Genomic DNA, 57229 nt, shown 5'->3' with positions numbered 1-57229 from the left:
GTTGACCGTGGCGTCGAGACCGGTGACCGAGCCGTCGTGCAGACCGGTGGTGCTGCCCATCCGGAGGACCTGCTGACCGACCGTGGCATCCGCCGCCTGGGTGATCTGGACGGTCTTCCCGTTGCCTTCGTTCACCTCGCTCGCCGTCTGGGTGGCGGGGTCGTCGTACTTCACGAGGGAGAAGTCGCCTGCACCGGGGAAGGTGGCCTGGTCGACGGTCGCGATCGGCTGCCCGTTCTGCGAGTCCGACCACTGCTTGGCCGCGACACCGCAGTGCCCGGCGGTCAGGAAGGCGGGGGCGCCGTCGCTCGCTGTGACGTTGAAGCCGAGGGAACAGCGGACGCCGCCGGCGTCCGTCTGGGCGAAGATCGCGTCACCGCCCGACACGAACGTCTTGAACGTACCGGCGGACTTCTTGACCGTGGCCACACCGGAACCGAGCGAGTCGACGGTCGACGTCAGCTTGGCCCACTTCGCACCCGTGACGGTGCTGTCGGCGGTGACCTGGACCTGGTTCGTCTTGGGGTCGATCGACCAGGCGGTGCCGGGGATGGTCGCGTCGGACTTCAGTGTCTTGGCAGCCGTCTTGAGCGTGGACAGGCTGTTGTTGACGCTGCGGGGAACAGCGCCGGCCTTCTCGACGGTGTTGACGACATTGCTGTTGTTGCCGACGACATTGATGATGACCTGCTGCTTCGAGGCGTCCCAGTACGCGCCGCCGAAGGCGTCACCGAGCTGGGAGGCGATGAGCGAGGCCAGGCTCGAGGCGTCCGCGGACTTCAGCGTCTTGGGAGCGGCGTCCTTCGCGTCGGTCTGCGAGGCGTTGGCGTGGGGCAGCAGCAGGGCCGCCGCTCCGAGCGCCGCGACGCCTCCGACAGCGATGGCGGCCTTGCGCTTGGGAATCCTTTTGTGACTCAACTCTTTGACCTCCTGGGGACGGGGTCGAGGCCACCGTCCGGCGGCTGACTAGGGGGCGCCTGGATGCCTGTTGATACGCGTGAGCCGCGCGGGCTGTTCAACTGTGTTTAGAAAAGAGCTGAGTTGGCTCGGCCAAACACACGAAATACCAGGCAATCGGGCCATTACACCGAGTGAGCGGCTGATCCGACACGTTCCGCCACCGATTGGTGACGGTCCGTCTTCCGGCAGGAACGGAATCCCGGCTTCAGGGAATCTGCACATCGAATACGCAGGCGCGTCACGGTGGACAGCGGATCTGCACACTCGCGCGCCCCCCTCCGCGCCATTGCGGTGGGACTGTCCCTTTCGAGCACGGGGCGACAAGCGCGAGGACGGAACAATGCCGCGCAGCATGTGAAGAACTGACTGCCGAGACGTGCGCACACCTGCACGGTTGGGCCCTGGCCACGCTCAACTTCGCAGGTGAGAGCCCCGGTTGATTGGATGCGCGCGCCGCGAGCGTGCTTTGATCCGTTGCACCGCGGAGGTCGCAGCCAGGCATCCGGGAACGGGCGCCGCACAGCGCCCGGAATCGGGTACCGCACCCCCGCGGTGGCGGCCGTCATCTGTCCCCAGAGGGGGGCCGCTCTCCCCCTTATGAATATCCATACGAAGGGAAGTTCCCCCATGAACTCCACCCCCCAGGTTGCCACCGCCGAGATCTCGGACGCCGACCTCGACAACGTCTCCGGCGGTCTGTCGCTGAACGCCGTTGGCACCGTCTCCGGCCTGGTCGACGGTGTTGCCCCGGTCTCCGGCCTGGTCAACACGGTCGTCGGCACCGTCGAGGGTGTCACCGGTCTCAACACCGCCCCGGTCACGGGCCTGGTCGCCGGTCTCTGATCGCGTTTCAGTGCCGTTGAGTCCCGGAACCACTCCCCGGTTCCGGGACTTCTCGGATGCCGTAAACCTCTCGAACAGGTGAGGGAAGTCCCGTGCAGTTCCGCCAACAGGCCCTCGCCAAGCTCCAGTCGCCCGAAGAGCTCGACCTTCCGGTGCGCTTCGCCCGCCCCCAGGGCTGGCTCGCCCTGTCCGTGACGGTGGTCGTCATGGCGGCGGCGTCCGTCTGGGCCGTGACGGGCACGGTGGCGTCCACCGTGAGCGCGCCCGCCGTCCTCACCCACGGCGAGGGCAGTTACATCCTGCAGAGCCCCGTCGCGGGGCAGGTCACCGAGGTCGTCGCCCAGGAGGGCGAACGGCTGCCCGCGAACGCGCCCGTGCTCAAGGTCCGTACGGCCCAGGGCGGTACGACCGTCGTCCGCACGGTCGCCGCGGGACGCGTCACCGCGCTCGCCGCCACCATCGGCGCGATCATCTCGACCGGCGCGAACGTCGCCGCCGTGGAGAAGGTCGCCCACGCCGACGATCCGCTCTACGCGACGGTGTACGTCCCCGCCGAGAGCGCCGCCACCATCCCCGCGAACGCCGCGGTCGACCTCACCGTGCAGTCGGTGCCGACCCAGCAGTACGGGGTACTGCGCGGCCATGTGAAGGCGGTCGGCCGGAGCGTGCAGACCCCCCAGCAGATCTCCTCCTTCCTCGGTGACAGCCAACTCGGCGAACAGTTCACCAAGAAGGGCAGGCCGGTGGCCGTCCTGGTCCGCCTCGACCGCTCCGCCGCGACGAAGAGCGGCCTGAAGTGGTCCTCGGCCGACGGGCCGCCGTTCGCGCTCACCTCCATGACCCTGGCCACGGGTTCGATCCGCCTGGCCGATCAGCGCCCCGTCGATTGGCTCCTGCCGTGACCACCGCACCAGACACCCGGAGCAGACGCCGCACCGCCCCGCCCAAGCGCACGGTCCCCAAGGCGAAGGGGAAGACGGTCCGCACCCCCACCGTCCTCCAGATGGAGGCCGTGGAGTGCGGCGCCGCCTCCCTCGCCATGGTGCTCGGCCACTACGGCCGCCACATCCCCCTCGAAGAGCTGCGCATCGCCTGCGGTGTCTCCCGGGACGGCTCGCGCGCCAGCAACCTGCTCAAGGCGGCGCGCAGTTACGGCCTCACGGCCAAGGGCATGCAGATGGACACGGCCGCGCTCGCCGAGGTGAAGGCGCCCGCGATCCTGTTCTGGGAGTTCAACCACTACGTCGTCTACGACGGCATGGGCCGCCGCTTCGGACGGCGCGGCGTGCACATCAACGACCCCGGCAAGGGCCGCCGTTTCGTGCCGATGGAGGACTTCGACACCAGCTTCACGGGTGTGGTGCTGGTCATGGAGCCGGGGCCCGACTTCCACAAGGGCGGCCGCAAGCCGGGCGTCCTGGGTGCCATGCCGGCCCGGCTGCGCGGCACCTCGGGCACGATGCCCGCGGCCGTGCTGGCGAGCCTGCTGCTGGTCGCGGTCGGCGCGGCGGTCCCCGCGCTGAGCCGGACGTACATCGACACGTATCTCATCGGCGGCCGGACCTCGCTGCTGGGCGTGCTGTTCGCGTCGATGGGCGCCTGTGTGGCGCTGACCGTCGTGCTGACCTGGCTCCAGCAGGCGAACCTGCTGCACGGCCGGATCATCTCCTCCACCCTCTCCAGCGCCCGCTTCCTGCGCCATCTGCTGCGGCTGCCCGTCACCTTCTTCTCCCAGCGCAGCCCGGCCGACCTGGTGCAGCGGCTCCAGTCGAACGACGCGGTGGCCGAGACCCTGGCCCGCGACCTCGCGGCGGCCGGCGTGGACGCGATCGTGGTCGTCCTGTACGCGGTGCTCCTCTACACCTACGACCCGCAGCTCACGGCCGTGGGCATCGGCGTCGCGCTGCTCAACGTGATCGCGATGCGCGTGGTGATCCGGCTGCGCGCGACCCGTACGGCGAAGCTGCGCGCCGACAACGCGCGCCTCACCAACACCGCCTACACCGGGCTCCAGTTGATCGAGACGATGAAGGCGACCGGCGGGGAGGACGGCTACTTCCGCAAGTGGGCCGGGCAGCACGCGACCACGCTGGAGGAGCAGCAACGCCTCGGGGTGCCGAGCGCCTGGCTGGGCGTGGTCGCACCGACACTCGCGACGCTCAACTCCGCGCTGATCCTGTGGATCGGCGGTCTGCGGGCGGTCGAGGGGCACATCTCCGTCGGCCTGCTCGTCGCCTTCCAGGCCCTGGTCACCCGCTTCACCGCGCCCCTCACCCGGCTCAACGGCGTCGCGGGCCGCATCCAGGACTTCGCCGCCGACGTGGCCCGGCTCAAGGACGTCGAGAACTTCCAGACCGACCCGCTCTACGCTCGCTCCGGCAGCGGCGAGTCCACCCGCCGGCTCCAGGGTCATGTCGAGCTGGAGAACATCACGTTCGGCTACAGCCCGCTCGACAAACCCCTGCTCACCGGCTTCTCACTGACGGTCGGCCCGGGCCAGCAGGTGGCCCTGGTCGGCGGCTCGGGCAGCGGCAAGTCCACGGTCTCCAGGCTCATATCGGGCCTGTACGCCCCGTGGGAGGGCACGATCCGCATCGACGGGCAGCGGCTGGAGGACATCCCGCGCGGCGCGCTCGCCGCCTCCGTCTCCTTCGTCGACCAGGACGTGTTCCTCTTCGAGGGGACGGTCCGCGACAACGTGGCCCTGTGGGATCCGTCCATCCCCGACGAGGCCGTGGTCGCGGCGTTGGAGGACGCGGCCCTGTACGACGTCGTCACGCGCCGCCCCGGTGGCATCCACAGCCGGGTCGAGCAGGACGGCCGCAACTTCTCCGGTGGCCAGCGCCAACGCCTGGAGATCGCACGGGCGTTGGTGCGCCGACCCAGCATCCTGGTGCTCGACGAGGTGACCAGCGCGCTGGACGCCGAGACCGAGCAGACGGTCATCGACAACCTGCGCAAGCGCGGCTGTGCCTGTGTGGTGATCGCGCACCGGCTCAGCACCGTGCGCGACAGCGACGAGATCGTCGTGCTGCAGCACGGCACGATCGTGGAACGCGGGCGGCACGACGCCCTGGTGGCGGCCGGCGGTCCGTACGCCGAGCTGGTCAAGGAGCGATGAGATGACCACGGTTCACGAGGGCGCACGCGAGGGAGACCTCGTCCTCGGCGCGCTCGGCGGCATGGGAACGCCGGTCGACTGCTCCGGCCTCGGCCGCCTCGATCTGGAAGGACCGCAGGTCCTCTGGCTGGTGGCGGCGGGCGCCATGGACCTGTTCGCGGTCGACGCCGTCCAGCAGGGCCACTGGCACCACCTCGGCCGCCTCGAAGCGGGCTCCCTGCTGCTCGGCCCCGTCGCCGGCCCGCAACACACCCTCGTGGGACGGCCGTTGCGGGACTGCGTGGTGCGCCGGATCGTGCTGCGCGAGCTGTACCAGCCCGTGGACACCCAGACCTGGTCCTACGACGACTACGGCAACCCCCAGTACGTACCGCCGACGTCGAGCCCGCTGGAGTACGCCCTCGCCCTCGGCGTCGGCCGCAGCCTGTCCATTCTCTTCCAGGCGCCGATGGCCACGGAGAACGCCGCCGCGCTGACCGATGACGACGTCTTCTGGATGCAGGTGCCGCCCGGGAGCGTCCAGTACGGCTCCCTGTACGGCGCCGAGGCGGCGGCCGATCTGCTGATGGACTCCGGTGTCTGGCAGGGCATGGTCGACCAGCAGTACCGGCTGCTGTCCACGCTCGACCGCTGGATCGAGCAGTTGGAGGCCAGCCACGAGGACCGTACGGCGGCGGGCATCAAGGCGGGCGAGGCCGTCCGCGCCCAGGCCGACCGGACCCTGCTGGCGTCGATCGGCAAGTCGTCCAAGCGGCCGACGGCGGCCGACGCGGACGCCACGTACGCGGCCTGCAAGCTGGTCGCCCGCGCGTCCGGGATCACCCTCGCCGAGTCCGCGCAGAGCGGCACGGAGAGCGACCGGCTCGACCCGGTGGAGCGGATCGCGCTCGCCTCGCGCGTCCGCACCCGTGCCGTACGTCTCGACGGGCGCTGGTGGCGCGACAACATCGGCCCGCTGGTGGGCCACCGTGCCGTGTCGGGCTCCCCGGTCGCGCTGCTGTGGCGGCGCGGCGGATACGTGGCCGTACAGCCGTCTTCGGGCCGGGAGACCCCGGTCGAGAAGGCCAACGCGCCGGAGTTCGAGGCGCGGGCCGTGATGTTCTACCGGCCGCTGCCCGAGCGGAAGCTGAGCCCGCTGCGGCTGTTGCGCTTCTGCCTCCAGGGCACCGGCGGCGACCTGCGCAACCTCGCGATCAGCGGTCTCGTCACCGTCGCGATCGGCGCGCTGGTGCCGATCGCCACCGGCCAGGTGCTCGGCGAGTACGTGCCCAAGGCCCAGCACAGCCTGATCGTGCAGGTCTGTCTGGCCATCATGGTCACCAGCATCGTGTCGGCCGCGTTCATGCTGCTCCAGAACCTCACGATGCTGCGGATGGAGGGGCGGATCGAGGCAACGCTCCAACCGGCCGTGTGGGACCGGCTGCTGAGGCTGCCCACGAAGTTCTTCACGTCCCGCTCGACCGGTGAGCTGGCGAGCGCCGCCATGGGCATCAGCGCGATCCGCCGCCTCCTCGCGGGCGTCGGACCGACGCTCACGCAGGCGGGCACGGTCGGCGCGATGAACCTGGGGCTGCTCCTTTGGTACAGCGTGCCCCTGGCGCTCGCCGCGATCGGCATGCTCGTCGTCATCGCGGCCGCGTTCCTCGGGCTCGGTCTGTGGCAGGTGCGCTGGCAGCGCCGCCTGGTCGTGCTCAGCAACAAGCTGAACAACCAGGCGTTCCAGACCCTGCGCGGCCTGCCCAAGCTGCGGGTCGCGGCGGCCGAGAACTACGCGTACGCCGCCTGGGCGGGCGAGTTCGCGCGCAGCCGTGAGCTCCAGCAGAAGGTCGGCCGCATCAAGAACCTCACGACGGTGATGGGCGCGGTGTACCTGCCGCTGTGCTCGCTGCTGATGTTCATGCTGCTCGCGGGTCCGGCGCGCGGCTCGCTGTCGGCCGCCGACTTCCTGACCTTCAGCACGTCGATGACGATGCTGCTGACCTCGGTCACCCAGGTGACCGGTGCGTTCGTGTCGGCGGCGGCCGCGCTGCCGATGTTCGAGGAGATCAAGCCGGTGCTCGACGCCACGCCGGAGGTGCGGGTGGCGAGCACCCGCCCCGGGGTGCTGTCCGGTGCGATCGAGGCCCGGCGGCTGTCCTTCCGGTACGCCGACGACGGCCCGCTGGTCCTGGACGACGTGTCGTTCGACATCAAGCCCGGCGAGTTCGTGGCGATCGTCGGCCCCAGCGGCTGCGGGAAGTCCACGCTGCTGCGGCTGCTGATCGGCTTCGACAAGCCGATCTCGGGCAGTGTGCTCTACGACGGGCAGGACCTGGGAGCGCTCGACCAGTCCGCCGTACGCCGTCAGTGCGGTGTGGTGCTCCAGCACGCCCAGCCGTTCACCGGCTCGATCCTGGACTGCATCTGCGGCACCGAGCCGTACACGCCCGAGGAGGCGATGGCGGCGGCCGAGATGGCCGGCTTGGCCGAGGACATCAAGCGGATGCCGATGGGGCTGCACACCATCGTCTCCGGCAGCGGCGCGATCTCGGGCGGCCAGCGGCAGCGCCTGATGATCGCCCAGGCGCTGATCCGCCGGCCGCGCATCCTCTTCTTCGACGAGGCGACCAGCGCGCTCGACAACGAGACCCAGCGCACGGTCATCGAGAGCACCCGGGCGCTCAACGCCACCCGGATCGTGATCGCGCACCGGCTGTCCACGGTGCTGGACGCGGACCGTGTCATCGTGATGGAGGACGGCCGGGTCGCCCAGCAGGGCCCGCCGGCGCATCTGCTCGCGGACACGGGCGGGCGGCTGCACGAGCTGGTGCGACGGCAGCTGGCCTGAAGCCGCCCATGGGGGGCCGTCAGTCCATTCCCGGCACCGGGGCGCCGGACGGGATCCCCGCCTCGACATATCGGGCGTAGATCTCCTTCCAGGGCGCGGTGGCCCCGGCGTGCGGGCCCTCGAAGCGCTCGCCGCGAGCCTTCGCGTCCAGGGCGGCGAGGCACACCTCCCAGCCGGCGCCGTTGCGGGCGGCGGTGTTCTCGGCCGCGAGGACGTGGGTGAGGGTGAAGTGGGTGCGCTTCTCGTCCAGGGCGTCGAGGTCGAAGCGGAGCTCGTCGCCGCCCCAGTCGAAGGAGAGGTGCCGGGGCGGGTCGACGGCGAGGACCCGGCCCGTGGACTCGGGCATGTTCGGGTCGCCGCTGAACCTGATCGTGCCGCCGGGGCGCAGCTCGATCTCGGCCCGGGACGGGAACCACTCGACCAGTTCGTCCGGGTCGGTCACGAACCGCCAGACGCGGTCGACGGGGTGGTCGTAGGTGCGGCTGAAGCGGACGGCGGGGCGGCCGTCGTCGAGGGTGAGGTAGGTGCCGGTGAGCGCGGTGGGTTCGGCGGACATGTGACTCAGTCCTTAGGGATGGGGTCTTTCGGGGGGTCCGACGGCTCCCCCGCCGTCCTGTCCAGGCGGCGGCCGAGGGCGTCCAGGCTCTCGTTCCACAGCTTCCGGTACGGGGTCAGCCAGGCGTCGAGTGCGGCGATCGGGGCCGGGTCGAGGGCGTAGACACGGCGTTGCGCGTCCTGTCGTACACGCACCAGGCCCGCGTCCCGGAGCACCCGCAGATGCTTCGACGTGCTCGGCTGGCTCAGACCGCACGCCTCCACGATCTCGCCGACCGGCCGCGGGCGCTCAAGGAGCAGCGCGACGATCGCACGACGGTGGGGGTCGGCGAGAGCGGTCCAGAGGGTGGCGTCGGACATGAGCCCCAATATGCCTCGGCGGTTATATTCCCGTCAAGGCATACGCATCGACAGCCGACCGACTCCGGCCACCACTGTGACGGCCGCCTCACCCGGCACCCCCAGCGAAACGTTGCCGTTTCGCTGGGGGTGTTCTAGTCTCGAGGTGTACGAAACAGTTTCGTTTATGTTCCCGTAACCCCTGAGCGACTTCCCTGGAGTGGTTCTCCCATGTCCCAGACCCTGACCGAAGGTGCCCGCAAGGGCACCGTGGACGGCTCGTCCACTCCATCGTCGAAGCGATGGTGGATCCTCTCGATCATCGGCATCGCACAGCTGATGGTGGTCCTCGACGCCACCATCGTGAACATCGCCCTCCCCTCCGCCCAGGCGGACCTCGGCTTCTCCGACGGCAACCGGCAGTGGATCGTCACGGCGTACTCGCTGGCCTTCGCCTCCCTGCTGCTGCTCGGCGGACGCATCGCCGACCTCTTCGGACGCAAGCCCGCCTTCCTCATCGGTATCGCCGGATTCGCCGGAGCCTCGGTGCTCGGCGGCGCCTCCACCAGCTTCGGGATGCTGGTCACCGCGCGCGCCCTGCAGGGTGTCTTCGGCGCGCTGCTCGCGCCCGCCGCGCTCTCGCTGCTGAACACGACGTTCACCGACGCCAAGGAACGCGCCAAGGCGTTCAGCGTCTACGGGGCGATCGCCGGCGCCGGTGGCGCGGTGGGCCTCCTGCTCGGCGGTGTGCTGACCGACGCGCTCGACTGGCGCTGGACGCTGTTCGTCAACCTCGTCTTCGCGGTCGTCGCCTTCGCCGGTGGCTGGGTGCTGCTGAGCAATCACCGTGACGCGGCGAACTCCAAGCTCGACCTGCCGGGCACGCTGCTGGTCTCCTCCGGTCTCTTCGCCCTCGTCTACGGCTTCTCCAACGCCGAGACGCACGACTGGAGTTCACCCCTGACCTGGGGCTTCCTCATCGCCGGTGGTGTCCTGCTGAGCGCGTTCGCCTGGTGGCAGACACGCGCCGAGCACCCGCTGCTGCCGATGCGCGTGCTGCTCGACCGCAACCGTGCCGCGTCCTTCGTCACCGTTCTGATCACCGGTGCGGGCATGTTCGGCGTCTTCCTCTTCCTCACCTACTACCTGCAGCTGAACCTGGGCTTCAGCCCCACCAAGACAGGTGTGGCGTTCCTGCCGATGATGGCGGCCCTGATGGTCATGGCCCAGGTCTCCACCACCGTCCTGGTGCCGCGGATCGGACCGAAGGTCGTCATCCCGGCGGGCTTCGCGATCGCGGTGGGCGGCATGGCCTGGCTGACCGGCATCGGAGTCGCCTCCGACTTCTCGACCGCCGTGCTGCCGCCGTTGCTTCTGATCGGCGCGGGCCTCGGCATCGTGATGCCGCCCGCCATGTCGCTGGCCACCAGCGGGATCGCGGCGGAGGACGCGGGCGTCGCCTCCGCGACGGTCAACACCATGCAGCAGGTGGGCGGTTCGATCGGTACGGCGCTGCTGAACACGCTGGCCGCGAGCGCCGCGACGAGCTATCTCGCCGGCAAGGACGCGACCAGCAAGCTGGTCCAGGCGCAGGCGACGATCGAGAGCTACACCACCGCCTTCTGGTGGTCGGCGGGCTTCTTCGCCGCGGGCGCGGTGATCGCCTTCCTGCTCTACCGCCGCGGAACCCTGGACGCGGACCCGGACGCCGTGCGGGCCGTCCACATGTAAGTCCCGTGTGATCACCCACAGGCCGAGGGGCCGCCGTCTGCAGGGAGACGGCGGCCCCTCTCACGTCTGCGGCGGCGGGCGGGCGCGGCGGCCGGCCGGCCGGGGATGCCGGGCGGGTTCGTTCCGCTGTATGGAGGGCCGGTACACGACGAGCGTCCGCCGCTCCTTCTCCAGCCTCAAACCGGGCGGCGCGGGCGCGACTTCACCGTCGTACGCGAGTGTGTCCGTACCGCCGAGGTCCGCCAGCTCGGCCCACGGAACCACCTCCGCTCCATAGACCCGGGACCGGCCGAGCGTGCCGGCGAGCGCGGAGACGATCACCCGGGTGCGGGCGAGCCGGTGTTCGCCGTCGATCAGGCGCAGGTCGATCAGCCCGTCGTCCAGGCGGGGCCGGTAGGCGGGAGCGAAGCCCTGGGGTTCGTAGCGGCCGTTGCCCGCGAAGAGCAGCCACAGCCGGCGGTGGTGTCCGTTGACGCTCAGTTCCACGGGCGTCGCGGTGCGCAGCACCCGGACGAGGGCGACGGCCGCCGCCGGCCACTTGCCCAGGCGCTGCTCCAAGTGCTCCCGCATCCGGACGAGTTCGGGGTACAGCCCGATGCTGAAGGTGTTGAGGAACCGCACCTCGTGACCCGCCCCCGACCGTGCCACGCCGAGGTCCACGGCCACCGCCTCGCCCCGCCCGACCGCGACGGCGGTGTCCTCGACATCCCGTACGCCGACGTCCTGGGCGAAGTGGTTGAGGGTGCCGCCGGGGAACACCGCGAGTGCGAGCCCCCGCCCGGCCGCCGCGCGGGCCGCCGCGTTGACACTGCCGTCGCCCCCGCACACACCGAGCGCACCGCGCGCCGCCCCGGCCCGCTCGACCGCCCTGTCCACCGCCCGCTCCAGCAGCGCGGCGAAGTCGTCGTCCGGGCCGCGCTCGACCAGTTCGGCCCGTGGCAGCAGTCCGCGCAGCCGCTCGGCGGGCGGCAACGGTGTGCCGGGCGCGCCCGTCCCGGCCGGGGTGTTGACGAAGACGACGAGTCCTTCGCCGCCGGGCAGCGCGGGAGCGGGCGCCGAGGGCCGTTCGCGCGCCGGGAGCGCGGGGCGCGGCGGCCACCAGCGGCAGGTGAGCGCGGCGGCTGCGACGCCGATCGCCATCCCGGCCAGCACGTCTCCGGGATAGTGCACCCCGACGTACACCCGTGAGAAGGCGACGGCGGCAGCGAAGGGTGCGACCAGGGCGCCGTATCCGGCCGACTCCAGGGCGACTCCGGTGGCGAACGCCGCGGCCGAGGCGGAGTGGCCGGAGGGAAAGGAGGTGGTGTGCGGCTGACGCTTCAGGTGCCGGATCGACGGCACGTGCTCCAGCAGCGGACGGGGCCGCCGGGTGCTCCACTTCACGACGGTGTTGACGGTCAGCGAGGCGATCGCGAGCGAGCCCACGCCCCGCAGGGCCGCCCGGCGCGGTGCCCGGCCCCCGACGAGCGCGAGACCGGCCGCCGTGCCGAGCCACAGCCGTCCGTGATCGGCGGAGCGGCTGAGCCGTCGCAGCGCCGGATCCGCGCCGGGCACCCGTGCCGCGGCCACCCGCGTGAACAGCCGTCGGTCCCACTCGCCGAGAACTCTCATGCCCCACGGCTACGGCACCCGGCTCGCCTCGGCATCCCCAGTCAATACAGCATCCCCAATATTCACCCGTTCGAGTGAACGAGATCGTGTCCGTGGCGACCTGAGGATGTTTCCGGCCAGGCCGGGGTATCTAGCGAGACCACATGACCCTCGCAGATTCCGGGCTTCCCTCGACCAACCCCTACGCCCACAGTTATCCGCGCGGTCCGTTCACCGTGGTCGAGGTGACGGGAGAGATCGACATCGCGACGGCGCAGGCGCTGGCCGAGCATCTGTCGGCGGCGACGGCTCGGGCCGAGCCGGACGTGCTGGTCGATCTGCGCCGGGTGGCCTTCTTCGACTGCTCGGGCCTGCGCGTACTGTGCCGCGCCGAGACGCGGGCGCGGGAGCGCGGCGGACGGCTCCGCGTCGTCTCCGACGGGCCGCGCGTCCACCGCCTCCTGCGCGCCGCGCACCTGCTCAGCCGCTTTCCGCCGCTGGCCGACCTCCCGGAACCACCGGAATCGACGCACCCGCGGAACCGCCCGGCAGTTCCTCCTCCGTCCCGTCCGGAAAGCGGATCAGAACCCCGCCCCCGGTCGTGACCCGGGCGCTCGCACCGACGAGTTCGGGATCGCGGCCGAGGACCACCAGGGTGACGAGGAGATGGACCCCGCCGGGGTGAACGGGCAGCACGAGATGGGGAGTCGCCGAATGGACCCCATAGGCGTTGGCGTCCCCGGCCCGCGCGACCAGGCTGCTTCCCGACGCGTCCCAGCCGAGCAGTCCGACGACCGCGCTCGTCAGCCCGTCCGGGCGGCGCGCCCGCGCCCATCGCTGCCCCGTGCCCTCCGCCGGCGGCCCGGCGTCGTCGTCGGCCAGCGCCCACCGTTGCTTCGAGTCTCAGCGACTCTCAGCATTCCGGGTGTTTCCGCCCGGAAGGTTCGTGACGGTGTCACCAGAGCGCGAGTTGCTCGCGCCCGGTGTCCTGTCGAGTTCCCCCTGGCGGGGTGCTGCGCCAACTGCCCGCTCGAAGACACGCACGGCGAGGGACAGCTTGGCTTTCACCACACCGCAGCGGGAGCAGGTCTTCGAGGAGGGCATCCAGCGGTCGGCGACGATCAGACATCCTCCGTGGCGCTGGGTCTTGTTGGTGAGCCGGCGCCGCAGTTCCCCGAACACCGCGTCGGAGATACGGCGGGACAGACGCCGGTTGCGGACCATGCCTTTCACGTTGAGGTCCTCGACCACGACGGTGCCGTACTCGGCGGGGATACGCGCGGTGGCTTGGTGGAGATGGTTCTCCCGCAGGTTGGCCACCCGGTGGTGCACCCGGTTACGGACCGCGTTGGCTTTCTCCCAGCGACGGGACGGGGCCTGTCCGGTGCGCCGGTTGGGCCGCGTCGGCGGGAGACGGTCCGGGAGGCCTTCCGGAGCTGCGTGAGTGTCTGGTCGTAGTGCTTGGGGTTCGCGACCTCGCGGACCTCGCCGGCCGAGTCCGCCATGACGAGAAGAGTCTTGACGCCGAGGTCGATCCCGACCGCGCTGTAGGGGCGGGTGGCAGGGGCGATGGTGGGGCGTTCCTCGGTCTGCAGGACCGCGAACCAGCGGCCCCGCTCGAACCGCAGCGTCACCGACAGAATCCGCGTCCCGCCTTCGGCGATCGCGTCCACGAGGGGCTGGACGTCCTCATGGAGGCGAATCCGGCCGAGGCGGGGCGGGACGATATGCCGCCGGTCATCGAGGCGGATGGTGCCGGTGGTGAACTCGCACGCCGGACGAGCCTTCCGCTTCGACTTGAAACGGGGTCTGCCCATCCGGGTGCCCTTGCGCTCGCCGCGCCGGGACTTGGCGTAGTCGTCGAACGCGGCGGCAGCGTTCGCGAGGCCGGTGTCGTAGGCCTCCTTCGAGTTCTGCGCCCCCACTCCCGCAGGAACGGGTCGTTGTGTTCGGCCTCGTTGAACGCCTTCCGCAACGAAGGCAGCGACCACGACCGCCACGCAACGCGCTCTGCCTCGGGGACGCCGTAGGTCTCCTCGGCTGCGCACTGCGACCAATTCGCCGGCACATGCCGCACCGCCCAGTTGTAGGCGACCCGAGCCGCCCCGCAATGCGAGGCCAGAGCCTGCGGGGCGGACGCGTTGGGGTCGAGGGCAAGCCTGTGGCCCACGATGTGGAAGCCGGGCCGCGCCTCGAACACCAGGCGCCGACCGGAAGCCGACAGTGCCGATTCCAGCTGCTCGACACCGAAACGGGCCACCGGTCGCGATGCTCCACGACGATGACGGCAACGACCGGGTCCGACAGGACACGGTGCAGCTTCCGCCGATTCCCGTTCAGTCCCGACCCGGCCTCGGTCACCACCTCGGCAACGGCGAGCCCGAGCCCGATGGCTCCCTGGACGACACGGGAGACCTGCCGGTCAAGCTCCGCCTTCTGACAGAGACCGGCATACGGCCCTCCTTCGCCCAGGCCCACGCGGGGGAGCGGCCCTGGTGCACGGGGGCGCCGTTCGGGTGAGGGGAAATTAGAACGTTGCCAGTGCGGGTTCAACACTTCTGACACAACGGCGAGTTGAGGACACGCGGAAGGCCGGCCGAGCATGCGCCGCGGCCGGCCGGACAGATGTCGGGGGCCGGCCGGCGGCCCCACTCCGCCTGACCGACCCCCGATGCGAGATCGCGTCGTACTCCGTGCTTCGGGGCGCGCACTCCCCACCTACTGACCCCGCTCGACGCTCACGTAGGCCGCGCGATCCCGGTCTCTCAGAACGTGAAGAAGCTCGTCCCGTAGGAGTTCTTCACGCACTCGTTGGCGAAGGTCCGTTCGTACGCGACGCGCTTGCCGCGCCAGACGCCCTCGACGGTGACGACCACCGGATCGAACTGCCGCGTACACAGTGCGCCGTCTCTGAGGGTCAGGGCGTCGAAGTCGCCGTTCACCGACCGGAGTTCGGCACAGGCGTCGTAGGCGGCGGGGTGGGTGCCGGAGGGGGTCGGGGCACAGTTCAGCGTGACCGCGCGCTCCGGGGTGACGGTGGCGGCGGTCTCTCCGTGGCCCATGGTGAGCACCAGGGCCGAGGGGGCGTAGAGCCCTGAGGGGGCGAGAGCCGGCGTGGCGTGGGCCTGGCTCGTGACCGTACGGGTCTCAGCCGTCTGGGTCGCGTGGGCCGGGGTGGCGAGGGCGGACCCCCCGAGGGGGCCGCAGACGGCAGCGGCCGTGAGGGTGAGAGTCGCTGCCCAGCGCGCGGTATTCGGCATTGTGTGCATCCTTCCGCTCGATTGAATGCAGTACCGGCTCGGTTGGGTGCCGGTGCGGCGAGCGCGAGTCTGCCGAGTCCGGACCGGAAACACACATCGACCCCATGCGTTTCAGTAACCTTGAGTATTGAATCAGTGGCGTGAAGTGACGAAATTCGAACGTTCAAGCCCCGGAACTGAGGGGTTGTTGATCGCCAAAGGCACCCTCCTGGCCGGATTCCCCCGGCTCCGCAATAGGCCTGAAACATTCCGGTTCAGCCTCCGGCGGACCCCCTTGCTTCTTCCGCGCAATGGAGTAATCGTAATTACATGATTACTTCAGAGCACCACGAGAAGCTGCGCGGCTGGTTCGCCGGCCGCCTGCCCGACGATCTCTTCGAGAGCCTGGTGGAGGTGACGGTCGACCGGGAGGAGATCACCGTCGTCGGCCGTGTCCCCGAGCCCGGGCTCGCCGAAGGTGCCTCGGACGCCGAGAAGGAGGCGGCCGCCCAGGCCCGTATCCAGGAATTCCGCGAGCGCACCCGCGACGACCGGGTCGCGGTGGCACGGGAAGCCGAGCACCGGTTCGGCAAGAAGGTCTCCTGGGGTGTGGCGTGCGGGGGCGAGCGCGCCCTGTTCACCCACATCGCCGCGCCCGTCATGACCCGGCTGCGCCAGCCCGAGCGCCAGGTCCTCGACACCCTCATCGCCGCCGGGGTCGCGCGCAGCCGCAGCGACGCCCTCGCCTGGTGCGTCCGCCTGGTCCAGCGTCACGCCGACGACTGGCTGACGGAACTGCGTGACTCGCTGGAACATGTGCAGCGGGTCCGGGCCCAGGGTCCGGACGCCACGCCGCGGGACGCCGCATCTGACGAGGAGTGACCGACCACGTCACACTGGCGGCAACAGCCGACAAGACGAGGTGGTCGCGGATGAAGTTCGGAGTGTCGACGTTCATCACCGACGAGGGCATCGGCCCCAGGGCCCTGGGTCCCGCTCTGGAAGAGCGCGGGTTCGACACGCTGCTGCTGGCCGAGCACTCGCACATCCCGGTGAACCGGGAGACGCCGTATCCGGGCGGCGGGGAACTGCCCCGCGTCTACTACCGCACGCTCGATCCGTTCGTGGCGCTCGCCGCCGCTGCCTCCGTGACCCGGGACCTGCTCCTGGGCACGGGGATCGCGCTGGTGGTCCAGCGTGATCCGATCACCACCGCGAAGGAGATCGCCTCCCTCGACCTGATCTCCGGCGGCCGTGCCGTGTTCGGTGTCGGCGCCGGCTGGAACCGGGAGGAGATGCGCAACCACGGCACGGATCCGGCCTCCCGCGGCCGGCTGATGGACGAACGCATTCGCGCCATGATCGAACTGTGGACGAAGGACGAGGCCGAGTTCCACGGCGACTTCGTCGACTTCGCACCGGTCTACGCCTGGCCCAAGCCGGTCCAGCGGCCGCACCCGCCCATCTGGGTCGGAGGCAACAGCGAGCGCACCTTCGCCCGCGTCGCCGAGTACGGGTCGGCGTGGCTGCCCAGCGCCGTACCGCCCAAGGAACTGGGCGCGCGCATCGAACAGATGCGCAAGACGGCCGGTGACCGGCCGGCCGTCGTGGTCTACGCGGGCGGGAGCGACCGGGAGTCCCTCGACACCTACGCGGAACTCGGCGTCGACCGCGTGCTGCTGTATCTGCCGACCCAGCCGGAGGACGAGACACTGCGCACACTCGACGAACTGGCCGAAGCCGTGTCCGCCCACCGCTGACGCTTCCGGCCGCCGGGGATTGCGAGCTCATCGCGTTCCCGCCGCCGGGGAATCGGAGCTCAAGGTGCCGGACATGGACGAGGAGGAGGCGCGCCGCCGGTTCGTGGCGGCACGGGTGGCCCGCCTGGCGACAGTGGACGCCGAGGGACGCCCGCACCTCGTGCCCCTCGTGTTCGCGGCGCGCGGCGGCGAGATCGTCACCGCGGTCGACCACAAACCCAAGAGGTCGCCGCGGCTGCGGCGGCTGCGCAACATCGCCGCCCACCCCGCCGTGTGCCTGCTCGTCGATGCCTACGACGAGGACTGGGAGCGGCTGTGGTGGGTACGGGCGGACGGCGACGCCCGGGTCCTGCCGCCCGGCACACAGGACGAGTACACGGCGGCGATCGACCTGCTGCGCGAGAAGTACGCGCAGTACCGGCAGCGGCCGCCGGACGGCCCGGTGATCGCCGTCACCGTCCACCGCTGGCACGGCTGGCGCGCCACCCCGGAGTCCGGCCCGGAGCAGTGAGCCACCGCCGGGTACCTCCCGCGCGGACACCCGCTGGACTGGACGAATGCTCCACCGCGGGCATGGAAGATGGATGTTTTACCTTCTGGCGCAGGTCTCCGGGCCGGCCTTAGCGTCGGCAGACCTGCCAAGGACGTTCACCCGCCGCCGCACACCCCCGCGGCGACCACGGGGCCGCCCTCCCCTCGCGCCACCACGCGCTCCACCGCCCGCTTCCGGGCACAGGCACTTCGCTGGAGCACCCTTGTCCGAGAACTCCCCCGCCACGCCGTCGCCGTCTCTCACCGAGGTGGAGACCTACGGCGTCGAGCGCATCCCCGACGCGGACCGCACCGCGTCGCCGCTCGATCTGTTCAGAGTCGCCTTCGGCGGTGCGAACACCTTCTCCACCTGCGTCCTCGGGGCCTTCCCCATCCTCTTCGGCCTCTCCTTCTGGCAGGGGCTCGCGGCCACCCTCCTGGGAGTCGTCGTCGGCGCCCTGATCCTGTGCCCGATGGCGATGTTCGGCCCGGTCAACGGCACCAACAACGCGGTCGCCTCCTCCGCGCACCTCGGTGTGCACGGCCGGGTCGTCGGCTCGTTCCTGTCCCTGCTCACGGCCGTGGCGTTCTTCTCGATCTCGGTGTGGAGCTCCGGCGACGCCCTGGTCGGCGGCGCGCACCGGCTGTTCGGCCTGGAGCGCAGCAACCTGTCGTACGTGGTCGCGTACGCGCTCTTCGGCTGCCTGGTGCTCGCGGTGTGCGTGTACGGGTTCCGGTTCATGCTGTTCGTCAACAAGATCGCGGTGACCTCGGCGACCGTGCTGTTCCTGCTCGGCGCGATCGCCTTCGCGGGTGACTTCGATCCCTCGTACGCCGGTGTCTTCACGGCCTCGGCCGACTCGGCGACGCAGGCGCTGTTCTGGCCCTCCTTCATCGGCTCGGCACTGATCGTGCTGTCGAACCCGGTGTCCTTCGGCGCGTTCCTCGGCGACTGGTCGCGTTACATCCCGGCGAACGCGCCGCGCCGCAAGGTCGTCGGTGCCGCGTTCCTGTCCCAGATCGCCACCCTGCTGCCGTTCGTGTTCGGGCTCGCGACCGCGAGCATCATCGCGACCAAGGCGCCGAAGTACGTCGACCCGGCGGCCCCCGACTTCGTCGGTGGCCTGCTGGCCATCTCGCCGAGCTGGTTCTTCCTGCCGGTGTGCCTGCTCGCCCTGATCGGCGGCATGTCGACCGGCACGACGTCGCTGTACGGCACCGGGCTCGACTTCTCGTCGGTGTTCCCGCGGCTGTCCCGGGTCCAGGCGACGATCCTGGTCGGAGTCCTGTCGATCGCGTTCATCTTCATCGGCCGCTTCGGCTTCGACCTGGTGCAGTCCATCTCGACGTTCGCCACGATGATCATCACCTGCACCACGCCCTGGATGGTCGTGATGATCCTCGGGTTCTACACCCGACGCGGCTGGTACGACCCGGACGCGCTCCAGGTCTTCAACCGCCGTCAGCGCGGCGGCCGTTACTGGTTCACGCACGGCTGGAACTGGCGGGGCATGACGGCCTGGTGGGTGGCCGCGGTGGTCGGCGTGCTGTTCACCAACATCCCCGGCCAGTTCGTCGGACCGCTGGGCGACCTCGCGAACGGCATCGACATCAGCCTGCCGCTGTCGCTGGCCGTCGCCGCCGTGCTGTATCTGGCGATGCTGCGACTGTTCCCCGAGCCCCGCGCGGTGTACGGGCCCGAGGGCCCGCGGCTGGCCCGTACCGTCGACGTGCCGGTGCCGCCGATCACCGGTCCCGGTGCGGAGAGCGAGGGCACGCCCGCGGTGCTCGCCGTCGACGGCAGTTGATGCGCCGACGGAGAACTGGTCGACGAGCTGATGGAGAACTGGCTGATGGAGAACTGATGGAGAGCTGGCTCGACCTGTCCGTGCCCGTGGTCACCGGGATGCCCGTCTATCCCGGTGACCCGGAGGTGGAGGTCACCAGGGCGTTGCGGGTCGCCGAGCACGGAGTGAACGTCCTTCGGCTGCACATGGGGTCGCAGTCCGGTACGCATGTCGACGCGCCGTACCACGTGGACGAGGCGTGGCCCACGTTGGACGATCTGCCGCTGGAGCGGTTCGCGGGGGCGGCGGTCGTCGCCGACGTCCGCGGTCTGCCGGCGCGGGCGCCGATCACTCCGGACCTGCTCGCCCCTGCCCTCGGCCTGCTGCGGCCCGGTTCGATCCTGCTGCTGGCCACCGGGTGGTCTCGGTACTGGGGAACCGAGGACTACCTCGCCCATCCCTGGCTCACGTCCGAGGCGGCGGAGGCCGTGGTCGCTGCGGGTGTCCTCACCGTCGGGATCGACGCGCTGAGCGTCGATCCGACCGGTCCCGTGGATCTCCCCTCCCACCGTGTGCTGTGCGGAGCGGGGGGTGTGATCGCCGAGAACCTGACCGGGCTCGGAGGCGTCGCGGACGCGCAGGCCGCGGGGTGTTCGGCAGAGGTGTTCCTGTTCCCCTTGCGCCTCGCCGGGGCCGACGGGGGCCCGGTCCGGGCGACGGCCCGCATCACGCCCCGCGCGCGGTAGTCCCTACCTGGGGGTGTGTTCGTCGGGTGCGGGAGGGTGGGGCCAGGTCGCGCAGTTCCCCGCGCCCCTCGGGCGGGGCTTCGCCCCGGATCCCGGCCCGCCCGGTTTCGTTCGGCTGCGGGCCGGTGGGGGCCGTTCGCGCAGTTCCCCGCGCCCCTAAAAGCCTCGCCCCGCCCCACACCACTCAGCCCGTCCGGCGCTTGAAGACGAGCCCTTCGGGCGAAGCGGGCGTGCAGGGAGCGCAGCCCCCGCCGGGGTGCGGGGGCACAGTTCCGCACCGGATTCGTTCGGCTGCGGGCCGGTGGGGCCAGGTCGCGCAGTTCCCCGCGCCCCTAAAAGCCTCGCCCCGGCTCACACCACTCAGCTCGTCCGGCGCCTGAGGACGAGCCCTTCGGGCGAAGCGGGGTGCAGGGGCGGAGACCCGCCGGGGTCGGGGTTGAAGGGGCGGAGCCCCTGGGATGGGTCGGGTAGGGGCGGCGGGGGCGAGGAGGCTACGGCCTGATCGTGCGGGCGATGTCCAGGGTGAGGCGTTGCCAGGGGTCGCGGGGATCACGGGACGTCAGGGCGTGGATGCGCCGCAGGCGGTAGCGCAGGGACTGCGCGTGCAGGTGGAGCACCCGCGCGGCGGCGCTCGCCGAGCCGGCGTCGATGTACGCGGTCAGCGCCTCCATGAGATGCCGCTGCCCCGGGTCGGTGAGCGGCCCGAGAACGAGGCGGGCGACCTGGTCCGGCGCGGCGGCCGGATGCCCGCCGAGCAGGGCGAGAACGTGGGCGTCGGCGTCCGTGAGGACACGCCCCGGCCGGTGCGCGTGGGCGGGCGCCGTGTCGAGGGCGTCGGCGGCGAGCCGATGCGCCACGGCGACCCGGTCCAGGCTCTCCCCGGTGATCGCACAGCCCCGCCAGGACCGCGCGCCCAGCACCGCCCCCGCCCTGGCGGCAACCGCACCCGGCAGCAACAGAACGGCACGCGAGCCACGTACCGTCGCGGAGGAGACCACCTCGTCCCCCGGAACGGCCAACGCCTCGAGCAGCCCCGTCGCCGCGTCGAGCGCCATGTCGGGACGCTCCGCGCCCACCGGCTCGGCCACCAACAGACAGTAGGGGTCCGGGAGTTGGACCCCCAGTCGGGCCGACCGGTCGCTCAGCGCGCCCACCGAGGCGTGCCGCCCGGCGATCAGGTCGTCGAGCAGCAGCCGCAGTGCCCGGTCACGGTCCGCCGCGAGGTCCTCGTCGGTGGCGGCGTACGCCGTGGTCATCTCCTCGGAGAGGGTGTCGAGCGCGGTCAGCAGCATCCGGGTGAGCGCGAAGGCGTCCGCGGCGGCGAGCCGGGGCGCGCGGGCCGCGATCTCGTCGGTGAGGACGGTCGCCGCCACCCGGTAGGCCCGCAGCACCGCCTGCACGGGCCGCCCGTCCGCCGCGCGGGCCGCCGCGATGCCTCGGAAGCGCCGCAGGTCCGACGGTTCGAGCGCGCCGTCGGTGACCCACAGGTGGAGGAGCCGCTCCAGGCCCCAGGCCGCGATGGCCCGTACCTCCGGCAGCCGGCTGTCGTCGAGCGCGGCGTACACCGGGACCTGTTCATGGACCGCCGAGACGATCGCCGCCACGACGCGCGGATCGGCGACCATCTCCTGCCGGACGTGTTCTCTGGCGGCAACGGGCTGACTTGTCACAGGGTGATGATCCCAGCCGCGCGATGTGCGCACCACGGTGGACGGCCCTTGTCACTTTCGCCAGGATCGACGGCGTACAGCGCGGTCTCAGGGACGAGAGGCGGGACGTACGGATGGCTAAGCATTGGGCCGACTTCCAGTACGAGATCTATCTGAACGGAATGACGGGCGCCGTACCGCGGCTGCCCACCGATCTGACCCGGCTGGAGGAGCTCACCGAGCAGCGGCTCGGGCCCGGTCCGGTCGGCTACGTGGCGGGCAGCGCGGGCAACGGGAGCACCGCCCGGGCCAACCGGGCCGCCCTCGACCGGCGCCGGATCGTGCCGCGCATGCTGCGCGACGTACACGAACGCGATCTGTCCGTCGAGGTGTTGGGTCGCGCCCTGCCCGCGCCGCTGGCGCTCGCGCCCGTGGGCGTGCTGTCGATCATGCATCCGGACGCGGAGTCCGCCGCCGCTCGGGCCGCCGCGGCGCAGGGCGTCCCGTACATCCTGTCGTCGGCCTCCAGCACGCCCATGGAGCAGGTCGCGGAGGTGATGGGCGGGGCGGAGCGCTGGTTCCAGCTGTACTGGGCGAAGGACCGCGAGGTCACCCGGTCCTTCCTGGACCGGGCGAAGGCGGCCGGGTTCACCGCGCTGTTCGTCACTCTCGACACCCCGCTGCTGGCCTGGCGTCCGCGCGACCTCGACCAGGCGTATCTGCCCTTCCTGCACGGTGTGGGCACGGCGAACTACTTCTCCGACCCGGCGTTCCAGGCGGGTCTGGCCAAGCCGGTGCACGAGGACCCGAACGCGGCCGTGCTGCACTTCGTCGGCATGTTCGCGGACCCGGGCAAGACCTGGCCGGATCTGGCGTTCCTGCGGGAGAACTGGGACGGGCCGATCGTCCTCAAGGGCATCCTGCACCCGGACGACGCCCGGCGCGCCGCCGACGCCGGGATGGACGGCGTGGTCGTCTCCAACCACGGCGGCCGGCAGGTGGCGGGGTCGGTGGCGGCGGCCGACGCGCTACCGCGCGTGGTCGAGGCGGTCGGCGAGCGGCTGACCGTCCTCTTCGACAGCGGCATCCGCACCGGCGACGACGTCTTCAAGGCGCTCGCGCTCGGCGCGCGGGCCGCGCTCGTCGGACGCCCGTACGCCTATGGGCTGGGCCTGGACGGACAGGCGGGCGTCGAACACGTCGTCCGCTGTCTGCTCGCCGAGTTCGACCTGACCCTCGCCCTGTCCGGGCACGCCCGCCCCGCCACCCTCGGCCCCGACGACCTGATCGAGGAATCCGCATGAGCACGACCCACACGGCCCACACGACCGACACGCCGGTCACCCCGGTGGCGAAGAACGTTCTGGCCGTGGTCTCGGCCCACGTCGGCGGTCGCACCGCCGGTGCCGCGCTCGCCACCGTCTTCCCCGGCGAGGCCAAGGTCACCGTCGTGGAGACGACCGACGAGGACCCGGCCGCGCTGCGCGAGGCCCACGTCATCATCACGGGTCTCGGCCCGGTGACCGCCGAACACCTCGCCGCCGCACCGGACTTGGAACTGGTCCAGTGCGCGAGCCACGGTTTCGACTACGTCGACCTGGACGCCGCCCGCGCCAAGGGTGTGCCGGTGTGCAACATCGGCTCCAGCGGCGCCGAGAAGCAGAACGTGGCCGAGCAGACCTTCGCCCTCATGCTGGCCCTCGCCAAGCAGCTGGTCCCGGCGCACACCGCGCTCGTCGACGCCGACTGGGCGCTGCCGAGGCTGCAGCGGTCCATCACCGAGCTGTCCGGCAAGACCCTCGGCATCATCGGGCTCGGCCACATCGGCGAGGAGGTCGCCCGGCGCGCGGTCGCGTTCGACATGAGCATCGTGTACGCCGGTCCGCAGTCCGTCGGCGCGGAGGCCGAGGCACGGCTCGGCGGCGCCCGTCATGTCGAACTCGACGAACTGCTGCGCACGTCGGACTACGTCACGCTGCACGCCCCGCTCACCGAGGAGACCCGGCATCTGCTGAACGCCGAGCGGCTCGCACTCCTCAAGTCGACCGCGTTCGTGGTCAACACCTCGCGGGGCGCCCTGATCGACCAGGACGCCCTCGCGGACGCGCTCGAGGCGGGCACCCTGGCCGGGGCGGGCGTCGACGTCTTCGACCCCGAACCGCCCACCGCGGCCCTGCGGTTGCTCAAGTCCCCGAACGTGGTGTTGTCGCCGCATGTCGCGGGCGTCACACGCGAGACGCTCGTTCGGATCGCGTTGGCGGCGGTCCAGAACGCCGCCGACTTCGTGGCGGGCAAGCCGCCCCGGGACGTGGTGTCCTAGCCCCGCCGCCCGGCGCGCCCGTCACTGTCCCAACCCCTCCACCAGGGAGGAGAGTTGAGCGGTCAGCGGCAGCGCGGGCCGGGCGCTCGTGCGGTCGTCGACGGTCACGGAACGGGGCTCGGCGGAGGACTCCGAGGGAGTCGCCGACGGGTCGACCGGGCCGTCCGTCGGCGGCTCGCTGGGCGACGCGCTCGGCTCATCGGCCGTGCCCTCCGGGGACGGCGCCTTGCTGACCGGCCGGGTCGAGGCGCTCGCCGTCCCCGCGATCGACAGCGAACCGGGTTCGGCCGAGGCGGAGTCGGTCCGCCACCGCTGCGCGTCGGAGCCGTCCCGGTCCTTGACCACGATGTCGGCGTTCGGATCGGTGGAACTGGGCGTGATCGCGAGTCCCTCGCGCGAGCGGGACAGCAACTCGCCCCGCACGGTGAGGTCGTAGCGCACGTCGCCGCCCCGCGGTGCGCTCTTCGCGACGCAGCGGTCCAGGGCGACGACACCGTCGTCGGCGTGCGAGTCCAGGCACAGCGCGGGGTCGGCGACGCTGCGCAGCAGGCCGTCGCTCTCGTACGACCACTGCTGGGTCCAGGCGGACGAGCAGACAGCCAGCTCGGCCTCGGCACCGACCTCGGCCTTTCCGCCCCGGATGTCGAGGCAGAGGTCGGCGGCGAGGTTGCGCAGCCGGGTCTGGTCGGTGCTGGTGGGCAGTCCGGCCGAGGTCGTGGGCGAGGAGTCGGCGGAGGGGTCCGGGGCGACCGGGCTGGGCGAGACGGTGTGGCTGCTGCCGACACCCGTGGAGGCGGTCGGGTCGGCGCCACCTTCGCCGTGGGACCACAGGCTGATGGTGAGCACGGTCACGAGCAGCACCGCCGAGGCCGTGCCCGCCCCGGTGAGCAGGACCTTCGAGTGCTTCTGGGCAATCTGGGCCAGCCGCCCGGGGGCGGGAATCTGTGCCAGCAGACGATGCCGGCCGGCACTCCCGGGACGCCCACCGGTCCCGGGACGCCCGCCGGTACCCACGCGCCCGCCGGTACCCACGCCTGCCTCGGCGCCCGCCCGTCCGCCGCCGAACGCGGCCCCTTCCTCGGGGCGCACCGCTTGCCGCCCGCGCCCCGGGCGTGCGTCGAGGTAGCGTCGCGCGCCCCAACCGAGCACCGCTTCGGCGAGCAGAATCCCCAGGCCGCCCTCGAAATAGCCGAGTTGCTCGGCCGCGTGCCGACAGTGGCGGCACTCCCCCAGATGCTGTCGGACATCCGGCAGCAAGGCGCCCCCACGACGAATCGGGACGTCGAGCAGCCGGTTGTAGAAGCCGCATTCCTTGCTCGGCGCGAGTTCCCGGTGGGCGCGCACACATCCCTGGCGGAATTGCTCACGGGCCTGCTCCAGAGCGGCCGACGCGGTGTCGACGTCCAGGCCCGACAGACCGGCCGGTACGGAAATGTCCTCGGCCTCGACCTCGGTGTGCCACAGCAGGCACTGGGCGAGGGGCGGCAAGGCATGGAAAGAGCGCTCGGCGAGCTTCCGATTTTCGGCGGTCATGGACTGCGCCGCCCGCATACCCCGCCCCCCGGCGGGTTTCCTCAAATCCGGCAGAACGCCGGATATCCGGTCCTCGCCGGACCACTCATTGACGGTGTCCCGCACGGTCACGAGGAGTCGGGGCCGCAGGGCCGCTCCGGACTCGCCGCGTATCAGGCAGTCGAGGGCGTAGTGGAAGGAGGTCGCGGCGACCATCGAGGCGACGTTCGAGGAAGAGGCGAGGCAGATGGCCGCGTAGTCGTACGTCGGCTGCCAGTGCCGCGCCATCAGCAGGGCGACGGACTGGGTGGCCTCGCCCTCCGTCCGGCCTCTCAGCCGCGCGGCGAGGCTTTCGTCGGACTCCCCGGGAGCACCGCCGGGAGGATAGGACGGGCGAGGGGGGTGGGGGGTGGGCACAGAGCGGGTTCCTTCCACGGTGCAAGGTGGTGCACAGAATTTCCTTGGTCGCCGAAAAGGGAGCCCCTGCCTGGTGCACACCTTTTTGACGGAGCGCCGGGAAAATGGCCGCCGGCCCGGAATAATGAACACCGATTTCATACCCGGCCATTGACCCGCGCGGTAAGTTCACCCTCGCACAACACGCTCATGACCAACAAGGCACTTGGGCAACATCTGCATATTGAAAGATAGTCAGTAACTGCGCCAACTCGCGTCGCTCGCACCGGTTTTCGAAATTTCCCGCACCACGTTCACGCGCCTCACCGCGGCACCACGTTCATACGCCATGGGCCCTCACGCGCCCCGTGTGAACCGCGCGCTCACTCCGGAGCCCGTCGCACGCTCCCGGCGCGCGGTGCTCCGTAGTCCACTGGAACCCGGCCCTTCTCGGAGGCCCCGCGCAGGACGGCGGCTCTCCCGCGCGAAACCGGCCGCCGGCCCCGATCCTCCCGCCCTCGGCCGGCGGCCTCGGGGGGGCTCGGGGGGCAGGGGGTCGCGCGGCGGGTATCAGATCTGCCAGGAGCGCAGGCGGTCGGCCGCGCCGTAGACGTCGGTCTTGCCGGAGATCAGATCCCGGGCGAGGTCGACGAGCGCCCCGTAGGGCGGGTCGATCCCGACACCGCTGGCAAACATGTACGCCACCGCGGCCGAACAGGCGAAACGGGCGTTGGCGGCCGGTAGCGGCTTCAGCAGGGCCAGGGTGTGCAGAAGAGCGGCGGCGCGCCAGGCCGGGTCGGAGTCGACTCCGAGGCGGGGCGGGTCGACTCGGTGCCGGGCCACGGCGGCGACCAGGGCCGAGAAGTCGTTGACCGTGGGCTGGTCGGGCAGCACCTCTTCGTGGCGCTGCAGCAGCCACGGCACGTCGATATGGATGACGGGAGCCATCGCTCAGGCGGCCCGTCCCTCGCCCCTGCCGGGAGGTTCGTCCTCGGGGAAGGCGGCCGCGAACTCGTCGGCGTGCGCCGTGAAGAAGCGGCGGAACACCTCCGCGCCCTCCTTCAGCGCCCGGTGCCGCACGATGTCGGCCGCGGCCGCCTCGCGCACCAGGGCCTTCATCGACGTACCGCGCTCTTTGGCGATCTGCCGGAGGTCCTCGAGTTCACGGTCGCTGAACTCCACATTCAAGGCTGGCATGCCGCCACGGTACCGCGAGGGTACTTACTCGTAAATATCACCTGCTCAAGAGGTACGGGCGGCGGTACCGCGAGCCGATTCAGCGAGGCGGCGTACGGGCGCTCGGCGGCGGCTCCGCTCCGGACAGCCGGATGGAGCGGAACCCCGCCTGAGCGCTTCCGGGCTCTCAGGCCGCCCACAGCCCGCGCCTGCGGTAGCCCGCCTCCCAGAACAGCTTGTTGAGGACGCGTACGGGCGGCGGCAGCGCGCCGAGGAATCGGGCGCGGTCGGCGGGCGGCGCTCCGTCGACGATCCACGGTACGAAGAGCGCGGCCCCGCGCACGCCCTGTGTCTTACGGATACGGCCGGTGAACGCGCCCCAGTCCGCGGGCGTCAGCACCTCCCGGATGAGCGGCAGGGCGCTCTCCTCCTCGTGGGCGAGGTGGTCGTCGAGGGTCGACGCCAACGAGCGGACCAGGGCGGGGAGTTCGGCCGACCGGTCCTTCAGGGCCGCGTCGACGGCGGTGAGCCGTGGGTCGAGGAGGGCGTGCTCCGCCTCCATCTCGGCGAGGAGGGCGACGTCCCGGGGACGGCCCGCGACCTTGCGCTCCACGCGCGGCCACAGGTCGCTGTCCTCGGCGGTGTGGTGGATGTGCAGCTGATGCCTGAAGTTGTCCCAGCCCGCGCGGACCTGGGGGGTGAAGGCGGTCCCGTCGGCCGCCGCTTCGCCGAGCCGTTCCAGGTCGCGGCGGAAGGCGTCGTGGGCTGCGTACATGACGGTGAGGTCGACCGTGCCGGCCGCGGCTTCTGTGGTCATGAGGTCGCTTCCTCCAGTTCGGGTGCGTAGACGGGCAGGGCGTGCGGGTTGGCCGACGGGCCGCGGTGACGGCGTACGGCGAGGCAGGTGAGCGCGCCGGCCAGCAGGACGGCGGCCGAGACCAGGACGGCGGGACCCATGGCGTGCACGAAGCCGTGGCCGAAGACCTGGGCGCCCAGCGCGCGCATGCGGTCGGCGATGTCGTGCGGTACGCCCTCCGGCAGCCGTGCCGCCTGGCGCGCGTTCACATCGGTCCCCGCCTGGGAGAAGCCGCCGACGAAGCCGTCGCGGTACGCGGCGGGCAGTTGTCCGGCGCGCTGTCGGGCCTGGTCGGTGAGCGAGGAGGCGAGCTGGGCCTGGAGCACGGCGCCGACGACGGCGCCCGCGAGCACCGAACCGACCTGCCGCAGCGCGTTGTTGACGCCGGACGCCGCTCCGGCGAGCTTCGCCGGCACGTTGCGCATGACCTCCGTGGCCATCGGTGCGAAGGTGCAGCCCGCGCCCAGACCCGCGAGGAAGAGGGGGAAGGCGACGGCCGTCCAGCTCGACCCGACGTCGGCCGCGCCCACGATCCACACCAGGGCCGCCGTCCAGGCGAGCAGCCCGGTCATCAGGATGAACTTGCCGCCGATCTTGTCCGCGAGGACTCCGGCGGGCCCGGCCGTCACGAACGAGCCGAGCGCGAGGGGCAGCAGCACGAGCCCGGACTTGAGCGCGCTGAAGCCCAGTACGGACTGCAGGTAGATCGTCAGCGGCAGGAACATCCCGACGACGCCGAAGGACACGGTGACGCCCACGAAGTTGATGAGGGTGAAGTTGCGGTCCTTGAAGAGCGAGAACGGGACCAGCGGGTCGTCGCCCTGCTGGCCGCGCTCATGGCCGAGGAAGGCGGCGAAGAGGAGTGCCGCCGCGCCGAACAGCGACCAGATCCAGGCGTTCCAGTCGTAGCGCTGCCCCTCCGTCAGTCCGAAGGCCAGGCAGAACAGGGTTCCCGAGGCGAGCAGCACGCCCAGGGTGTCGAAGCGGTGGCGTACGGTGCGCCGTGAACCGGGGATGACCGCCGCGGCGAGGCCCAGCACCACGACCCCGAGCGGCAGGTTCACGAAGAAGATCCACCGCCAGTCGAGGTGGGTGATCAGCGCGCCGCCGATGATCGGGCCGAGGGCGCCGGAGACGCCCGCGACCACGCCCCAGACGCCCATCGCGGCGCCCCGCCGGTCGGCCGGGAACACCTCCGCGATGATCGACAGGGTCTGCGGCATGAGCAGCGCCGCGCCCAGGCCCTGGACCGCGCGGAACGCGATCAGCTGCGCCGGATTCTGCGCGAGGCCGCAGGCGAGGCTGGCGAGGGTGAACAGGGCGACGCCCGCGAGGAACAGGTTGCGTTTGCCGCGCAGGTCGCCGAGGCGGCCCGCGGTGATCATCAGGACGGCCAGGGCGAGGGTGTAGGCGTTGACGACCCACAGGATCTCGTCGAGGGAGGCGTCGAGGTCCTGGCCCATGTCGGGGATCGCGATGTTCACGATCGTCAGGTCGAGCAGGGTCATGAAGAAGCCCAGGGAGAGCGTGATGAGGATCGCCCATGGGTTGCCGTGCCACTTGTCGTGCCACTTCTTGAACACGGTGTCTGTCTCCTTGTGTCGAGGCATCGGACTCGCGTTCAAGAGGGCGTGGGCTTCGACCGGTGTGACGCCCAGCAGACCCCGTGAGACGTACGTCACATTTCGCCCTCCGGACGTCACATTCGGGCCCGCTTCTCCCCTCGCAGTAGTGAGCGCACCAAGGGAGGCAAGGCATGTCCGAAAGCCCCGCGACCGGGACGGCCGACGGCGCGACGCAGGTGTTCGTCGACCACCGCGAGCTGCTCTTCGCGATCGTCTACAACATCCTCGGCAGCGTCGCCGACACCGACGACGTCCTCCAGGAGACGTGGCTGTCCTGGACGGGCCGCGCCCACCGCACCCCGCTGGAGGGCATCACCAACCCCCGCGCCTATCTCGTACGCATCGCCGTGAACCACGCGCTCGCGCGGCGCGCCGCGATCACCCGCCGCCGCGAGACGTATGTGGGCCCCTGGCTGCCGGAGCCTCTGCTCGACGAGCCCGCCCCCGAGGACTCGGCCGACGACCGGGCCCTGCGCTCGGAGTCGGTGTCGCTGGCGATGCTCGTGGTCCTGGAGTCCCTCACCCCGCTGGAGCGCGCGGTCTTCGTCCTCAACGAGGTGTTCGGCTACCCGCACACCGAGATCGCGGAGGTCATCGACCGCAGCCCCGCGGCGGTACGCCAGCTCGCGCACCGCGCGCGGGAGCACGTGCACGCCCGTCGGCCGCGCTACCAGGCGCATCCGCGCGTCCGCCGGCAGGCGACCGAGCGCTTCGTCGAGGCCGCGCTCGGCGGGGACATCGCGGCGCTGATGGAGATCCTGGCACCGGACGTCACGGTGTGGACGGACGGCGGCGGGAAGGCCTCGGGCGGGCTGCGTCCGGTGCACGGCCGGGACAAGGCGGCGCGGCTGTTCGCCGGGTACGCGACCCGGCGCGGCACCGGCTTCGACCTGCGCTACCGGCGCGTCAACGGCGACGACTCCGCCGTGCTCTTCGAGGGCGAGTCGCCGTACGCGGTCATGGTCATGGACCTCACCGCGGACGGCGAGCAGGTGTCAGGCGTCTACATCGTCACCAATCCCGAGAAGCTCGCGCATGTGCGGCGCGACGACGAGAACGAGGAGACCGGAGTCGCGGAAGGGGAGCGCGCATGACCGCCACGGACCACCGGCCCGCGAAGGCGTCCTCCGGCGAACGAGTCGCCGACTGGTTCGACGGCCGGCTCGGTGTGTACGCCCTCGGCAGGCGTTATCTGCGCAAGGTCTTCCCGGACCACTGGTCCTTCCTCCTCGGCGAGATCTGCCTGTACAGCTTCGTCGTGCTGATCCTCACCGGGGTGTACCTGACCCTGTTCTTCCACCCCTCCATGAACGAGGTGACGTACCACGGCGGTTACGTCCCCCTGGACGGCATCCGGATGTCGGAGGCGTACGCCTCGACGCTCCACATCAGCTTCGACGTGCGCGGCGGACTGCTGGTCCGGCAACTGCACCACTGGGCCGCGCTGGTCTTCCTCGCCGCGATGCTGACGCACATGATGCGGCACTTCTTCACGGGCTCGTTCCGCAGGCCCCGCGAGGTGAACTGGGTGTTCGGCTGGACACTGCTGCTCCTCGGTCTGTTCGAGGGCCTCTTCGGCTACTCGCTGCCGGACGACCTGCTGTCCGGGACGGGGCTCAGGTTCGTGGACGGGGCGATCCTGTCGGTGCCGGTGGTCGGCACGTATCTGTCGTTCTTCCTGTTCGGCGGGGAGTTCCCCGGCCACGACATCGTGGCCCGCTTCTACTCCCTGCACATCCTGCTCATTCCGGGGATCATGGCGGCGCTCGTCGTCGCCCATCTGATCCTCGTCGTCTACCACAAGCACACCCAGTTCGCGGGCCCGGGAAAGACCGAACGCAACGTCGTGGGCACCCCGTTCCTCCCGGTCTACCTGGCGAAGGCGGGCGGCTTCTTCTTCCTGGTGTTCGGTGTCCTCGCGCTGATCTCGGCGGTGGCGACCATCAACCCGGTCTGGTCGTACGGCCCTTACCGCGCCGACCAGGTGTCGACGGGCGCCCAGCCGGACTGGTACCTGGGCTTCGCCGAGGGTCTGGTGCGCGTCATGCCGGGCTGGGAGATCAGCGTGGCCGGGCACACGCTCGTGCTCGGTGTGCTGATCCCCATCGTCGTCTTCCCGCTGCTCCTGGTCGCCATCGGTGTGTACCCGTTCATCGAGTCGTGGGTCACGGGCGACCGGCGTGAGCACCATCTCCTCGACCGCCCGCGCAACCGGCCGGTCCGTACCTCGATCGGAGCGGCCTGGATCAGCCTCTATCTGATCCTGCTCGCGGGTGGCGGCAACGACATCGTGGCGACGCGCTTCCATCTGTCGATCAACACCGTCACCTGGGCAGTGCGGATCTCCCTGTTCGTCGTCCCGGTCGTCGTCTTCGTGGTCACCCGGCGCATCTGCCTGGGGTTGCAGCTGCGGGACCGGGAACTGGTGGCGCACGGCCGTGCGACCGGCGTCGTGAAACGCCTGCCGCACGGCGAGTACGTCGAGGTGCACCGCCCGCTCGGCCCGGCCGAACTCCACACGCTGACCGAGCACGAGCACCGGGACCGGTCAGACCACCGGGACCTCCAGACGGCTGATCCGCAGCCCGCCCTCGACGGCGCCGGGGTGCCCGCTCGCCATGAGGAGCCGCAGCCGTGAGCCGCGCACCCCGTCGAAGGTGATCACGGTCGGCGTGTCGGACGCGGTGGCCCAGTCGACGGCCGTTCCCTTCACCGGCACGTACCGCTCTCCGTCCCACACCGCGACCTCGACCGACGCGGGCAGGGAGTGCGTCGCCTCGACGGTGAAGGAGACCTCGACGCGGTCGACCGCGCGGGGGCGGGACCAGGCGACGGAGACCCAGTCCTCGGGGCGGGCCCCGCTGAAGGCGGGCAGCAGGGCCGTCGCTGACTTGTAGAAGGCGTTGGACCACCCCGTCGCCGCGTCGCCGTCGAGCATGGCGGCGGGCAGGGTGTCCGGGCGGCCGGAGTAACTGGCGTCCGCGAGCGGGTCGTTCGGGGCGCCGGGACCCGGGTCCGGCCGGAAGACCGCGGGCGGGGTGGTCGCCTTCGAGCGCGCCGAGGTGGAGCGTACGGTGAGGGTGGCGCCCCGGAGTCCCTCGGAGCGGGCCGTCACCTTCAGCGAGCCCGGCCGCGTGCCGGATCGTACGATCGCCAGTGCCTTGCCGTGGAAGGCCGTTCGGGTGCTCGCCTGATAGCGCTCGGCGCTCTCCTCCCGGCCGTTGTCGAGCCCGGCGAGCGAGCCGCCGTCGATGTCGAAGGCGATCAGGTGCTCCGCGTCGGGCACGACCACACCACGGGCGTCGACGACCTCGGCCGTCACGAAGAGCAGGGAACGGCCGTCGGCGGCGAGCGACGTGCGGTCCGGTGTGAGGCGTACCGCGTGCGGCGCCCCGGCGGTGCGCAGGACGTCCGTCGCGACCGTACGGCCGTCGCGGCGGGCCACCGCCTTCAACTCACCCGGCGCGTAGGGCACCTTCCAGGTGAGGTGGAGCTTGCCCGCGCTGCCGTTCGGGCTGGTGTAACTGCCCGGGTAGGGGCCCGAGGTGAAGGTCTTGTCATCGCCCGTCGCCTCGGTGGTCTCCAGATAGGTACGGCCGTCGGTGGTCGTCTTGGTGTCGAACCTCCGTGTGCCGAGGGACTTCCCGTTGAGGAGGAGCTCCACGGTGTCGACGTTCGCGTACGCCCACACCTCGACCGTGTCGCCGGCCTCGTGGTTCCAGGTCATGGGCACCAGATGGACCATGGGCTCGCTCACCCACTGGCTTCTGAACAGGTGGTACATGTCCTTGGGGAAGCCCGCGGTGTCGACCGCGCCGAAGAAGGACGCCTTCACGGGGAACACGTCGTACGGCGTGGGCTCCCCGATGTAGTCGATGCCCGACCACAGGAACTCCCCCGCGAACCACTTGCGGTCCCGGTCCTTCTTGTGCCCGTACTCGCCGCTCATCGTCCAGGACGCGAGGTTGTTGTCGTACGAGGAGACCGCGCGCCGGCCCGGGGTGTGGTTCTCGCCGGTGTTGAGGTGCTCCGGCTCCTGATAGGTGGCGCGGGTCGAGGTCTCGGACGACGACTCCGACTCGAAGAGGAAGAGGTGCGGATAGGCGGCGTGCAGGGCGTCCACCGACTGAGCGGTGTTGTAGTTCAGACCGAGCCCGTCCAGCTTGGCGAGCATGAGGTCGGCAGCGGAGCCCTTCGTGGGCACGCGGCGGTATTTGTCCGAGCCGATGACCAGCGGCCTGGTGTCGTCCGCCGCCTTGATCGCGGCGATGATCCGGTCCGCCATCGCGAGGCCCGGGGTGGAGGTGGAGTCGGGGATCTCGTTGCCGATGGACCACAGGACCACGGCGGGCGAGTTGCGGGCCGCGAGGACCATCTCGGTGGCGTCCCGCTCGCACCACTCGTCGAAGAACCGGCCGTAGTCGTACCTCGTCTTGCCGGTCCGCCAGCAGTCGAACGCCTCCACCATCATCACGATGCCGAGTTCCTCGCAGACCTGGATCATCTGCGGCGAGGGCGGGTTGTGCGAGGTGCGGAAGGCGTTGACGCCCATCGACTTCATGATCGTCATCTGGCGGCGTACGGCGTCGACGCTGATCGCGGCGCCCAGCGCGCCCTGGTCGTGGTGCAGGTCCACGCCCTTGATCTTGGCGTGGACGCCGTTGAGGTGGAAGCCCTCGTCCGGGTCGAAGCGGAAGGTGCGGATGCCGAAGGGAGTGCGGCAGGTGTCGACCCTCGCGCCGCCGACCCGCAGTTCGGTCTCCAGGGTGTAGCGGTGATCCGGAGTCGCGAAGTCCCACAACCGGGGCCTGGCGACGGTGAGTTCATGGGTCTCGTCCGCGCGGTCGGCGACCGCGACCGTGGTGGACGTACGGGCCGCCGTACGGCCGTCGGGGTCGACGATCCGCGAGATCACCTGGACCTCGGCGGCGGCACCGGACTCGTTGACGACGGTCGTGCGCACCCGTACGACCGCCCGCTCCGCCGTGATGTCCGGCGTGGTGACATACGTGCCCCAGCGCTGGACGTGCACGGGTTCGGTGACCACGAGTCGGGCCTCGCGGTAGATGCCACTGCCCGAGTACCAGCGGCTGCTGGGCAGTTGGTTCTGGACCTTCACCGCGATGACGTTCTCGGTGCTGCCGTCCGTGTGCAGCAGACCGGTGAGGTCGAGGGCGAACCCCGTGTACCCGTAGGGGTGGTGGCCGACCTCCTCGCCGTTGCAGTAGACGTGCGAGTCCATGTAGACGCCGTCGAACTCCACGGAGATCCGGCGGCCGGCGAGGGCGGGCGGCAGCGTGAAGGTGGTGCGGTACCAGCCGAGGCCGCCCGGGAAGAAGCCGGTGCCACTGGTGGTGCCGTGTTCCGTGGTGGGGGTCTGTTCGATGCTCCAGTCGTGCGGAACGGAGACTTCCCGCCACGCCGAGTCGTCGTAGCCGGGCTGTGCGGCGCCCTCGTACGCGCCGGTGGGGTCGGTGATCCCACCCGGGTCGACCAGCGCGAAGCGCCAGCCGTCGCGCAGCTCGACCAGGCGACGGCCTGCGGCGCGCACCGGCGAGTCGGCCCAGGCGTCGGCGGCGCCCAGGAGCGATCCGGCCGCGGGTGCGGCGGTTCCTGCGATCAATACCGATCTTCGAGTGACCGACATGGCGGCTCTCCCTAGTCAAGGGCCCATAAGTCATCACAACTGATCGTGAACAAACAGATTCTGACGGGGTGACACACAGCCCCGTCAAGGGTGCGGCACCCACTTCCGCCCCGCGCATCACATCGGCCGGTTTCCGTCGTACCGATGTACCCCTGGGGCCGCCCGTGTGCCGGGTGCGGAACGCGCGTACGCACTAGGCTGGAACCCGAGTGACGCGCCTGTTCACTGTGAGTGTCCGCAATGGAGTGGCGACGATGAGCCCGGTCCACCCGCTCGACGAGGCTGCCACAGCACGGGCGGTCATCGACGGGAACGGCACCCTGCTCCGATGGAGCGAGGGGGCCCGCCGTCTACTGGGTCATGCCCCGGAGGAGGTCGAGGGGCGGCCGGCCTCCGATCTACTGGCCACGGGCACGCCCATACCGGCCGAACCCACCGGTAACCGCTGGAACGGCAACCTCGACCTGCGCCACCGCGACGGGCACACCGTCTCCGTGTGGCTGCTCGCCCATCGCAGGAAACCGCAGGACGGCGCCCCGGCCACCTGGCTGGTGGTCACCCCGTTGGAGGCCCGCGGCCCGCGCTCGCCGGACGACCCGCTGACGACGGCGGTACTGGCGCAGTCCCCGTGCCCGATGGCGGTCTACGACGACCGACTGCGGCTCTTCGGGGTGAACGACGCGATGGCCGATGTGATCGGCCTCCCCGAGTCCCGCATCCAGGGCCTGAGGATCTCCGAGATCGGCGGCAAGGAGGAAAGCGAAGCCCTCGAGAGACAGCTGCACGAGGTTCTCGTCTCCGGAACCGGTCGTGACGTGGAGACGTTCATGCAGACGGGCGGCGAGTACCACGCGCACGCCTGGATGGCCCGGATCGCCCCGCTGACCGACACCGACGGCCGGGTGCGGGGGGTGTGCCTGGCCGCGCACGACTTCACCGAGCAGTACAACGCCCGGGAGCGACTGCAACTCGTCAACGAGGCCAGCGCGCGCATCGGCACCACCCTCGACGTCACCCGCACGGCCCAGGAGCTCGCCGACGTCTGCGTACCCGCCCTCGCCGACTTCGTCAGGGTCGACCTGCTGGATCCGCCGGAGCACGGAAGCGAGCCCCACCCGGAGCCACCGACCACGCCGATCACGCTGCGCCGCGCCGCCCACCAGTCGGTGAACCCCGGCTGCCCGGAGGCGGTCGTCAAGCCCGGCCAGGTCGACGTCTACCCCGCGCACTCGCCGCAGGCGGACTCCCTCACGGCCGGCCGGACGATCGTGGCGCCCGGCGACACCGCCACGCTGGCGGAGTGGCTCTCCTGGGACGACGTGCGAGCCGCGCGCGTCGCCGAGCTCGGCCTGAACACCAGCATGTCGGTGCCGATCAAGGCCCGCGGCCAGACCCTCGGGGTGGCCGTCCTCACCCGGTTCCGGCACCCCGGTCCCTTCACCCCCGACGACGTGCTGCTGGCCGAGGAGGTGACGGCGAGGGCCGGCGTCTGTATCGACAACGCCCGGCGTTTCTCGCGCGAGCGCGAGACCGCCCTCGCCCTCCAGCGCAGCCTGCTCCCCCAGTCGCTGCCCCGGACGGCCGCTCTGGAGGCCGCCTCCCGCTATCTGCCCGCCGCACGGGCCGGAGTGGGCGGCGACTGGTTCGACGTGATCCCGCTGTCCGGGATGCGGGTCGCCATGGTCGTCGGAGACGTCGTCGGCCACGGCATCCAGGCCTCCGCCACCATGGGACGGCTGCGCACCGCCGTCCGTACGCTCGCCGACATCGACCTCGCCCCCGACGAACTGCTCACCCACCTCGACGACCTCGTCGTACGGCTCTCCACGGAGGCCGGAGCCGAGGGCGCCACCGGCGAGGTCGGCGCGACCTGCCTGTACGCGGTCTACGACCCGGTCTCGCGGCGCTGCGCCCTGGCCCGGGCCGGCCATCCCCCGCCGGTCATGCTCCCGCCCGGCGGCCCGCCCCGGCAGATCGAGCTGCCGGCCGGTCCGCCGCTGGGCCTGGGCGGACTGCCCTTCGAGTCCGTCGAGCTCGCGATTCCCGAGGGCACGGTGCTCGCGCTGTTCACCGACGGCCTGATCGAGAACCGCGAGCGGGACGTCGAGGCCAACCACGAGCTGCTGTGCCATGCCCTGGCGGAGTCCGCGGACTCCCTGGAAGGTGCCTGCCACGACATTCTGCGGACCCTGCTTCCGGTGGGCGGGGCCCAGGACGACGTGGCGCTGCTGCTCGCCCGGACCCACGGGCTCCCGCCCTCCCAGGTGGCGACCTGGGACATTCCCGCCGACCCCGCCCTGGTCGCGCCGATCCGCAAGCAGGTCGTCGACCAGCTCGACGCCTGGGAGCTGAGCGCCGCGACGTTCACGGCCGAGCTCGTGGTGAGCGAACTGGTCACCAACGCGATCCGCTACGGCGAGCCGCCCATCCGGCTGCGGCTCATCCACGACGCCGAGACCCTGATCTGCGAGGTCTCCGACAGCAGCCACACCGCGCCGCATCTGCGCCGGGCCAAGATCTACGACGAGGGCGGGCGCGGCCTGCTGCTGGTCGCCCAGCTCACCCAGCGCTGGGGCAGCCGCCACACGGCCGACGGCAAGACGATCTGGGCGGAGCTGACGCTCCTCGGGGAGTTCTGAGGACATCGACGCAGGTCCGAAGGGTCGGTGAGCGGGGCGGGGTGCGGCGTCTGATGTGATGGTCGGGCACCACGACTTGTGTCCCGGAGGACCGAACCCTGAACACCCCGCTCGCCGAGTCCCTGTCCGTCGTCCTGCTCGTCGCCGTCCTCGTCTGCGCGGTGGTCCGCCCCTTCGGCTGGCCCGAGGCGGTCGTCGCGGCCCCGGCCGCCCTGCTGGTGATCGCCACCGGAGCGATCTCCTGGGACCACGCGGGCGCGGAGGCGGGTCACCTCGGGCCGGTGATCGGCTTCCTGGCGGCGGTGCTGGTACTCGCCAAGTTCTGTGACGACGAGGGGCTCTTCCACGCCTGCGGCGCGTGGATGGCCCGCTGGGCGGCGGGGCGGCCGGGGCGCCTGCTGACCGCGGTCTTCGCGCTCGCCTCGGCGATCACCGCGGTGCTCAGCCTGGACGCCACCATCGTGCTGCTCACCCCGGTCGTGTTCGCCACCGCCGCCCGGATGGGCGCCCGCCCGAAGCCGCACGTGTACGCCTGCACCCATCTGTCGAACACGGCCTCGCTGCTGCTGCCGGTCTCCAACCTCACCAATCTGCTCGCCTTCACCGCGAGCGGTCTCAGCTTCACCCGGTTCGCGGCGCTGATGGTGCTGCCGTGGCTGGTCGCCATCGGGGCCGAGTACGTGGTCTTCCGGCGCTTCTTCGCCGGCGACCTGGCAGCGGCCGTGCCCGAGCCGACGACCGGGGAGCCGCCGGAGCTGCCCCTGTTCGCGCTGGTCACCGTGGGCTGCACCCTGGCGGGGTTCGTCGTCGCCTCCGCGCTGGGCATCGACCCCGCCTGGTCCGCCGCGGCGGGGGCGCTCGTGCTCGCCACCCGGGCCCTGCTGCGCGGGCGCGCCACCCCGCTCACCGTGCTGAGGGCCGCCGCTCCGGCCTTCCTCGTGTTCGTGCTCGCACTGGGCATCGTCGTCCGGGCGGTGGTCGACAACGGACTCTCCGACGCCCTCGGGCATCTCCTCCCGGACGGCAGCGGACTGCCCGCGCTGCTCGGGATCGCGGCGCTCGCCGCCGTACTGGCCAATCTCATCAACAACCTGCCCGCGGTCCTGGTGCTGCTGCCGCTGGCCGCCACGTCCGGCTCCGGCGCGGTGCTGGCCGTGCTCCTGGGGGTCAACATCGGCCCCAACCTCACCTACGCCGGATCCCTGGCGACCCTGTTGTGGCGGCGTATCGTGCAGGAGCACGACCACGGCGTCGATCTGAGGGAGTTCACCCGGCTGGGTCTGATCGCCGTGCCGGCGGCGCTGGTTCCCGCCGTACTGGCACTGTGGTTCTCGCTCCACGTCATCGGGGGCTGAGCCGTCGCACAAGTGAGGGCCGGAGGCTGATGCTCATGCGGGTCGTCGTCTGGCTCGTCGAGGGGACCTGGCCGGCCTGCGTGGACGCCGTGCGCACGCACGCGCCGCAGGCGACCGAGGTCGTGCTGCTGCACGTCAGCGAACCCGGGGTGCCCGGACTGGCGCACGGCGCCTTCGCCGGGCTGCTCGGCCGGGGGCACGCCGAGCGCGACCCCGGGAACCGGCTGGAGGATCTCGGCGCCCGGTCGGCGGCGCGACTGCTCGACGCGGCGACCGAGCGCCTCGGCCGCCCCTGCACCCGCCAGGAACGCACCGGGCGCACGGAACGTGAGGTGGTCGCCGCCGCCGAGGGCGCCGATCTGCTCGTGGTGGCCCGGGACGGCGACCGGGCCCGGCTCGGGCCGCACAGCCTGGGCCGGGCCGGGCGGTTCGTCGTCGACCACGCGCCGTGCCCGGTGCTGCTGATCTGGCCCGAGGCCACCCCCGCCGTCACGACGATCCCGCCGCCTCCCCCGCATGCTCCGGATCCCCCACATCACCCACGCCCCCCGCACTCCTAGCGATGCCCTTCCGGTAGGCGCCCGGTGGAGTCCCGTAGCGCTGCCGGAAGACCCGGCTGAAATGGAACGCGCTGGCGAATCCGGAGGCCGCGGCCACCCGTTCCACCGGGAGCTCGGTGGCTTCCAGGAGCCGGGCCGCGTGCAGCAGCCGGGCCTCGCGCAGCGCCCGCATCGGGGAGCAGCCGAGTTGCTCGGTGAAGAGGTGGGCGAACCGGGACGGTGAGAGCGCGACCGCCCCGGCCAGCGAGCGGACGGTGTGGGGCGCGCCCGGGTCCGCGGCGATCACCGCCTCCGCGTGACGGACGCGGGCGTCGAGATCGGGGCGGCGGCGCTCCGCGCGGGCGGCGGCGAGCAGCACGATCTCCTCCAGGGAGCACAGGGCCAGCTCCCGGGCTGCGGTGCCGTGCGCGACCGCGACCTCGCCCGGGGCGGGCTCCGCGTCCTCGGGCGGCGGGCCGTCTCCCGTCCAGCGGGCGTCGGCGAGCATCCGGCAGAACGCCGCTTCGATACGTTCCCGGGCGGGCGTGGGTCCGACGGCGTACAGGCCGTCGTCGAGGGCGTGGGGCCGCAGCCATTCGGTCCAGGACGGGCGGGCCTGACAGTGCGCCCACCAGAACGCCCAGTGTCCGGCGCCGGGTTCGACGGCGTAGCGCTGTGGCACGCCGGGCCCCAGGACCACCAGGTCTCCGGCGCCGGCCACCGTCCGGGCCGCTCCCTGCCGGAGTCGTCCCCGTCCGCCCGTCGTCCAGGTGAACAGCCAACTGTCGCTGCCCCGGGGTCGGTTGACGCGGTATCCCGGTCCCTGGTCGAAGCGACCGACGGTCACCAGGCCCAGCGGCGGGGACGGGGCAGCAGGCTCGGGCAACTCCTCAGCCCGCACGGGCATCCTCCCGGAGGGCTCGTCGACCTAGCGTGAAGCACCTGGGACTCCGGTGGGAAGGGACGGTCGGATGACAGTCACGGACATGGGCGGGCCGCGGTGGTCGGACTTCGAGGAGAACGGGTTCGTGGTGGTGCGCGGCCTGTTCACCGGCGCCGAGATCGACGAGCTCTGCGCGGAGTTCGCGGCCCTGCACGCCGCCGGGCCGGTCCCGGGGCACTTCGAACCCCGGGCCACCGGGGCCGGCGGTCCGGCGGATCCGCTGGCCGCCCATCCCCGGGTCATGCATCCGCACCGCATCAACGAGCTGTCCCTGCGCCGCCTTCTCGATCCCCGGTTGCGGCGGATCCTGGAGACCCTGCTCGGCGAGGAGGTCCTGGCGGCGCAGAGCATGTTCTACTTCAAGCCGCCCGGGGCCCGGGGGCAGGCGCTGCACCAGGACAACTTCTATCTGCGGGTCGAGCCGGGCACCTGCGTGGCCGCCTGGATCGCCTGCGACGCGATCGACCGGGAGAACGGCGGCCTGGAAGTGGTGCCGGGCACGCACCACATGGACCTGTTCTGCCCGGAGGAGGCGGACGCGGAGCTGTCCTTCGTACGGGAGTACGTCCCGCCGCCGCCCGGTCTGGCCGTCGTGCCCGTCGACATGGCACCGGGCGACGTGCTGTTCTTCAACGGCAGTCTGGTGCACGGCTCCGGGCCCAACCGCAGCGCTGACCGCTTCCGCCGCTCCTTCATCGGCCATTACGTCGGCCGCTCCACCCATCACATCGGCCGCCATTACCCCACGCTGACGATGGGCGGTGAGCCCGTCGCCCTGTCCGAGAGCGAGGGCGCGGGCCCGTGCGGCACGGAGTTCGCCCCGGCGGCACCGCACTGATGTCATTCCCCCGGCTCGGGCAGCGCGTCGCGGAGTTGGGCACGGGAGGTGATGCCGAGCTTGGGGAAGATCCGGTAGAGGTGGAAGCCGACCGTACGGGGCGAGAGGAAGATCCGTTCGCCGATCTCCCGGTTGGTCAGGCCCGCGGCGGCGAGGCGGGCGATCTGCAGCTGCTGCGGGGTGAGTTCGGCGAGGCTGTCCGCGGAGCCCGCCGGCGTGCTCGCCGGGGTGACGCCCGCGGCGCGCAGTTCGGCGCGGGTGCGGTCCGTCCAGGGGCGGGTGCCGAGCCGTTCGAAGACCTCCAGCGCCGCGGCGAGCAGGGGGCGCGCCTCCACCGCGCGGCGCCGGCGGCGCAGCCACTCGGCGTAGTCGAGGCGGACCTGTGCCCGTTCGAAGGGCCACTGGTCGCCCGCCGGGTCGGCCAGGGCCGCCGTGAAGTGCTCTTCGGCGTCGTCCGGTTCGGCGAGCAGGGCGTCGGCCCGGTGCACGATCGCGGTGAGCCGCGCGGATGTCTCGCCCTCGGCGAGGCGCCGCCTGGTCGTGTCGAGGACGAGCCGTGCGTCCTCGGCCCGGCCCGTGCGGACGGCGGCTGCCACGAGGTCGGCCAGGTAGTAGTCGGAGGCGTGGAAGTGCAGGGGCTCGGGCTCCGGCTGCCGGGTGTAGACGGCGCGGAAGCGGTCGTAGGCCGCCGCGTGGTCGCCCTCCGCGAGTGCGGCGGCGCCCAGCGCGTAGTGCGTGCGCACCTGCAGGCTGCGGCAGTTGGGCAGGTCGATACCGTGCACGGCGCGCTGTACGGCGGCGCGGGCCTCTTCGGTGTCGCCGCGCAGGGCGAGCAGGGTGGCGCGGAGCACGGGCGCTCCCACCACCACGTTCTCCAGTCCGCCTTCGGCGGCCAGGCCGTACGCCTCGTCGAGTGCCGCGCGGGCCTTGGTCCAGGACCCGCTCTCGTAGAGGGCCAGCGCGAGGGCCTGGGCCACGGTGGCGTTGGCCCCGGAGGTCGGGGAGCGGCGCAGATGGTCCATGGCCGCGCCGAGCAGCCGTATCGCCTCGGCGGTCTCGTCCAGGACCCAGGCCGTCCCGCCCAGGACGACCATCCGGGCCAGCGGGAGGTCCAGTTCCGGGCGCGCTCCGGGCTCCGCCAGGGGATCGGTCCAGGCGCGCGCGAACATCGCGAGGGCTCGCGCCCGGTTCCGCACCGGATCACAGCCGGCGAGGGCCCAGAGTCGGCCGATCTCGTCTTCCTGCGGCGGCACGCGCTCCGCGATCCGCAGGATCTTCTCGCGGTGCTCCGGGGCGCCCGAGTTGTACGCGGGTGTGGTGGCCGTCGCCAGGGCGTCGAGGGTCAGCACGGGGTCCTCGTCGACGGCGGCCTCGGCGACCGGCAGCAGGAAGCCGAGCGAGCCCGCGAACCGGGTGGTCACGGCGAGCGCCCAGCCCGCCCGCAGCGAGGCCTCGGCGAGGAGGGCCGGTTCGTCGGTGAGGGTGGCGACCTGGGCGCTCAGTTCACCGACCCAGCGCGGGTGACCGGCGTACATCGCCATGGTCGCGGCCCGTACCAGGCGCCCGGCGCGGACGGTGGGGTCGGGGCTGAGCCGGGCCGCGCGTTCGAGGGCCGTCGCGGCGGCCGCGTAGCCGCCGCGGCGCTGTGCCCGGGCCGCGCTGTCGTCGAGTTCCCTGGCCGCCTCCTCGTCGACGCCGGAGGCGGCGGCCGCGTGGTGCCAGGCACGGCGGTCGGGGTCGCCGACGAGGACGTCGGCGAGCGCCCGGTGGGCTGTGTGGCGTTCGGTGTAGGTCGCGGCCCGGTAGACCGCGGAACGTATCAGCGGATGGCGGAAGCGGACCCGGTCGGCGTCGATGCGGACGAGTCCGGCGCGTTCGGCAGGCAGCCAGTCGTCCGGGGTCGCCCGGTCTCCCACGGCCGAGAGGATCACGGGCAGCTCGGCACTCTCCGCGGCCGCCGCGAAGAGCAGCAACTCACGGGTGGCCGGGGGGAGTTCGGGAAGGTCCGCGGCGAAGATGGCTTCCAGCCGGTCGGTGAGGGGCAGCGCGTCCTCGTGGGCGGCGGCCGGGTCGCGCGCCACGGCCCGGGCGAGTTCGACGAGGGCGAGGGGGACACCCGCCGCCTGTTCGAGGACGCGGGAGCGGGCCCGTCCCGCGGGTGGCCGGGGCTGATGGTCGAGGAGCCGTCCGGCAGCGGCCGGGTCGAGCGGCTCGATCGTCAACCGGTTGATCTGACGGTCGAGTTGTGCGGGTACGGCGGTGTCGCGCGCCGCCAGGAGCAGGGCGACCGGCTCGCCTTCGAGGCGTCGGGCCATGAAGGCCAGGACGTCGAGGGTGCCCAGGTCCAGCCAGTGGGTGTCGTCGATCACCAGGAGGAGCGGGCCGTGCTCCGCGACGTCGGAGAGCAGGGTGAGCGCGCCGAGCGAGGTCAGCAGGGGGTCGGAGACCGTCGGCGTGCCGTCGTCGAGTCCGAACACGCCGAGCAGCGCGGCCCGCTGGCGTGCGGGCAACCCCTCGGCCAGGTCGAGGAAGGGGCGCAGCAGCTGGTGCAGTCCGGCGAAGGCGAGGCCCGACTCGCCCTCGCTCCCCCGGCAGCGCAGCACCCGTACCCCGGACCGGCGGGCCATGCGGGCGGCGGCGTCGAGGAGGGCGCTCTTGCCCGCGCCGGGTCCTCCCGTCATCAGCAGGGCCCCGGTCCGCCCCGTCGTGAGAGCGTCCACCAGCCGTGACAGCAGGGCCAGTTCGTGGTCCCGTCCGACGATCCACTCGTCACCGAGCGGCGTCATGAGTCGGACCCGGGGAACACGTCGGAGGTGAAGGCGAGGAGGGCATGGGCGACCGCGCCGGGGCTCTCCAGGAGCATCTCGTGCGTACCGTCGATCCCGACGACCCGCACGGTGGCCCACCGCGCGGCCAGTTCGGCGAGATCCCTGGCGAGCCCCCTCCCGTACGCCCTCATCAGTTCGTCGAGCCAGGGCAGGCCGGGGGTGGGCGGTACGGGTCGCGCGGCCCGTCCGAGCAGCAGTGGCCGCCGCGTCCGCGCGAAGGCGTCGAAGAGGTCGAAGAGGTCGAGTGCGTCGACGGCGGCCAGCATCTCCAGCACGAGCGCGCGGTCGGGGTGCACCTCCAGCCGTCCGTCGGGCGTGGGCCGCACGGTACGCAGCAGACCGGCCTCCAACAGCTCGTAGGGGATGCCCAGTTGGTCGGAGAGTGCGCGCTGCTCGGCGAGGAGGTCCTTGAGACCGTCCGCCGGAAGCGGTCCGCCGGGCACCGCAGCGGTCGCCGACTCCCGCACCTGGGTGAGGCGCTCCTCGACGTACGCCGGGTCGAGGCCCACGTACTGATCGGGGCGGCCCCAGCCGTATCCGTCCAGGTTCACCGCGCCGGGCGTGACGTCCGGATGCTCCAGCGCGTACCGTACGGCGATCATCCCGCCGAGCGAGTGCCCGACGGGCAGCGCGCCGGGCAGGTCGTACCGTTCGAGCACCGCCTCGATGTCGTCCAGTACCCGGGGAAGACTCCAGGTCCCCGACGGTGAGAGACCGTGTCCGCGCAGGTCCACGGCGAGCACCCGGTGCCGGGGGACGAGGAGGGGGGCAACGGCGGCCCAGTCGGCGAGCGTACGCCTGGCTCCGTGCATGAGAAGCAGGGGTGGGCCGTCACCACCGTGGTCGTGTACGGCCAGTTCGATGCGGTCTCCGGTCATGTCCTGACAATACGGCGTGGGTCAGGGCTCCAGGAGCAGATTGAGCGTCGGCAGGGGGCCGCCCGGGAACTGTTGCAGCCGTCCGCCGGACGTCAGCGTGCCCAGATTGATGACCGCCCACCCCACCCGCTCCGCCAGCCGCGTGACGCGCTCGTTGGCCCCGGGGTGGTTTCCCGAGAGGAAGATCACCCGCCGTCCGACGAAGGTGCGCGGATCGGAGCCGAGCACCGCCGGTGTCAGGGTGTTGAACGCCTTCACCAGGCGTGCTCCGGGGACGAGTTCGGCGACGACCTCGCTGGAGGTGCGGCCGTCGAGGTCGGCGACCTTGAAGTCGGGCGGTCCGAGCGGGTTGGTGGTGTCGATGACGATCCGCTCCTGCCAGTCGAGGACGTCCGCGGCGGCCACCGCCTCCCTCAGCCGACGCCACGGCACGGCGAGGACGACGATCTCCTCCTTGGCCGACTCCGCGACGGTGGCGGGCGTCAGGGCCGGGCCGATCGAGGCGGCGAGATCCCGCAGTGACTGCGGGCCCCGGCTGTTGCTGATGACGACCTGCTCGCCCGCGGCCACGAACCGATAGGCGAGGGCCTGGCCGATGGCTCCGGCACCGATGATTCCGATGGGCATGAGGTGTCCTCCTCCTTGAGTGCAGCGGCTACGACAAGAGGGTGACGGTCAGCATCACGCCGCAGGTCACAGCGGCGCTTCTGTCATGTGACTGGGCCGGGTCCGCGACCCACGCGGGTGTCGCGGGGGCCGCCTTGACTCGGGCGTCGTCCAGACGATTTGATCCTGAGGTGCCCAGGCGCCGCCGCCGGGCACACAGAGGTGCGCCCAGCCGGTAGCGGACACCGTTCGAGTCCGGCCAAAGTCGCCAGGACCGCGGGAGCGTCCGAGGCGGGGTCGTACCCGCGATCGATGGAGCCGACATTCCCGCCCAACGTGTTTCCCGCGTCACCGGCCTGGGGGCAGCCGCCGCCCTGGTGGCGCTCGCGACGCTGGTGAGCTGTACGACCGGGTCGGACGAGGGGACGCCACCCCAGCAGGGTAGGGCCTCCCCGCCGAGCCCGAAGGTCGTACAACTCCCCCCGCTCCACGCGGGCTTCGACTACCAGATCGGCGGCGCCTATCCGCCACCCTCTGGCGTCCGTATCGTCAGCCGCGATCGTTCGGACTCGCCCGCGCCCGGCCTGTACAACATCTGTTACGTCAACGCCTTCCAGGCCCAGCCGGACGCGTCGAAGGCGTGGCCGGCCGATCTGCTGCTGCGGGACGCGCACGGCAAGGTCGTCATGGACCGCGACTGGAACGAGGCGCTCCTCGACCTCCGCACGCCCGCCAGGCGCAAGCGGGTGGCCGCGCGGGTCAACCGCTGGATCGACGAATGCGCCGCCAAGGGATTCGACGCCGTCGAGCCTGACAACTACGACAGCTACACCCGTTCCGGCCGTCTGCTGACGGCGAACGACGCCACCGCGTTCATCACGCTCCTCTCGGCCCACGCGCACGCCCGGGGGCTGGCCATCGGACAGAAGAACACCTCGGAACTGGCCGGGCTCAGGTCGAGGACCAAGCTCGACTTCGCGGTGGCCGAGGAGTGCGGCCAGTACGACGAGTGCGGCACGTACGCAAAGGCGTTCGACGACCGGGTGGTGGACATCGAGTACACCGACAGCGGTCTGCGCAAGGCGCTCGCGAGCTACGGGGGCCGACTGAGCATCGTGCGCCGTGATGTGCAGGTGTCGACGCCGGGCAGTGCGGAGTACGTCCGCCGGACGCGCTGACGGACACTGCCTCGGCCAGCGAGGGGTCACCGTGCATACTCGCACCGAAGCCGGGTGGATTCCGGATGAGCGGGTGCGCACGGAGCGGACGTATCAAAGGGCATGTCGACATCCATGGCCAGCAGACAGGGCGACCGCCTGCCCACGAGCACCGCCAGACCGCCGGGCCGGTTCGATCGGCTCCGGCGGCACCGGCGGTGGCTGCTCGCGCTGGCGGTGGTCGCCCTGCTGGCCCAGATGGCGGTCGCGATGGTCACGGCGGCCGCGCAGCAGACGCCGACGATCGACGAGCCGGTGTACGTGGGCACGGCGGAGACCTATGTGCGGGAACACAGCCTGCGCTTCAACCCCGAGCATCCGCCGCTGGGCAAGCTCATCATCGCGACCGGACTGGTGTTCGCCCATCCGCACCTGGAGGCCCACTTCACGGGTGATCAGACGGCGCTCGGACGGCGGCTGCTGTACGAGTCGGGCAACGATCCCTGGCGGGTGATGCTGTGGGCGCGGCTGCCGGTGATCGTGCTGACGCTGCTGTTCGGTCTGGTCGTCCTCGCGTTCGCCCGTGAACTCGTCGGCGCCGTGGGCGGGTTGGTGGCGCTCGCGCTGTACGCGTTCTCGCCCGACGTCATCACCAACGGCTCGCTCGCCACACTCGACGTACCGGCGGCCGGTTTCCTGCTGACGTCGGTGTGGCTGGCGTGGCGGGCCCGGCGTCGACGGCCCCTGCTCCACCTCGCTCTCGCGGGGGCGGCGCTCGGCGCGGCGCTCGCCACCAAGATGAGCACCCTGCCGGCGGTGCCGGTGCTGCTGCTCCTGGTGTTCCTCTCCTTCTGGCAGGCACGCCGCACGCCGGGCCTGGGCCTGCGCGCGCAACCGCGGCTCGTCGGCCTGGGTGTGGCGGTGGCTGCCGGTACGGCGCTGGTGGCGCTCGCCGTCGTCTGGGCGACCTATCTGGTCGTCGACCCGCAGCTGCGCTGGACGGCTCCCGCGAACCTCCCGGCCGTGCACGGTCTGCGCGGGCTCGTCATCGACTGGCTGCCGGTGCCTCGGCCGTACCGCGACGGGATGCGCATCCAGTTCGGCTTCGAGAACGACGTGTGGACCGGCTTCCTGTTCGGACGGCTCTACCACGGCTCGCTCTGGTTCTACCTGCCGGCGGCGCTGCTGGTGAAGACACCGCTCGGCATGATCGCGCTCTGGCTCATGGGCCTCGGCGTGATGGCCGCCGTGCCCCGGCTGCGGCCCGCCGCCCCGTACGTCCTGCTCCCCCCGGCCGTCCTGCTGGCCGTGGCCATGACCGGGTCCCGGGACCTCGGCGTCAGATACGCCCTCTTCGTCCCGGTGTTCCTGGCGGTGGCGGCGGCCGGGGTCGTCGCCCTGCGCCGGCGCTGGGCCCACCTCGTCACGGCGGCGCTGGTCGGCTTCGTCGCGATCAGTTCGCTGCGCGCGTTCCCGTACTACCTGCCGTACTCCAACGAGGCGTTCGGCGGACCCTCGCAAACCCGTCTGCGGCTGCACGACTCGAACGTCGACTGGGGGCAGGACCTGGGCCGCCTGGCCGACCGTCTGTCCGAGCGGTATCCGCACGAGCGGGTCTGGCTGGTCTACAAGGGCAGTGGTGTGCCCGCCTACTACGGGATCGAGGCGGCCGATCCGCGCAAGGTGCCGCCGAGCGAGGTGCACGGACTGCTCGCCGTGTCGGACACCGCCGTCGCGAAGGCCGACGGCCGTCTGGCGGCACTGCTCGACGGCGCCACGCCCATCGACGACGTCGGCCACTCGATCACGATCTACCGTCGCGCGTGACCCCCAGGCGTCACGCGCGAGAAGCGAGCAGGTCCAGGGCCGTTCCCCAGGGGAACTCCGCGCGCAGACCGTCCTGCCCCGGCTCCCCGGAGTAGCGGTCGCCGAACCGGACACCCATCCCGCGCAGCCGCTCGACGCTCCCCCGGTACGCGGGGTGTGCCGCCAGCGCGTCGCTCACACAGGGCAGTACGGCGATCGGGACGCGGAGGCCGTACGCCTCGTTCAGCGTGCCGAGCGCGAGGGTGTCGGATATGCCGGCCGCCCACTTGTTGACGGTGTTGAAGGTGGCCGGGGCGACGGCCACCGCGTCGGGGGCCGGGAAGGGGCGCGGGTCGCCCGGGGCCCGCCAGGCGGACCTGATCGGGCGCCCGGTCTGTGCCTCGACGGCCGGCGCGTCGAAGAAGCCGAGCCCGTGCGGGGTGGCGATGACGCCGACCTCCCAACTCCGTTCCTGTGCCGTGGTGATCAGTTTGCTGACGTCCCGCGCGACACCGGCCGCGCACACGACGACGTACAGGAAGGGCTTTTCGGCGTGTTCGGTCACGTGGGAACCCTAGGGCGTGTCCGATGAATCGTGTGACAGACGGTCGTTCGGGTCGTTTTGTTCGGCGTGGGGCGGGGTGATATCTCTGACGCGGAGTGGGTGCTGCTCGAACCGCATCTGCCGAAGAGCACGGGCCGGGGCAGACGATGGAAGAGCCATCGCGTGGTAAGCAGCCAGCTGGGACCAGCGACCAGAACGTCCCATGGCTCTTGCCGACCCAGCGACCCGGGAGACCACTGACCAGCGCACGACTCAACCACAGCCTCCGGCAGATCGGGCTTCCACCCGAGCCCGGACGATGCGCGACTCTTCTCGATCTCTGCACCCAGCTGCCCGCCGAGCTGCTTCAGAGACTGCTCGGCATCAGCGCATCCGCTGCCGAACGCTGGTCAGATGGAGAGGTCCGCACCGGCTACGCAGCCGAGGTGGCCAGCCGGTCATGACCCGATTCCACACGCCCTCGGGACCGGCGGCAAAGCACTTCGTGGTGAGCGATGAACGCCGGCAGTCCTCACTCAGCCATCACCATCCTCAACTCCTCCACGCGGTCCCCACTGATCAAGGCCCGAGTAGATCAACGCAGTGCGGCCTTTGGGAAAGGCGAGACTCTCGGCCTCTCCTGAATAGATCGCCACCAACGAGTCAGTTCCTCGCCACCAGGTGTCCCTTCTCGACATCAAACCCTCGAAGGTAATCGGCGGTTGAGCCTCTGTTCGTGGCTAAGGCGACGTTCCATGGAGACAAGGCCTGGTGCGCTGACATGCCGTCATGGATCAGACGCTTTGTGGACATCGGCGTCTGCTACGACGGACGCGGGGTCCCACAGGAACGCTCGATGTACCTGCTGGGATTAGCCACCGCACACGCCACTTTCGTCGGCCTCGTTCGGGGACTGGACGTACCAGGTCAGCAGCGGGTCCACTCGACACTCTGGCGACAGGAAGATGGCGTCGCCGGGGCGGTCCCCCGACTCCGCCTCGCGTTCCCCCAAGCCGTCGAACCAGGTCTGCGGCTCGCTTGACCCTGATTGCGGACCGGCCGCCCGTACCCAGAAAACACGCCGTGCCTTCACAGACCAGCCCTTCAGCAGTCGCTTCAACATCCCTATTCAATAGGGAATTCGTCGTCCTCGGACGCCAGCGATGGTCCGACCTCATCGAGGCCTGCGCCGCGTACACGGACCGCGTCCACGGCTGGCGCAACTTCCAGTGGAGCTCCAGGCATAGGAGGTCGCCGTCATCCGGGAGAAGCTCACCGAAATCCGCAGGTTCATCACCGGAGTCGTCGCCCCGCACACGGCTCTGCAACCGAAGGGCCGGTGGATCAAGCACCTGAACACCCAGCTCGGCTCGGTCGAGTCCACGCTCGACGCGATCACCGACTACATCGACGCCTGACGAAGGAAAGTTGCCGCGGCGACGCTGCTACCCCTCCGAAACCTGGGACGACGGATGGGCGCCGATCGAACCGCTCCTGCCGCCCCCAGCATGCGAGACCCGGACGGGCGGGCGGTCGGAGAAGCACCCCCCGACGAGAGATCGTGGACGCAGGGCGTCGAGCAGCGAGCCGTACAGATCTTGCCTGCGCCCAAGATGTCGAGGACGCATCGCTCCTGGCTGAGCGTCGGGGTGGGTGGCGGTTGCCATGCGCTGTTCGAGCGGGCTGCGCTGAAACGGCGCGGCTTTCGCCCGCGAGCGGGAAGGAGGGATGCAAGAACGTCAGCGTCAAACGTCCCAGCACACAGACAAGGAGTCTGGATAACTCAGGTTGAGGAGTCCATCGAGGTGAACGTCCCGGTGCGCGCCGCCTACAACCAGTGGACCCAGATTAAGGACATCCCGCAGTTCATGGACAGCGTCGGCCACGCCCAGGCAGGTGCTGCCTCGGAAGACGCCGAGTTCCTAGTGCACGAACCCGGTGTCGACGGAACGGACCGTGAGCCCGATCTCGTAGTCGCCCGGGTAGGTCACCTCACCGAGATACTGGATCTGGTACGACTAAGGCGGCAGATCAGGCACCGAGCCCCCACCACTCGTCCGGTAGCTGCATCTCGTCGAGATCGGCGATCAGCTCGTCTGGAAGCTGGAGCGGCCCCGAGTTGTCGGCCAGCACGACAATTGCGTCGCCCACTGCCCACATGCTGGCCGCCCAGCATGATCACCTGTTCGGAGGTGAAAGAGGAGCGCCCGACCCGGCGAACGCCGGTGTGCACCGGCACGCGGGTACCGACCGGTCCAGCCGGAGCGAGCCGGCTGGACCGTTGGCCGACGAGCAGTATCTGGTACGGGCCGAACCCGCCCTTAACGATGTGGCGTTCGAAGCGGTGCAGCCGCAGCCGAATCCGGGCGCCTTCCAGCCAGCGGGCCATGCCGATCGTGCTTGCCGAGCCGTCTCGGCCAAGATCAGCTGCCGCACCCGGACATCGACCTGGACGCTGGCACTCTGATCTTCAGGAGAGTTTATGCCTGACGCCCCTAGGTCAACGTCGACTCCGCCACCAAGTCGGACAGTACATGCCACGATCGTGTCCCACCGGGAACCCATCCATGCCACGCGCCGGCTCCGGCTACCTCCAGCCGGCGCAGCTCGACAGTCAGCGGGCGATTGAGATCGCGAAGGGTGTGAATCCGGTGGACCGGATGACGTGCGGGACGAAGAGGATCGCGGCCTCTGTGGCGCGGGCGGTCTGGATCCCGCCGAGGTCGGTGATCCATTCCTTTTGCCAGCCGAGGTCGGTGAGCAGTTCGCGGACGGTCTGCTTGGCCTGCGGGTCCTCGCCGGAGAGGAACGCGGTCGGCGTCTGGGGGAGCGTGGCCGGCGAGGTCATCACCGGGAAGAGCATGGTGTTGAGCGTCTTGACGACGCGCGTTTCGGGGAGCGCTTCCTGGAGCTGTTCGGCGAGGCTCGAGCCGGGGTAGATCAGATCGGCGGGCAGTCCGTCCGGTCCGTCGGTGGTGGCGTTGGAGACGTCGACGAGGATCTTGTCCCGGAGTTCTTCGCGCAGAGCGGCGAGCCGGTCCAGCGAGCCGGCACCCGGGGTGGCGTTGATGACGATCCGGGCAGTCCGGGCGGCGTCGGCGGCGGCGCCCGGCGTGCGGTCCGCCACGGTCACTTCGTGTCCTGCCCGGGCGAGGGCTGCGGCCAGGTTGCCGCCGACGCGGCCGTTTCCGAGAACTGCGATCGTGGTCATGATGATCTGGTCCTTCCGTGCGTGCGGGTTGTGGTGCGCGGTCAGCGCGAGAGCGTGGATACGGCCTCGGCGTGGACGCCGGGCGCGGCAGCCAGGAAGCTCTGGCTCTGTGGGGTCCAGGGGCGGCCCTCGGCGTCGGAGATCCGTCCGCCGGCCTCGGTGACGAGCAGCGCTCCGGGAAGCAGGTCCGCGCGGGCGCCGGCGAACTGCCAGAAGGCGTCGATCCGGCCGGCGGCCACGTTCAGCAGGTGCAGGGTCGCGGGCACGGCGGCGCGGACGACGAGCGCGTCGAAGAGCATCGCGGTGATCGAGGAGCCGACGCGCCGCACGACCTTTTCGTCCTCGTCCGGCCGGGCCTGGCTGGTGGCCACGATGCTCAGGCCGAGGTCCGCGGTCTGGGAGACGTGCAGCGGCCGGCCGTCGAGGTGGGCGCCCGCGCCGGTGAGCGCGGTGTAGGTCTCGCCGGTCAACGGCAGGTGGACCGCGGTGAGCACCGGCTGGTTCTCACGCACGAGGGTGGCGGTCACCGCCCACTCCGGCAGGGCGTGCAGGTGGTTGACGTTGCCTTCGGCCGGATCCACGACCCACCATTCGCCGGGCGGCAGCGCCCCGCCGTCCAGTTCGTCCTCCACCCAGCCGGCGTCCGGGCGCAGGCGCGTGAGGCGGGGGCGCAGGATATCGAGGGCCGTGTCGTCGTTGGCGGCGAGCGCGCGCATCAGCTCTTCGCGGGTCTGGTAGCGGACCACCTCGCCGAAGCGCTCGCGCAGCGCCGAACCCGCCTCACGCACGGCGATCGCGGTCTGGGCGAGCAGGTCGGCGTCGGAGGCGGCGACGTCAGTGGTCTGAAGCGTTTCGGACATGGTGGTATTCCCGTCTGAGGAGCGGTGCTGAGGCCGGTCGAGGGCCGAACTGCGCGTTACTTCTTGCGCTTTCGCCTCAACGGTATGCAGCCCCGCAATTAACTTCAAATGCATGTCAGGCACGGCTAGGATTACTCACATGCAATTGGATTTGAACCTGCTCGCCGCGCTCGACGCGCTGCTGGAGGAGGGCAGTGTGGCCGGGGCGGCGGCGCGCCTGCATGTCACCGCCCCCGCGATGAGCCGGAGTCTGGGCCGGATTCGGCGCACGACCGGGGATCAGATCCTGGTGCGCACCGGCCGCACGATGACCCCGACGCCGTATGCGATCGCCGTCCGGGAACAGGTGCATGAGCTGCTGCACCAGGTCCAGGGGGTGCTGGCACCGAGCCGTGAACTCGATCTGGCAACGTTGGAGCGCACTTTCACACTCCGGTGGCACGATTCCCTGGTCGCCTTGAGCGGCCCCGCACTGCTCGCGGCCGTGCGCGGACAGGCGCCGGGCGTGCGATTGCGCTTCGTCGCGGAATCGAGCATCGACACCCCCGAGTTGCGGCGCGGCGAGGTCGACCTGGAGGCGAACGCCAACCGCCCGAGCGCACCGGACATCCGTGCCGAGAACGTGGGCGAGACCCGCCTCGTCATCGTCGTGAGGCAGGGGCACCCCCTCACCCGCGTCAGGACCGTCACCGCAAAGCGGTACGCCGCCGCTGAGCACGTCACCGTCTCGCGACGTGGAAACCTCAGCAATGCCCTCGACGACGCCCTCGCGCGGCTCGGCCTCACCCGCCGCGTGGTGGCGACCGCGCCCACGGAAGCGGCCGCGCTGGAGTTCGCGCGCGGCTCCGATATCCTGATCAGCGTCCCCGAAGCCACCACGCGGTCAGCGGTCGCCGACCTCGGCCTGGTCGTGCTCCCGCTCCCGCTCGAACTGCCGTCGGCACCGATATACCTGTCGTGGCATCAGCGCTACGACACCGACCACGCCCACGCCTGGCTGCGCGGGCTGGCGCGAACCGCGCTGGCCATGTGCGGAGCGTCGTAGTCGGCGCCGTCCGGCCGCTTCACCCATACGTCCATGGTCCACGCGACCACCACGGCGATCTGCTTGAACGTCAGCAGCGGCTTGTCCGTGCGGGTGCTGGCCGTGGAGGCGGCCAGACCGACGCCTGCGGCTCACAATCGCGGATCGCCGGTGTGCAGATCAATCTCACCGGGATTTCCTGTACCTCAACTACTCACGCCCCGATCCCGGAGCCGAGGGACCATAGGGTGAACACAACGGTCGTCGGCACCTCGCAGGCCGCGGAACACGTGGCGGGACTCGCCGCCTACCTGCTCTCCACGTCGAAGGATCTGACCCCCGCGACCGTCGGAGAGGCCATCACCATTCTGGCTGTCCCCGACCGCCTGCTCGATCTGCCAGTGGGCAGCCGAACCTGCTGGCGTTCAACAACGCGTCGACCGGCTGACCATCTCCCTACAGAGGGCACGTCGATCGTCGGCTCCGCCGACTACGCCGCCGCCTTCGCCCTCGACGCCCAGCAGCGCTTGCAGACGCCGACGACCACGGACGATCTCGCGACGGACGCGGCGTCGCAGGACCTGGCGGACCGCATCGCCCACTTCGCCGGCGCCGGACTCTTGGACACGGACAACCCACGCCTGGCCGCCGACCACTTCAGCGCCCTGACCGTCCTGCTGGCCTACGAACGGCAACCGATCCCCGCCACCGCCGACCCGGAAAAGGTCCGCCAGACCATGGCCGACGGAGCCCACGCGTTCATCCGCGCGTACGCCACGCGCTAGGAACGGGCTCCGTACCCGCGTGAGGACGGAGTCGGGAACGCGCTGGGCGGGACGCCACTTCTGGATGTCTCCGAACCGGGTCTGTTCTCGTATGACTGCGGCGAGGCGGCGTGCGTCTTGATCGTGACGGCGGACTCCGCGATTCCCGGCTCCATACCCGGGTCAACGCCGCCGCCCCCAAGACGACGCGGTCACCGGGCCGGGCTCGCTCGTTTGACCCAGATAGGTGAGTCAGCGCCGCGTATCGCCGGGCGCGAGGAGGCTGGTCAGCTCCGAGATCACCTCGGGAGAGGGCTTGAAGTAGCGGATCGACTTCCCCCGGGGCTGGTCGCCGAGCTGGCCCAAAAGCAGATACGACGAGGCGTCCGCCGATCCGTGCAAGCCCTGGCGGGTCGTTTCGGGGAATCGCGTTGCGTCGGGGGTTCGGCGCGCGGAGGCCGGCGTCGGGGTGTGGAGTTCCCCGACGAACCCTCAGTTGACGCTGACCCTCGCACGGGTCCTGCACCTGCACGGCATCCCCGCGACCATCTACGAAGCCGAGATATCGGCGGACGCCCGCACGCAGGGCGGTCAGCTCGACATACACGAGTACAACGGGCAGCTCGCCCTCGAAGCGGCCGGCCTCACCGACGAGTTCCGCGCGATCATCCACGAAGGCGGCGAGGCCCTGCGCGTGCTCGACCAGCACGGCGCGGTACTGCTCGACCAGCCCGACGACGGCACGGGCGGTCGCCCTGAGGTGCTCCGCGGAGACCTGCGTCGGATTCTGATCAACTCGCTGCCCGACGAGATGATCCAGTGGGGACACAAGGTCACCAGTGTCCGCCCCCTCGGAGACGGCAGACACGGGCTGACCTTCGCCGACGGGCCAACCGTGACGACCGGCCTCCTCGTCGGCGCGGACGGCGCCTGGTCGAGGATCCGGCCGCTGCTCTCCGACGCGAAGCCCGAGTACGTCGGCACGTCGTTCATCGAGACCTACCTGTACGACGCCGACCAGCGCCACGCCGCAGCGGCCAAGGCCGCCGGCGACGGTTCCCTGTTCGCCGTCACAGCCGGCAAGGGGATCCTTGGCCACCGAGAGGCCGACGCCGTTCTTCACACCTACGTCGCGCTCAACAAGCCGCAGGACTGGATCACCGCCACCCTCGCCAGCCCCGAAACGGCGGCGGCCCAGGTCGCGGCAGAATTCACCGGATGGGCGCCTGAACTCACCGCACTCATCACTGACGGGGAAACCGCCCTCGCCCCGCGCCCGATCAACGCCCTGCCGATCGGCCACCGCTGGGATCGCGTCCCCGGAGTGACGCTGCTGGGCGACGCCGCCCACCTCATGTCACCGTTCGCCGGGGAGGGCGCCAACCTCGCCATGTTCGACGGCGCCGAACTCGGCAAAGCCATCGCCGCACATCCCGACGACATCGAAGCCGCCCTTGCGGAGTACGAGCAGGCCCTTTTCCCCCGCAGTGCCCAGTTCGCCGCCGAATCCGACAAGAATCACCAGCTCATCTTCGGCGACAACGCCCCCGCCAGCCTGCTCGACCTGCTCATCGGCCAGGAGTCGACCGAGTGAGCGAGATCGCCGGAGGGGAGAGGGAGTTAACGAGCCGAAGTCAGTAGTCTGCTTACGCCGGGCGACGCGCGTCGGTGACGTAGGCCGCCGGTCCGCCCGTCGATCTGGTTTCCGCGTTCGCGTTACCGGTGCCTTCACTGGTGATCTGCGAGTTGCTCGGGGTGCCGTTCGCCGACCGGGCCGAGTTCGGTGCGCGCAGCAACCGGTTCTTCGACAGGACCATGTCCCCGCAGGAACGGCTGCGGTTGGACGCCGAAGCTGACGCTTACATGCACACCCTGGTCGCACGGCATCGGGAAAAGCCAGGGGACGACCTGCTGAGTCTCTTGATCCGCGAGCACGGCACGGGTGCGCTTTCCGACGAAGAGCTGGTCGGCCTGGCGGACCTGCTGCTGATCGCCGGCCACGAGACCACTGCGAACGTGATCTCACT

Annotated in this window: 48 protein-coding genes and 4 pseudogenes (1 of these 52 cut by a window edge); 29 read left to right on the top strand and 23 right to left on the bottom strand. The window is 71.1% G+C overall.

Annotated elements, in window-relative coordinates; all coding sequences use genetic code 11:
• Positions 1–918: the 5' portion of a S1 family peptidase gene (locus KVT44_RS34690; RefSeq protein WP_254650300.1), read on the bottom strand. The gene continues 633 nt to the left of window position 1, outside the view; only the first 918 of its 1551 coding nucleotides appear in the window; it begins with the start codon at positions 916–918; its stop codon lies off the left edge, out of view.
• Between the two features lie 669 nt (positions 919–1587).
• Here KVT44_RS34690 and KVT44_RS34685 point away from each other — a divergent pair.
• From KVT44_RS34685 to KVT44_RS34670, 4 genes are all read left to right on the top strand, one after another.
• Positions 1588–1803, top strand: a complete 216-nt coding sequence (locus tag KVT44_RS34685) for a hypothetical protein (protein WP_067360085.1) — start codon at positions 1588–1590, stop codon at positions 1801–1803.
• 92 nt (positions 1804–1895) lie between these two features.
• Positions 1896–2705, top strand: a complete 810-nt coding sequence (locus KVT44_RS34680) for an HlyD family efflux transporter periplasmic adaptor subunit (RefSeq protein WP_121413969.1) — start codon at positions 1896–1898, stop codon at positions 2703–2705.
• Positions 2702–4924: an NHLP family bacteriocin export ABC transporter peptidase/permease/ATPase subunit gene (locus KVT44_RS34675; protein WP_190171096.1), complete on the top strand. Its 2223-nt coding sequence runs from the start codon at positions 2702–2704 to the stop codon at positions 4922–4924. The genes KVT44_RS34680 and KVT44_RS34675 overlap by 4 nt, the downstream gene beginning before the upstream one ends.
• 1 nt (position 4925) lies before the next feature.
• On the top strand, positions 4926–7751 hold the full coding sequence (locus KVT44_RS34670) for an NHLP bacteriocin export ABC transporter permease/ATPase subunit (RefSeq protein ID WP_217571301.1): 2826 nt from the start codon (positions 4926–4928) through the stop codon (positions 7749–7751).
• A 19-nt stretch (positions 7752–7770) separates the two neighbouring features.
• On the opposite strand, the gene KVT44_RS34665 is transcribed toward KVT44_RS34670, so the two are convergent.
• On the bottom strand, positions 7771–8307 hold the full coding sequence (locus tag KVT44_RS34665; protein ID WP_190171094.1) for an SRPBCC family protein: 537 nt from the start codon (positions 8305–8307) through the stop codon (positions 7771–7773).
• Positions 8308–8312: 5 nt separating this feature from the next.
• A complete protein-coding gene (locus KVT44_RS34660; RefSeq protein WP_217571299.1) occupies positions 8313–8666 on the bottom strand; it encodes a helix-turn-helix transcriptional regulator in 354 nt (117 codons plus the stop codon).
• A gap of 210 nt (positions 8667–8876) precedes the next feature.
• Here KVT44_RS34660 and KVT44_RS34655 point away from each other — a divergent pair, with 210 nt between their 5' ends.
• The gene (locus KVT44_RS34655; protein WP_060900900.1) at positions 8877–10376 is read left to right on the top strand and encodes an MFS transporter; all 1500 of its coding nucleotides are present in this window, start codon (positions 8877–8879) and stop codon (positions 10374–10376) included.
• A 60-nt stretch (positions 10377–10436) separates the two neighbouring features.
• Here the strand turns inward: KVT44_RS34655 and KVT44_RS34650 are convergent, their stop codons facing one another.
• Positions 10437–11987 (bottom strand): bifunctional phosphatase PAP2/diacylglycerol kinase family protein, encoded by a 1551-nt coding sequence (locus KVT44_RS34650; protein ID WP_217571297.1) that lies wholly within the window; start codon positions 11985–11987, stop codon positions 10437–10439.
• A gap of 143 nt (positions 11988–12130) precedes the next feature.
• Here KVT44_RS34650 and KVT44_RS34645 point away from each other — a divergent pair, with 143 nt between their 5' ends.
• Positions 12131–12571, top strand: a complete 441-nt coding sequence (locus KVT44_RS34645) for an STAS domain-containing protein (RefSeq protein WP_217571295.1) — start codon at positions 12131–12133, stop codon at positions 12569–12571.
• A gap of 298 nt (positions 12572–12869) precedes the next feature.
• Here KVT44_RS34645 and KVT44_RS34640 read toward each other — a convergent pair whose 3' ends face one another.
• The 4 genes and pseudogenes from KVT44_RS34640 to KVT44_RS34625 form a co-directional block, all read right to left on the bottom strand.
• A complete protein-coding gene (locus KVT44_RS34640; protein WP_217571293.1) occupies positions 12870–13298 on the bottom strand; it encodes an IS200/IS605 family accessory protein TnpB-related protein in 429 nt (142 codons plus the stop codon).
• Positions 13196–13891 (bottom strand): transposase, encoded by a 696-nt coding sequence (locus tag KVT44_RS34635; protein ID WP_217571463.1) that lies wholly within the window; start codon positions 13889–13891, stop codon positions 13196–13198. Before KVT44_RS34635 ends, KVT44_RS34640 begins: the two co-directional genes overlap by 103 nt.
• Positions 13892–14145: 254 nt before the next feature.
• Positions 14146–14405: pseudogene (locus KVT44_RS58585) on the bottom strand (recombinase family protein); the annotation flags it as partial.
• Positions 14406–14731: 326 nt separating this feature from the next.
• Entirely contained in the window at positions 14732–15226 is a 495-nt protein-coding gene (locus KVT44_RS34625; RefSeq protein WP_099919061.1) for a subtilase-type protease inhibitor, read from the bottom strand.
• Between the two features lie 309 nt (positions 15227–15535).
• On the opposite strand from KVT44_RS34625, the gene KVT44_RS34620 reads away from it, so the two are divergent.
• From KVT44_RS34620 to KVT44_RS34600, 5 genes are all read left to right on the top strand, one after another.
• Complete coding sequence (locus tag KVT44_RS34620) at positions 15536–16087, top strand: hypothetical protein (RefSeq protein WP_217571290.1); 552 nt, start codon at positions 15536–15538, stop codon at positions 16085–16087.
• A gap of 50 nt (positions 16088–16137) precedes the next feature.
• A complete protein-coding gene (locus KVT44_RS34615; RefSeq protein WP_097289435.1) occupies positions 16138–16965 on the top strand; it encodes an LLM class F420-dependent oxidoreductase in 828 nt (275 codons plus the stop codon).
• A gap of 73 nt (positions 16966–17038) precedes the next feature.
• Positions 17039–17476 carry a TIGR03668 family PPOX class F420-dependent oxidoreductase gene (locus KVT44_RS34610; RefSeq protein ID WP_217571287.1) on the top strand — a complete coding sequence of 146 codons (438 nt, stop codon included), beginning with the start codon at positions 17039–17041 and terminating at the stop codon, positions 17474–17476.
• 244 nt (positions 17477–17720) lie between these two features.
• Positions 17721–19304: a cytosine permease gene (locus KVT44_RS34605; protein WP_075028162.1), complete on the top strand. Its 1584-nt coding sequence runs from the start codon at positions 17721–17723 to the stop codon at positions 19302–19304.
• Positions 19305–19360: 56 nt separating this feature from the next.
• Entirely contained in the window at positions 19361–20029 is a 669-nt protein-coding gene (locus KVT44_RS34600) for a cyclase family protein (protein WP_217571285.1), read from the top strand.
• A 491-nt stretch (positions 20030–20520) separates the two neighbouring features.
• On the opposite strand, the gene KVT44_RS60665 is transcribed toward KVT44_RS34600, so the two are convergent.
• Positions 20521–21699: a CdaR family transcriptional regulator gene (locus KVT44_RS60665; RefSeq protein WP_217571283.1), complete on the bottom strand. Its 1179-nt coding sequence runs from the start codon at positions 21697–21699 to the stop codon at positions 20521–20523.
• Between the two features lie 113 nt (positions 21700–21812).
• Between KVT44_RS60665 and KVT44_RS34590 the strand changes: the two genes are divergently transcribed.
• A complete protein-coding gene (locus KVT44_RS34590) occupies positions 21813–22982 on the top strand; it encodes a lactate 2-monooxygenase (RefSeq protein ID WP_217571281.1) in 1170 nt (389 codons plus the stop codon).
• Positions 22979–23998, top strand: a complete 1020-nt coding sequence (locus tag KVT44_RS34585; protein ID WP_217571279.1) for a 2-hydroxyacid dehydrogenase — start codon at positions 22979–22981, stop codon at positions 23996–23998. The genes KVT44_RS34590 and KVT44_RS34585 overlap by 4 nt, the downstream gene beginning before the upstream one ends.
• A 21-nt stretch (positions 23999–24019) precedes the next feature.
• On the opposite strand, the gene KVT44_RS34580 is transcribed toward KVT44_RS34585, so the two are convergent.
• The 5 genes from KVT44_RS34580 to KVT44_RS34560 form a co-directional block, all read right to left on the bottom strand.
• Positions 24020–25927 (bottom strand): RICIN domain-containing protein, encoded by a 1908-nt coding sequence (locus KVT44_RS34580; RefSeq protein WP_217571277.1) that lies wholly within the window; start codon positions 25925–25927, stop codon positions 24020–24022.
• 549 nt (positions 25928–26476) lie between these two features.
• A complete protein-coding gene (locus KVT44_RS34575; RefSeq protein ID WP_217571276.1) occupies positions 26477–26854 on the bottom strand; it encodes a toxin Doc in 378 nt (125 codons plus the stop codon).
• A gap of 3 nt (positions 26855–26857) precedes the next feature.
• A complete protein-coding gene (locus tag KVT44_RS34570) occupies positions 26858–27103 on the bottom strand; it encodes a hypothetical protein (RefSeq protein WP_054234230.1) in 246 nt (81 codons plus the stop codon).
• A gap of 166 nt (positions 27104–27269) precedes the next feature.
• The gene (locus tag KVT44_RS34565; RefSeq protein ID WP_217571274.1) at positions 27270–27899 is read right to left on the bottom strand and encodes a hemerythrin domain-containing protein; all 630 of its coding nucleotides are present in this window, start codon (positions 27897–27899) and stop codon (positions 27270–27272) included.
• Entirely contained in the window at positions 27896–29521 is a 1626-nt protein-coding gene (locus KVT44_RS34560; RefSeq protein WP_308314192.1) for an MFS transporter, read from the bottom strand. Before KVT44_RS34560 ends, KVT44_RS34565 begins: the two co-directional genes overlap by 4 nt.
• 173 nt (positions 29522–29694) lie before the next feature.
• Between KVT44_RS34560 and sigJ the strand changes: the two genes are divergently transcribed.
• Positions 29695–30657, top strand: a complete 963-nt coding sequence (gene sigJ / locus KVT44_RS34555; RefSeq protein WP_190171080.1) for an RNA polymerase sigma factor SigJ — start codon at positions 29695–29697, stop codon at positions 30655–30657.
• Positions 30654–32201, top strand: a complete 1548-nt coding sequence (locus KVT44_RS34550) for a cytochrome bc complex cytochrome b subunit (RefSeq protein WP_190171079.1) — start codon at positions 30654–30656, stop codon at positions 32199–32201. Before sigJ ends, KVT44_RS34550 begins: the two co-directional genes overlap by 4 nt.
• Here KVT44_RS34550 and KVT44_RS34545 read toward each other — a convergent pair.
• A complete protein-coding gene (locus KVT44_RS34545; RefSeq protein WP_217571270.1) occupies positions 32112–35210 on the bottom strand; it encodes a glycoside hydrolase family 2 TIM barrel-domain containing protein in 3099 nt (1032 codons plus the stop codon). The genes KVT44_RS34550 and KVT44_RS34545 overlap by 90 nt on opposite strands.
• 254 nt (positions 35211–35464) lie before the next feature.
• Between KVT44_RS34545 and KVT44_RS34540 the strand changes: the two genes are divergently transcribed.
• From KVT44_RS34540 to KVT44_RS34530, 3 genes are all read left to right on the top strand, one after another.
• Positions 35465–37849 carry a SpoIIE family protein phosphatase gene (locus tag KVT44_RS34540; RefSeq protein ID WP_217571268.1) on the top strand — a complete coding sequence of 795 codons (2385 nt, stop codon included), beginning with the start codon at positions 35465–35467 and terminating at the stop codon, positions 37847–37849.
• A gap of 98 nt (positions 37850–37947) precedes the next feature.
• Positions 37948–39204 (top strand): arsenic transporter, encoded by a 1257-nt coding sequence (locus KVT44_RS34535; RefSeq protein ID WP_099919079.1) that lies wholly within the window; start codon positions 37948–37950, stop codon positions 39202–39204.
• A 35-nt stretch (positions 39205–39239) separates the two neighbouring features.
• Positions 39240–39764: a universal stress protein gene (locus KVT44_RS34530; protein ID WP_217571266.1), complete on the top strand. Its 525-nt coding sequence runs from the start codon at positions 39240–39242 to the stop codon at positions 39762–39764.
• Here KVT44_RS34530 and KVT44_RS34525 read toward each other — a convergent pair.
• The gene (locus KVT44_RS34525; RefSeq protein ID WP_217571264.1) at positions 39694–40650 is read right to left on the bottom strand and encodes a helix-turn-helix domain-containing protein; all 957 of its coding nucleotides are present in this window, start codon (positions 40648–40650) and stop codon (positions 39694–39696) included. The genes KVT44_RS34530 and KVT44_RS34525 overlap by 71 nt on opposite strands.
• Before the next feature lie 64 nt (positions 40651–40714).
• Between KVT44_RS34525 and KVT44_RS34520 the strand changes: the two genes are divergently transcribed.
• Entirely contained in the window at positions 40715–41524 is an 810-nt protein-coding gene (locus KVT44_RS34520; RefSeq protein ID WP_217571262.1) for a phytanoyl-CoA dioxygenase family protein, read from the top strand.
• A 2-nt stretch (positions 41525–41526) separates the two neighbouring features.
• On the opposite strand, the gene KVT44_RS34515 is transcribed toward KVT44_RS34520, so the two are convergent.
• From KVT44_RS34515 to KVT44_RS34505, 3 genes are read right to left on the bottom strand one after another with little or no spacing between them, the layout of a single operon-like run.
• Positions 41527–44310 (bottom strand): LuxR family transcriptional regulator, encoded by a 2784-nt coding sequence (locus KVT44_RS34515; protein ID WP_217571261.1) that lies wholly within the window; start codon positions 44308–44310, stop codon positions 41527–41529.
• Positions 44307–45230, bottom strand: coding sequence for an alpha/beta fold hydrolase (locus tag KVT44_RS34510; protein WP_217571259.1), 924 nt, complete (start codon positions 45228–45230; stop codon positions 44307–44309). Before KVT44_RS34510 ends, KVT44_RS34515 begins: the two co-directional genes overlap by 4 nt.
• 21 nt (positions 45231–45251) lie before the next feature.
• Positions 45252–45857: an NADPH-dependent F420 reductase gene (locus KVT44_RS34505; RefSeq protein ID WP_217571257.1), complete on the bottom strand. Its 606-nt coding sequence runs from the start codon at positions 45855–45857 to the stop codon at positions 45252–45254.
• Between the two features lie 302 nt (positions 45858–46159).
• Between KVT44_RS34505 and KVT44_RS34500 the strand changes: the two genes are divergently transcribed.
• Positions 46160–47014, top strand: a complete 855-nt coding sequence (locus KVT44_RS34500; protein WP_217571435.1) for an endo alpha-1,4 polygalactosaminidase — start codon at positions 46160–46162, stop codon at positions 47012–47014.
• A 237-nt stretch (positions 47015–47251) separates the two neighbouring features.
• Positions 47252–48820, top strand: a complete 1569-nt coding sequence (locus tag KVT44_RS34495; protein ID WP_254650317.1) for a phospholipid carrier-dependent glycosyltransferase — start codon at positions 47252–47254, stop codon at positions 48818–48820.
• Positions 48821–48830: 10 nt separating this feature from the next.
• On the opposite strand, the gene KVT44_RS34490 is transcribed toward KVT44_RS34495, so the two are convergent.
• A complete protein-coding gene (locus KVT44_RS34490) occupies positions 48831–49364 on the bottom strand; it encodes a flavoprotein (protein ID WP_217571253.1) in 534 nt (177 codons plus the stop codon).
• Between the two features lie 66 nt (positions 49365–49430).
• On the opposite strand from KVT44_RS34490, the pseudogene KVT44_RS34485 reads away from it, so the two are divergent.
• The 4 genes and pseudogenes from KVT44_RS34485 to KVT44_RS34480 form a co-directional block, all read left to right on the top strand.
• A pseudogene (locus KVT44_RS34485) lies at positions 49431–49532 on the top strand (IS5/IS1182 family transposase); the annotation flags it as partial.
• Positions 49533–50771: 1239 nt separating this feature from the next.
• Positions 50772–50919 (top strand): annotated as a pseudogene (locus KVT44_RS58570) (IS5/IS1182 family transposase); the annotation flags it as partial.
• 202 nt (positions 50920–51121) lie between these two features.
• Positions 51122–51223: pseudogene (locus KVT44_RS58565) on the top strand (cyclase); the annotation flags it as partial.
• A 278-nt stretch (positions 51224–51501) separates the two neighbouring features.
• Positions 51502–51810 (top strand): hypothetical protein, encoded by a 309-nt coding sequence (locus tag KVT44_RS34480; RefSeq protein ID WP_190171068.1) that lies wholly within the window; start codon positions 51502–51504, stop codon positions 51808–51810.
• 147 nt (positions 51811–51957) lie between these two features.
• Here KVT44_RS34480 and KVT44_RS34475 read toward each other — a convergent pair whose 3' ends face one another.
• Positions 51958–52554 (bottom strand): NADPH-dependent F420 reductase, encoded by a 597-nt coding sequence (locus tag KVT44_RS34475; RefSeq protein ID WP_190171067.1) that lies wholly within the window; start codon positions 52552–52554, stop codon positions 51958–51960.
• A gap of 41 nt (positions 52555–52595) precedes the next feature.
• Positions 52596–53414, bottom strand: a complete 819-nt coding sequence (locus KVT44_RS34470) for a 3'(2'),5'-bisphosphate nucleotidase CysQ (RefSeq protein WP_217571251.1) — start codon at positions 53412–53414, stop codon at positions 52596–52598.
• Positions 53415–53553: 139 nt separating this feature from the next.
• Here KVT44_RS34470 and KVT44_RS34465 point away from each other — a divergent pair, with 139 nt between their 5' ends.
• Entirely contained in the window at positions 53554–54459 is a 906-nt protein-coding gene (locus KVT44_RS34465) for a LysR family transcriptional regulator (protein WP_143611723.1), read from the top strand.
• A gap of 227 nt (positions 54460–54686) precedes the next feature.
• Positions 54687–55223 carry a TetR/AcrR family transcriptional regulator C-terminal domain-containing protein gene (locus KVT44_RS60660; protein ID WP_308314191.1) on the top strand — a complete coding sequence of 179 codons (537 nt, stop codon included), beginning with the start codon at positions 54687–54689 and terminating at the stop codon, positions 55221–55223.
• Positions 55224–55454: 231 nt separating this feature from the next.
• Here KVT44_RS60660 and KVT44_RS58555 read toward each other — a convergent pair whose 3' ends face one another.
• Positions 55455–55604 (bottom strand): hypothetical protein, encoded by a 150-nt coding sequence (locus KVT44_RS58555; protein ID WP_254650298.1) that lies wholly within the window; start codon positions 55602–55604, stop codon positions 55455–55457.
• 94 nt (positions 55605–55698) lie between these two features.
• On the opposite strand from KVT44_RS58555, the gene KVT44_RS34450 reads away from it, so the two are divergent.
• On the top strand, positions 55699–56796 hold the full coding sequence (locus KVT44_RS34450) for an NAD(P)/FAD-dependent oxidoreductase (RefSeq protein ID WP_254650297.1): 1098 nt from the start codon (positions 55699–55701) through the stop codon (positions 56794–56796).
• A 161-nt stretch (positions 56797–56957) separates the two neighbouring features.
• Positions 56958–57229 (top strand): cytochrome P450 (locus KVT44_RS34445; protein ID WP_217571247.1); only part of this gene is annotated, 272 nt, incomplete at its 3' end.

The sequence above is a fragment of the Streptomyces sp. GbtcB7 genome (genome assembly GCF_019091445.1).
Lineage (GTDB): Bacteria > Actinomycetota > Actinomycetes > Streptomycetales > Streptomycetaceae > Streptomyces > Streptomyces mirabilis.
Note: the sequence above shows the minus strand (reverse complement) of the source record. Positions and strands in the feature narration are given on the sequence as shown.

Coding starts and splice junctions, on each gene's coding strand:
- KVT44_RS34685 (WP_067360085.1), top strand. CDS start 1,588: ATGAACTCCACCCCCCAGGTTGCCACCGCCGAGATCTCGGACGCCGAC.
- KVT44_RS34670 (WP_217571301.1), top strand. CDS start 4,926: ATGACCACGGTTCACGAGGGCGCACGCGAGGGAGACCTCGTCCTCGGC.
- KVT44_RS34665 (WP_190171094.1), bottom strand. CDS start 8,307: ATGTCCGCCGAACCCACCGCGCTCACCGGCACCTACCTCACCCTCGAC.
- KVT44_RS34660 (WP_217571299.1), bottom strand. CDS start 8,666: ATGTCCGACGCCACCCTCTGGACCGCTCTCGCCGACCCCCACCGTCGT.
- KVT44_RS34655 (WP_060900900.1), top strand. CDS start 8,877: ATGTCCCAGACCCTGACCGAAGGTGCCCGCAAGGGCACCGTGGACGGC.
- KVT44_RS34650 (WP_217571297.1), bottom strand. CDS start 11,987: ATGAGAGTTCTCGGCGAGTGGGACCGACGGCTGTTCACGCGGGTGGCC.
- KVT44_RS34645 (WP_217571295.1), top strand. CDS start 12,131: ATGACCCTCGCAGATTCCGGGCTTCCCTCGACCAACCCCTACGCCCAC.
- KVT44_RS34625 (WP_099919061.1), bottom strand. CDS start 15,226: ATGCCGAATACCGCGCGCTGGGCAGCGACTCTCACCCTCACGGCCGCT.
- KVT44_RS34620 (WP_217571290.1), top strand. CDS start 15,536: ATGATTACTTCAGAGCACCACGAGAAGCTGCGCGGCTGGTTCGCCGGC.
- KVT44_RS34615 (WP_097289435.1), top strand. CDS start 16,138: ATGAAGTTCGGAGTGTCGACGTTCATCACCGACGAGGGCATCGGCCCC.
- KVT44_RS34610 (WP_217571287.1), top strand. CDS start 17,039: ATGGACGAGGAGGAGGCGCGCCGCCGGTTCGTGGCGGCACGGGTGGCC.
- KVT44_RS34600 (WP_217571285.1), top strand. CDS start 19,361: ATGGAGAGCTGGCTCGACCTGTCCGTGCCCGTGGTCACCGGGATGCCC.
- KVT44_RS34590 (WP_217571281.1), top strand. CDS start 21,813: ATGGCTAAGCATTGGGCCGACTTCCAGTACGAGATCTATCTGAACGGA.
- KVT44_RS34585 (WP_217571279.1), top strand. CDS start 22,979: ATGAGCACGACCCACACGGCCCACACGACCGACACGCCGGTCACCCCG.
- KVT44_RS34575 (WP_217571276.1), bottom strand. CDS start 26,854: ATGGCTCCCGTCATCCATATCGACGTGCCGTGGCTGCTGCAGCGCCAC.
- KVT44_RS34570 (WP_054234230.1), bottom strand. CDS start 27,103: ATGCCAGCCTTGAATGTGGAGTTCAGCGACCGTGAACTCGAGGACCTC.
- KVT44_RS34565 (WP_217571274.1), bottom strand. CDS start 27,899: ATGACCACAGAAGCCGCGGCCGGCACGGTCGACCTCACCGTCATGTAC.
- sigJ (WP_190171080.1), top strand. CDS start 29,695: ATGTCCGAAAGCCCCGCGACCGGGACGGCCGACGGCGCGACGCAGGTG.
- KVT44_RS34550 (WP_190171079.1), top strand. CDS start 30,654: ATGACCGCCACGGACCACCGGCCCGCGAAGGCGTCCTCCGGCGAACGA.
- KVT44_RS34545 (WP_217571270.1), bottom strand. CDS start 35,210: ATGTCGGTCACTCGAAGATCGGTATTGATCGCAGGAACCGCCGCACCC.
- KVT44_RS34540 (WP_217571268.1), top strand. CDS start 35,465: ATGAGCCCGGTCCACCCGCTCGACGAGGCTGCCACAGCACGGGCGGTC.
- KVT44_RS34530 (WP_217571266.1), top strand. CDS start 39,240: ATGCGGGTCGTCGTCTGGCTCGTCGAGGGGACCTGGCCGGCCTGCGTG.
- KVT44_RS34525 (WP_217571264.1), bottom strand. CDS start 40,650: ATGCCCGTGCGGGCTGAGGAGTTGCCCGAGCCTGCTGCCCCGTCCCCG.
- KVT44_RS34520 (WP_217571262.1), top strand. CDS start 40,715: ATGACAGTCACGGACATGGGCGGGCCGCGGTGGTCGGACTTCGAGGAG.
- KVT44_RS34515 (WP_217571261.1), bottom strand. CDS start 44,310: ATGACGCCGCTCGGTGACGAGTGGATCGTCGGACGGGACCACGAACTG.
- KVT44_RS34510 (WP_217571259.1), bottom strand. CDS start 45,230: ATGACCGGAGACCGCATCGAACTGGCCGTACACGACCACGGTGGTGAC.
- KVT44_RS34505 (WP_217571257.1), bottom strand. CDS start 45,857: ATGCCCATCGGAATCATCGGTGCCGGAGCCATCGGCCAGGCCCTCGCC.
- KVT44_RS34495 (WP_254650317.1), top strand. CDS start 47,252: ATGGCGGTCGCGATGGTCACGGCGGCCGCGCAGCAGACGCCGACGATC.
- KVT44_RS34480 (WP_190171068.1), top strand. CDS start 51,502: ATGCTGGCCGCCCAGCATGATCACCTGTTCGGAGGTGAAAGAGGAGCG.
- KVT44_RS34475 (WP_190171067.1), bottom strand. CDS start 52,554: ATGACCACGATCGCAGTTCTCGGAAACGGCCGCGTCGGCGGCAACCTG.
- KVT44_RS34470 (WP_217571251.1), bottom strand. CDS start 53,414: ATGTCCGAAACGCTTCAGACCACTGACGTCGCCGCCTCCGACGCCGAC.
- KVT44_RS34465 (WP_143611723.1), top strand. CDS start 53,554: ATGCAATTGGATTTGAACCTGCTCGCCGCGCTCGACGCGCTGCTGGAG.